Source organism: Hanamia caeni (assembly GCF_003721595.1).
GTDB classification, from domain to species: domain Bacteria; phylum Bacteroidota; class Bacteroidia; order Chitinophagales; family Chitinophagaceae; genus Ginsengibacter; species Ginsengibacter caeni.
The window spans coordinates 576,714-630,000 of record NZ_RJJR01000002.1 but is presented as its reverse complement, the minus strand read 5'-3'; the positions used below and the strand labels follow the sequence as shown (position 1 = coordinate 630,000).

The window sequence follows — 53,287 nt, the reverse complement described above, 5'->3', positions numbered from 1 at the left end:
TTTTTAAATCTTAAAAGCCTCATTTTTTCTGGTTGTTTTTTCTAAGAACTATGCTCTTTTTTTTCGAGCGGATTGCAAAGATAGGACGAGATAACTTCTCAGTCAAAACTATTTTAAATATTTTTTGTTAAGGATTGTAGAATGCCATACCACAGCGGGTTTGGAAGAAAAATATTTTTTACTCTATTTTATTTGCGCCTGTTTTAAACCACCGCGCCTAATCAATCGTGAGCATCGTGGTAAGGCAGAAGCAATAAAGGCGGATATTCAACTTTTACCAAAAAAAGCCCATGCGAGGGAACCGAAAAATCAGCCTGCTTACAATCGCGGCTTTCAATAATTTTCTCAAACTCTTTTACCGAAATTTTTTGAGTTCCTACCCTCAGCATTGTGCCTACCAATCCTTTTACCATACCTCTTAAAAAACGATTTGCTTTTACTGTATAAATCAGCTTATCATTTTGCCATGACCATTCACTTTCCTTTACCGTGCACTGAAAATGCCTGACCTGCGTGTTTTTTTTTGAAAAGGAGGTGAAATCTTTTTCGCCTACGATGAGAGCAGCAGCTTTGTTCATCTTTTCCACGTCCAACCTGTAAGGATAATAATAGGCTGTTCGTTCAACAAAAGGGTTTTTTCGCTGATAAATGCCATAGTGATATTCGCGCGAACTTGCATCAAACCGGCAATGCGCTTCATCGCTTACCTTAAAAATCCTGATGATTGCAATATCGCGCGGAAGCATGGCATTCAAATGATATACGCAATTGCTTAGTTGTGTTATAAGGTTTGGCTGTTGTAAATTCTCCGTGGAATTGCAAGGAAATTCATCGGAATCAAAATGGAAAAAATTCTGAATTGCGTGGACGCCGGCATCTGTGCGGGAAGATCCGGTAAGCACTATTGCTTTTTTACAATAAATCAATAAGGCCTTTTCTACTTCAGCCTGGATGGAATTAGCATTCCGCTGAATCTGAAAACCCGAATAAGCAGTACCCATATAACTTAACTCAATAAAAAAGCGCATGATGCTAACTGATTAATGGTAATTAATGTCGTACCATGGCTTCAAACCGGCTCCTGTAGTAAGGATCTTTTAGTTGAGATTCCAATGATGAATATTGGTCAGAATCAGAAGTGTGAGGATAGGCTATGTCAAAAAACATATACTTGCCTTCATCCGTTAGAAAGAGATAGGATAAATCCTTTATCTGCGCAGTACTGAAACATTTTGATTTAAAATATTTTTTAGCCATTTTAATCATATTTTCTTTATCATCTTCAGAGGCCATTTTTTTCCGTAATCTTAAAAAATCCTCATTATCCGCAAATGATTTGCAATCGGAATTAACAGTTGAAGAGGTAACCACTTTTGGCAATACTTGTATCTTGTTCGTTGCTTTTTTTTCAGTATTATCACTTTCTTTTGCCTGAGAATTTTCATTTTTAAGCCCACTGAATAATCCCTTTTTTCCCTGCTCTTTTTCTTTTCCGCTATCCGTGCTTTTTTCTTTAGGGCCGATATAAAATACCTGCTCAGGAGCTGTTTGACTCTTGGGCTTGGCAGGATTTTCAGAAAGTGAATCTTTTCTCAATACAAATCCACCATTTTTTTCTTCGTCTGAATCTGTTTTGGTGGGCGTAATCGTAAGCTGATCAACTCGCGGCTCAGATTTCGTTTGCTTTTGATTTGCTAAATTAAAATCCTGGTTATTTATTGCTTTACTGCCTGAATCAGCTTCATTTTTAACTGAAGGCATAAACACTCTTACAGTGTCCTTTGCATCACCTGAATTGTCTGCATAAATCAATTGAAGGCCGTTCTGATCGTTTTTGCTAAGTAGCTTCGACACAGAAGTATCTCTATCGGAGTGCACATTTTTATTTTCAGCTCCGGGTGATGGTGATATTGCAGCTATCTCATTACTATCTGCAGTCGTCTTTTCATTAGTTGACGAACTGGTATTATTGGTGGCAGCAGCGATGCTTGTTACTTTACTTTGTGCAGCAGAATCCGTTTGCACGGCAGCACTCGCAGTATCATTTGGTTTTGAGGAATTGATTATTGCGACATCATGGTTCTGCAAAATTGTAGAATCCTTTACCACGGTTGCCAGCATCCTGGTGAATTCATTATTGTCTTCTTTTATAACCACCGCTTTAGTGCTGGTATCTTTATCGCCGCTGATTAAGGCAAGAGTTTCCAGGTTGAACAGTTGCAACCCATTCTCATCAAAATGCTTGATGAGAAAACCCTGGTTGCCATTATCAACTGAAACCGTAAAACGCTCTTCGGGGAATTCGTTTTTCGGAAAACCAACATTTATCTGGTGGGCACCGTTGGTTATGTTGTGAAGAATGACATATCCTTCTGAAGAAGAACTGATAATTTTACTATCCATTCTTACATAAAATGGCTTGCCATCGTCAGTCTGCAGGTAAACAAAATGATCTTGCTGGGCCCTGGCGCTAAACGCAATGAGTATTACCAGTAAAACAAAAAGCGGCTTTTTAACTTGACAAATCAACATGATAGCAAATCTATCCAATATAAATAATTAAAATTGACATGCCAGCGAAAAATAAGAAGTTTTTATAATTACGGTTAATTTTGCGCTCCTAAATACTTTTTATGAAAAGAATGCTGTTTGTGCTTTTGCTGTCAGGAATAATTAATTATGCAATGGCCCAGGATAGCCAGGATGAGCCTACAACTGACACCGCGTGGGAGTCCGTTTATCGTGGAACATATCCAAGAATCAACGATTTGGTGCATACCAAACTATCTGTAAAATTTGATTACCAAAAACAATGGATGTATGGAGAAGAATGGGTTACCCTTCAGCCGCACTTTTATCCCACCGATTCATTAACCCTGGATGCGAAAGGAATGACGATTAATGAAATTGCTTTAGTAAATGGTAAATCAAAAATCCCGTTAAAGTATTCTTATGATGACAGCATGCAATTACGAATCGTGCTGGATAAGACTTATAAAAAAGATGAAAAGTATACCCTTTATCTTAATTACATTTCCAAACCCAACGAACTTAAACTGGCCGGAAGCGCCGCTATTACCGATGCTAAGGGATTGTATTTCATAAATCCTTTAGGCAATACAGATGAACACCAGGAAATCTGGACCCAGGGAGAAACCGAATCTAACAGTACATGGTTTCCTACTATTGATAAGCCGGATCAGAAAACAACACAGGAAATTCTAATGACCGTTCCGTCTAAAAATGTAACGCTAAGCAATGGTCTTCTGGTAAGCCAGCAAAAAAATACAGACGGTACAAGGACTGATTATTGGAAAATGGATCTTCCCAATTCTCCTTACTTATTTTTCATGGGCATAGGCGATTATGCCATCGTAAAAGACAAGTATAAAAATATGGAGGTGAACTATTATGTTGAAAAAGAATATGAGCCTGTAGCCAGGAAAATTTTTGGGGAAACACCGGCCATGATTGATTATTTTTCTAAACTTTTAAAATTTCCTTATCCCTGGCCGAAGTATGATCAAATCGTTGGCCGCGAATATGTGAGCGGCGCGATGGAAAACACCACTGCAACCCTGCACCAGGATGGCGCCTATCAGAATGCGAGGCAACTGGTAGATGGAAATGTTTGGGAAGATGATATTTCACACGAACTTTTTCATCATTGGTTTGGCGACCTGGTTACCTGTGAAAGTTGGAGCAACATCACGCTTAATGAATCTTTTGCCAACTATAGCGAATACCTGTGGAGAGAACACCGGTATGGAAAAGATGATGCAGATGCCAAAAACTTTAAGGACATGCAAGATTATCTTTTAAGCGGTAGTAGTGGCAAAGATTTAGTCAGATTCTATTACCAGAACAAAGAAGATGTTTTTGATGCGGTAAGCTATAATAAAGGTGGCCGCATTTTACACATGTTAAGAAATTATGTAGGTGATTCAGCTTTTTTTAATGCTTTGAATGAATATCTTAACCGGTATAAATTCAAGCCAGCAGAAGCCCAGGAGCTAAGACTTGTATTTGAAGATGTAACGGGACAGGATTTAAACTGGTTCTGGAATCAATGGTACTATGGAAGTGGGCAGCCTGCGCTGGATATCCATTATAATTACAGCGACGGCGTAGAAAGAATAATCGTAAACCAAACCCAGAAAACAGGAAAGATTTTTGAATTACCGACTTCTATTGACATTTACAGTTCCGGCGCCAATAAAAAAAGATACAAGGTTTGGTTAAAAAATCCATCAGATACTTTTTATTTTAAGAGCCCGCAAAAACCTTCTTTGGTAAACGTAGATGCCGACAAAGTTTTGCTAGCCGTTAAAAAGGATAATAAATCTGCTGAAGAATTTGAGCAGCAATATAAATACGCAGGCAATTATCTTGACAGAAGAGAAGCGCTTGAGTATTTTGGAAAGAATAAATCAAGCAGCCTCTCTTTAGGCCTGCATGATAAATATTGGGGCTTGCGGCTACTTACTTTGCAATATTTTGAAGAATCAAATGGATATTCCGATGCAGCTATATTGGATGTAATAGAAAAAATGGCTAAAGATGATGAAAGCAAAAAAGTGCAGGCGAAAGCAATAGAGATGCTGGCAAAAATGAATAACCAAAAGTACTTACCAATTTTTGAAAAAAATATAAATGACTCTTCCTATTCAGTAGCAGGCGCTTCTTTGGAAGGCCTGGTAATGCTGCAGCCAGCCAGTGCATATACATTGGCAAAAAAATACAGCAGTGATGCCCTCGGTGACCTGGGCGATGTGGTAGCCGAAATTATTTATAAAAACGGAGCTGAAGATGATTTCGGATTTTTATTCAGTCACTATCGTAATCAACCCGCCACCCAGGATAAAATAATGAGTTCTGTTGCATTTGCAAAATATCTTTCATCTCTGAAAAATAAAGAGAATGTGAAAAAAAGCGTAGATGAAATTATGAAGTTCAGAAATCAAATTCCTGCGCAATATCACAGCTATATTGATCCTACTTTTAAAAATGCTTTTAGCAAAATCAGCCAGGCACAAAGGGCGAATGGCAATACAGATTTAGCGGTATATATCGATGGATTACTGAAATAAATACAGGTAAATAAATGAAAGAGCAGGTGAATCACCTGCTCTTTCATTGAAATAAAAAAAATTAGAAAATTTCTTCTAAAATAATATTGCGTTTTTTACTTCAGCCTTACATATTTTTCAATGTTCATCCTGTCAACGCCGGCATTGTCTACCTTTTCAATTCCACTTTGCGTAAGTGTATCATTTTTGATAGTTATGGTAAATGAGAAATCATGCCCTTCCCATTCTCTTTCCTTGCAATATTCAAGATGCTCTGTGTAGGTGCTGTCTTTTAAAGAATAGCTACCGCCACCGGCGTCAAAAGTTTTTGCAGAGTCGGGCGCATTAACGTCGTGGCTTAAAAAAGCAAAATGGTCTTTGTTGATTATTTTGATAAATGAAATATTTTTCGTGTACTCAGTAACCGTTGTATCGCCTTTTTCGATAAGAGTGCCCGAAAGTAATTTCCACGTACCCTCTATGGGCAAAGCCGGAGCGGTTATCGCTTCGGACGAACTCTTTACTTTGCATGCAGCAAATAAAATAATCATTGCAAAAAATCTTAGCGTTAATTTCATTTAAATTGATTTTTAGAAAACATTAAGTGAATAGTTTAAATTTAACCAAGCCCAACTCTTTATGCAGCTCCAGGCGATTGAGAAAATAAAATTTCATTCTTTTTATTCGTTTACTGTTCTTTACATTAAAAATCTTTCCGGATTGCCAGCCGAGAAATAGGCTTCCATAAACGCCTTGACATATCAAAATATTCAAGGCAATCTTTCCCGATTTCCAACTTGTAATCGAAGGCCTTAATGCCCTTTACAAAATAACCAGGATAAAAAAAATCAATCCGCTTCTGTTTACAGTATTCAATTTTTTTATAAATAAGAAATCTGCCTATACTGTGGCTTTTATAATCCGGATCATAAAAACTCACCACTCCTGCCGCACTTTTTTTCCCTACGTCAAATACCCCAGCCCCTATCAACCTGTCTCCATCATACAGGTTCATTACCCACGATTTAAAAATAATAAGGGCGCTGTCGCCAAAAAGAAAATTATACAGGCTCACGGCTCTTCCCGGAGGAAGTGAATCGCGGTATTTTTGAAAAAGCAATTCATAGGTTTCATCATAATGAAAAGGCAGAATTTCTATTTTAAAATTTTTATTTCTTTTTTCCAGCTTTTTCAAGCTCACTGAAGGAAGATAATTCCTGAGGCGGTTTCTCAACCATATGGTCTGAAAAAAGAGCGCATCTCTTTCCACGAAATCAGTAGTAAAGACACATTGTCCCATCCTATACCAGCCCGCTTCAAGGTAGCTATCCAATTCTTCGGGAGTGATGTGGAGGGGAAATTTAAAATCCTGGATCATTAATGTAAAATTTACATGCCGGAATGACCAAGTGCATGTTCCCAAAAAAAACAACTCGCTAAAGTATTATAAATACACCAGTGAAATTAAAATAAATAATTAAAAAATGATCCGCCATTAAAATAAAAAATTAACCTGACGCATCTTATCAAAAATATTACATGCATAAGAAAGCGTTTTGATAACTGCCGGTATAGCTTTACTTTACTTACCTTTAAAAAATTGTATTATAAACGAGTTTCATAATTTTTTTAAATGAACATTCAACCACATTTTTTAAAAAACCGCGGTTACTTTTTTGCAATAATTTTCGTATGTCTGCAGTCATGTATTCTTCAAAATTGTATTGCACAAAAAAAATATACCAACCTTATTTGGTCAGATGAATTTAATTATAATGGTGCACCGGATAGTTCCAAATGGAATTATAACTTAGGCGCCGGTGGCTGGGGCAACCAGGAATTGGAATATTATACGAAGAGGCCACAGAATGTAAATGTGAGCGATGGTACATTGCACATCACCGCTTTGAAGGAAAACTACGAAGGAAGTGAATATACTTCAGCACGCATATTAACCAAAGACAAGTTTTCATTTAAATATGGACGCGTAGAGGCGAGGGCTAAATTACCAACAGGAGTGGGCACGTGGCCTGCTATCTGGATGTTGGGAAGTAACATCGATTCTGTTGGCTGGCCGGCCTGCGGTGAAATTGATATTATGGAACATCTTGGAAGAGATTTAAATAAAATATATGGCACACTTCATTATCCGGGCCATTCAGGGGCGCATGCCAATGGCAAAACAACCATGATTGCCAATGCTGATAAATTTCATATTTACGAAGTGGAGTGGTCGCCCAAAGAAATAAAAATTTCCGTGGATGGTAAAGTATATCAAACCGTAAAAAATTTAAAAGAAATCCCTTTCAACCACAATTTTTTTATTATCATCAACATGGCCATGGGAGGCAATTTCGGCGGGCCTGTAGCTCCGGATGTTTCAAAAGAAATTATGGAAGTGGATTATGTGAGAGTGTATCAATAAAAAACTAGAATGCTGCCCAATGTTAGTAAAGCAATAAATAATCGCAATTTTTGTTTGAGCAGGATATCAATTAATTCATTTGAAAATTATGATGGCTGTGCAATTTTTCATCGTCTTCCAGTTTTAACTGCCATTTCCAGGCTGTAGCCATCATCTCATCAAGAGAAAATTTTGTATCCCATTTCAATTTTTCTTTCGCCAGGGAATTATCGGCATAAATCGCCATAATATCGCCTGGCCGGCGCGGACCGATTTTGTAATTCAATTGTACCTTGCTAATTTTTTCAAAAGCGTTAATGGCTTCCAAAACAGAAACTCCGTTGCCTGTGCCGAGATTATATACATCGCAAGCGCTGTCATTCCTGTTCTCCATCAGCATTTGCAAAGCAAGCGTATGAGCATGGGCAATATCGCAAACATGAACATAATCCCTGATACACGAACCGTCTCTTGTATCATAATCATCGCCATAAACGGTTAAGGCTTTTATTTTTCCCACAGCAGTTTGAGTAATTACCGGAACCAGGTTTTCAGGTTTTCCCAAAGGCAATTCCCCTATCAGTGCAGATGGGTGAGCGCCAACCGGATTAAAATACCTCAATAAAATACTTTTAAGTCCGCCGGTTTGGGTTACATCCCTCACTATTTGTTCGCCCATTTGCTTGGTAGCGCCATAGGGCGATTCTGCGGGTTTAATGGGTGATTGCTCGGTTACCGGAATCTTATCAGGTGCGCCATATACCGTGCACGAAGAAGAAAAAATGAAATGTGGTACATTAAATTCCTTGGCACATTTTAAAACATTGATAAGCGAAATCAAATTATTTTCATAATACAGTAATGGCTTTTCAACTGACTCACCAACCGCCTTGAATGCGGCAAAATGAATGATGCCTTGTATATCTGTATTTTCCTGGAATACGGCATAGGTATCATCGAAGTTGGCCAAATCCACCTTATAATTCTTTACAGTAACTCCGGTGATCTCTTTGATCCCTTTAAGCAACGATGTGGTCGACCTGGAATTGTTATCAATAGAAACAGGCTGAAACCCATTCTCTATAAGATCTACTATCGTATGTGCGCCAATATATCCGCAACCGCCGGTAACAAGTATTTTATTCATATTACAAAGTAAGATAAAATTGATTATAAAACAGGAGCTAGCATCAACTTATTTCAGGAAAGAAAATGGATGATATAGTAAACCACAGCGGCAACGAGGGCGCTTACGGGAATGGTCAGTATCCATGCCCAAAGTAAATTAATAGTGACTCCCCAGCGCACGGCTGATAAGCGTTTTGTAGCGCCCACCCCAACTATAGAACCAGTGAGTGTATGAGTGGTACTAACCGGAATTCCTAATCCAATAGTGAGAAAAATCGTAACAGCTCCTGCGGTTTCTGCACAAAACCCTTCAAGGGAATTTACTTTTGTGATCCGGGTTCCCATTGTTTTTACAATGCGCCAGCCTCCCGACATGGTTCCGAGGGCAATGGCAGAATAGCAAGCCAGGGGCAGCCATTCAGGCATCGCCATTTCAGGTATAGAAACCGTAGCTCCATGCACAGTTTTTTCATAAAACCATATTGCTGTCAAAATTAATCCCATTGTTTTTTGAGAATCGCCCCCCCCATGCGCAAGACTAAGGCAGGCAGAAGAAAGCAACTGAAGGCGGCGGAACCATTTTTCCGCCCTTGCGGGCCGCGATCTTTTAGCAATATGTACCGTAATAACCGTGATGGCAAATCCCAGAAGAAGCCCGATAATTGGTGCAAGCACCATAAATATTAATGCAATAAAAACCGGGTGTGTGTTTACCCCTGCTATTCCGCCAGCGGCAAGCGCTGCGCCTGCCAAACCTCCGATAAGCGTATGGGAAGAACTGGAAGGAATGCCATAATACCAGGTCAGCAGGTTCCAGCTGATAGCCGCGATAGTAGCTGCAATTATGGTTTTAAAATTAATAATGTTTTCAGACATAATGTTGGCAATCGTGCCTGCCACTTTATGTTCACGAAAAACAAAAAACGCAATAAAATTAAAGGAAGCTGCCCAAAGCACTGCCTGGAAAGGCGTAAGAACTTTTGTGGAAACGATAGTCGCGATAGAGTTGGCGGCATCGTGAAAACCATTAATATAATCAAAGACGAGAGCAAGAACAATAATCGTAATCAGGAAAACGAGCATATATTTCTTTTAAAATGCCTGAGGCTAAATGCTAAGGGCCAAAAGCAAGCCGCCATCTTTAGTTTGAGTTCTGTTATTTTTGCTTTTTGCTTTCGGCTTAAAGCATTAAGCGTACTTAATAATAATAGATTCAATCACATTGGCGGCATCTTCACATTTATCTGTCACAATTTCCATCACCTGGTAAATCTCTCTTTTCTTGATTACCTCTTTCGCATCGGGTTCATTTTCAAAAAGCTGCTCAATGCTAAGGTCAAAAACATCATCCGCCTGGTTTTCCACACTATTAATGGCAACCATAGCATCTGTTATTTTACGGATATTTTTCATGTCTCTTAACTCAGTCACCGCCTTGCGCACTTCAACACAGCTATTTAAGATTAATTCAGCAAACTTGTGAAAGGTTGGATTGTCGGGATTTACTTTATAAAAATTGATTTTTTTAGAAGCCGAATGGATGTAATCGCAAATATCATCGAGGGAAGTGGCAAGATAGTGAATATCCTCACGGTCGAATGGAGTAATGAAGTTTCTTCCCAGCTCCGTGAAGATCCTGTGTGTATTGTCATCATTTACGTGTTCCAGATCTTCAATTTGTTTTATTAAAAGGCTTCTTTTGGAAAAATCTTTTTCATGTACCAGCTCATTAAGCTTTTCAGCCATTTGAACTACCGTTTCAGCCACACTTTCAAATAATTGAAAAAAGACTTTGTCCTTGGGTAGAAAAAATTTTAAGATGGAATTTCCCATGGTGGCAAAAATAGAATACAATCGCTGTAAAACCATTTTTGTTTTCGAATTATTTACAAAAACATACTATTAGCAAATGCTACAGTTCCCATTTGGGTTTACATTCATTATTTTTGAAAATTCTGAATTTATTTTGAATGACCATAAAATCCCTTTTTAAAGAAAACATTTTATTTTTTGCCGGCTATTTTCTGATATTGATTTTTGCGCTATTTATATTATTTGCCAATTCGAAGGAGGCAGGTTTTGTATTGTTGAATCCTTACCACACCAAATTTCTTGATTATATTTTCCAGGGCATTACGCTGCTCGGCGACGGTTTTTTTTCGATCGCTTTTTGTGTGGTACTTTTATTTGTAAGAAAGAAATCTGTAAGCCTTCTGGTATTTATGAGTTTCGCCTCCTCCGGCATTGCCGCGCAGGTTTTAAAATATTTTATTTCCGAAGCCCGCCCCGCGGTTTTTCTTGAACATTCAAATTATCCATATTTTATTGAGAACGTAACGCTTCATAATTATCATTCGTTCCCCTCCGGGCATTCCGCGTCAATTTTCGCTTTGATATCCATTGTAGCTTTTGTTTCTAAAAATAAATTAACTGCTATTCCCTTATTAATAATTGGCGCGCTGGTAGGTTACAGCCGCATGTATCTTGGGCAGCATTTTATGGTGGATGTTACCATTGGAAGCCTTACCGGTATTTTGTTCGCTATACTTTGCTGGATGTTGTTTTACCCGTTTTATCAAAAAATGCAACAAAAAAAAGCCGGTGATTTTCCACCGGCGTAAAATAAGAAAATAGGTTATTTGTTTGTCTGCTGATATCAATCAATATCTTCCTCAAATTCTTCATGCTCTTCTGGCTTATATCCTGCTTTTAATTCAGCTAATTTCTTCTTGCCGTAAGCCGCTTTTGTAATTACTACATACAAAACCGGAACGATAAAGATGGCAAGTGAAGTTGCTGCCAGCATTCCTCCAAAAACCGTCCAGCCGATGGTTTTGCGCGATTCAGCGGCGGCCCCGGAAGCAAAAGCCAATGGCAAAACGCCAAGTATAAATGCAAAAGACGTCATCAGGATAGGCCTTAAACGTAGCTTAACTGCTGAGATAGTAGCTTTCATTAAATCCATGCCTGCGTCTACCCTGTCTTTGGCAAACTCCACAATCAATATGGCATTTTTCGCCGCCAGCCCTATCAGCGTTATCAATCCTATCTGTGCATAAATATTATTGGTGAGACCTGGCAGAAATGTGAGCGCAATGATAGAGCCCAATGCGCCAATAGGAACTGCCAACAATACGGAGAACGGTACAGACCAGCTTTCGTATAGCGCAGCAAGGAAAAGAAATACGAAAACGATGGAGATAGCAAAAATCATCCCCGCTTTGTTGCCGGATTTTATTTCTTCGCTGCTCATTCCTGAAAATTCATACCCGTAACCTGTGGGCAAATATTTTGCCGCTGCTTCTTTCAATGCATCAATCGCCTGGCCGCTGCTGTAACCGGGCGCAGGCGTTCCGTTAATTTCAATGGAACGGTAAATATTATAGTGAGATATTGCTGTGGCACTTTCTATAAGTTGGGTCGTAATTAAAGAACTTAAAGGAATCATATTTCCCTGGTTATTGCGGACATAATACTTCCCGATTTCACTAAGTGATGAGCGATAACTGCTGTCTGCCTGGGAAACCACCCTGAAGTTTCTTCCATATAAATTAAAATCATTGATATAGGCACTTCCCAACAAGGTGGACATGGTATTGTATACATCTGCTACCGAAACGCCCAGTTGTTTTGCTTTTTCACGATCTACATTTACCTGGTAGCTTGGCGTATTGGCTGTAAAAAATGTATAAGCGCCACCGATTTGAGGCATTTTATTTAACTGGCCTAAAAAATCCTGGGTCACTTTGGAAAACTGCTGAATGTCGTCTGTGCTGGTAGTTTGCTGAAGTTCAAAAGTAAATCCTGCAGTGCGGCCAAGCCCGGGCACAGCAGGTGGCGCTATTACCAGGATTTTTGCGCCCTTTATATCGGCAGTTTTTTGATAAATCTTCTGCATCACGGCCTGCTGGCTGTGTTCACTTCCTTTACGTTCGTCCCAGGGTTTTAGATGAATGAACATTGTTCCTACATTGGATTTATTGGAAGAGCTGATTATATTATACCCGGCTAATCCGCCAGCTTCATTTATTTCAGGAATAGCTTTCAATCTTTGTTGGATTTGTGTCAGCATCTCAATGCTTCGGTTGGTAGAAGCGCCTTCCGGCATTTCATAAGTAAGGTAAAGCCTGCCTTCATCTTCCTGTGGAATAAAACCGGTGGGTTTTGCTTTAAAAAGGAAAAATAATCCCACAAAAATTACCACAAGCAACACAATAATATAGGGCCATCTTCTTATCCAAAGCGCTACGCCTCTTGAATAAGAATTGGTGGTTTTTCTAAACCAGTTATTAAAAGAAAAAAAGAATTTGCCCAACAAGCCTTTTTTAGCTTTTTCATCTTTAGAATGCTTGAGCATTAAAGTACACAAGGCGGGCGTTAATGATAAGGCGACAAATGCGGAAATGATAACTGAAACAGCGATCGTAATGGCGAATTGCTGGTACAATCTTCCAACTATTCCCGGTATAAATCCCACGGGAACAAATACGGAAGCCAAAATAAGTGCAATGGCAATAACCGGCGCAGAGATTTCCTTCATCGCTTTCTTTGTCGCATCTCTTGGCGATAAATTGTTGTGGTCAATATTATGCTGAACCGCTTCCACCACAATGATCGCGTCATCTACCACTATTCCGATGGCGAGGATAAATGCGAATAAAGTAAGCGTATTGATCGTAAATCCAAACGGCACAAAAAATATAAATGTTCCAATCAGCGACACAGGAATGGCCAACACAGGAATTAAAGTCGCGCGCCAGTTTTGGAGAAATAAAAACACCACGATTACCACCAAAGTAAGCGCTTCCAAAAGTGTAGTAATTACTTCTTTCATTGAAGTTTTCACTACAGAAACTGATTCGGAAGGAACCGAAAAATCTATATCGCTGGGAAAAGTTTTTCTTAATTTTTCAAGCTCTTTATTAATGCCATTAAAAGTTTCTAAGGCGTTGGCGCCCGGCGCCTGGAAGATCAATAAAAATGTAGCGGGTTTGCCATCTACCAGGGCATTATTTGCATAGGTAAATTTTCCTAATTCTACTCTTGCCACATCTTTCAGGTAAACAATATTTCCTGTAGCCGGGTCAGAGCGTATTATAATATTTTTGAATTGCTCAGGCGTATTGATACGGCTGTTGGTTAATATACTGTATTCAAAACTTTGGATACCCGGCTGGGGAACACCGCCAACTGTGCCGGGCGCTATTTCAAGATTTTGTTCATTAATAGCCGCGGTGATATCGGCGGGCGTCAATTTCAGCGCAGCCAGTTTTTCCGGATCCAGCCAGACACGCATTCCGAAATCGCTTCCAAACGCAGTGATATCGCCCACTCCCGGTACGCGTTTTAATGCATCCACCATGTAAATATTTACATAGTTGCCAATAAATTTCGAATCGTGAGTTCCGTTAGGTGAATAAAAAGCAAGCACTTCAATAAAGCTTGGATTACGTTTCAGCACCCTGACTCCCAGCCTCCTTACCGCATCAGGCAAGGTAGGAAGCGCTACGTTCACCCGGTTTTGCACGTCTAAAGCAGCTATATCTACGTCGGTGCCAACATCAAAAGTAGCAGTGATGGAACTGCTGCCGCTTGAAGTACTGTTGCTGGTAATATAAGACATGCCGGGCGACCCGTTAATTTGGGTTTCCAGCGGCGTTGTCACTGTTTCTTCCACCGTTTTGGCATCTGCGCCGATAAAGTTACCACTAATTGAAACCGTTGGCGGCGATATATCCGGATATTGCGCAATCGGAAGATTGGTTATTGAAATAATACCCACGAGCACGATTACAATCGAAATCACAATTGCTGTAACCGGTCGTTTTATAAAAGTTTCTGCGATCATTTCAAGTTCTTAATTCGTTACTTATTTTACCAACCACTCTAAACTTTCTAAATCCTCTAAATCTTCCTGAAACCTCCTGAACAACTCCGCCCTTTTTATTAATTCTCACTCGCTTTCACCACTGAGCCATTGTGCAAATTCTGTATCCCTACGACAACAATTTTTTCACCAGGCTTTAAACCTTCTTTTATAATAATACTATCTCCTATTTGCGTTCCGAGCGTAACGAGCTGCTGATGCACCTTTGAGCTATCGCCCAACACATAAACAGAAAACTCGCCTAATTGTTCGTTTACTGCGTTGTAAGGGATAATGGTGGCATTTTTAGTGGCAGTATTCTTTACCCTTACGCTGGTATTCATCCCGGGCTTCAGCATATGTTTCTCATTGGGAAAACTCAACCTTATTTTTATGGTTCCTGTCTGGGGATCAACTGCGCGGTCAATAAAATCAATCTTCCCGGGATAAGGATAAATATCATCGCCAAAAGCAATGGTAAAAACCGAATCTTTCACGTTGTCTTTTTGTTGTTCCAATTCAGAAAAGCGATAAATATTTTTTTGATCAATTGTGAAATCAACCGCTATGGGATTATCCGTTGAAATAGTATTTAATACCGTTTGCCCCGCAACAACTGCTGTTCCTTTTTTCACCTGCGAAATGCCAATCGTACCTGTAAAAGGTGCATAAATATTGGCAAACTGAACATTGGAATGAAGGCTGGCAACATTTGCTTTTGCAGCATCTACCTGTTTTTGCGTAGCGGCTAAAGTGGCATTGGCATAGTCTACCTGTTGTTTGGCGATAGCATCATGCTTTTCCAGCTCATTATAGCGGGCAGCATCTTTTTGAGCCTTCACCAGGTTCGCTTTCTGAACTTCCAGGTTTGCCACTGCCTGCTCATAATTGGCTTTATAAACCTGGTTATCGATTCTATACAAAAGCTGGCCTTTTTTCACATTTTGCCCATCTTTAAAATTGATGTCAGTGACGTATCCACTCACCTGCGAAGTAATGTTTATTTCGTTTAAAGCGGTAACCGTTCCGGGATAAGTGTCATAATAAACCGCGTCAGTATTTTTTACTGTTGTAACGGTGACAGGAACTGCGGGAGGCGGCCCTTGTTGCTTTTGCGAATTATTATTACCACAAGAAATAACGAAGCCTGCTGCAAATACTAAGAAAATATGTTGACTGATTTTCATGATTGTATTTTAATATTTGATATTTCCCAATGATTGCATCACATCTATTTTACTGGCCAATACCTGGTAAAGCGCGTTGTAATAATTTATTTGGGCGGTTCGCAAATCCGATTCAGCGGTGATTACATCCAGGTAGGCTTTCACCCCCGAACGATATTGCAACTGAATTACATCATACACTTCACTGGCCAGCGAAAGATTTTCTTTCAAGCTGTAAAAGTTGTACAAATTGCTTTTATAAGTAGCCAGCGCATTTTGGTATTGTGAATTAATTTGATTTTCATAACTCCTGATGTCATTGCCGGCCTGCGTTATCTGGAATTGCGCCTGTTTTATTTGCTGCAATCTTTTGCCGCCCTGGAAGATTGGCAAAGAAAGAGTGAGCCCGATAAAAGAATTCGGATAAGATTGACTGTATAATTTTGAAAATTGATTATTCAAAAAGTTCAAATTATAATTTCCAAAAGCAGACACATCCGGAAGAAAGCTCCATTTATAATATTGAAGATTGTATTCCTGCAATTTCTTTTGCGTTTGCAATTGCTGAATTTCAATCCTGTCGTTGTAATCCACAGTTTGCAACGTATCCATCAACACCTCATTTTCCATTTGGGAAGTATCATAATTTAAATTGAGTGGCTGCATTACGGGGTAGCCCATCAAATCTTTCAGATAGGCTTGCTTTGCTTTCAAACTTTCTTCGCCGGATTTTTTTTGAGCTTTGGCATTGTTGAGGGCAATGGTAGCTCTTTTATAATCTGTCTTATCAACCAGTCCGGCCTGGTATTGATAATAAGCATCCTTCAGGCTTTGATTGGTACGCACAATATCCTCATCAGTTACTTTTAGTTGTTGTTGGGTAAGTATCAAATCATAAAAAGCCTTGCTGACTCTTACTGCCAAATCAATTTTTTCGCTTTGAGTGTTTTCACTGGCTGCTTCACGAACATCTTTTGCCGTGCGCGTTGCCAGCAACACATCCCGGTTAAAAATATTTTGAGTCAGCGAGAAGTTGGCTCCTGAAGTATTGTAGCTTCCGGAATGGGAAACATTGCCATTAAAAATAAAAGTCGGCAACTGAATATTATGCTGCAAATTATAAGTAAAATTTACTCGCGGATACCAATCAGATAATTTATTTTGAATTTGCGCCTCCGTTATTTGCTGGTCAATTTTTGCATTTTGAATATCAGGATTGTGCTGAATAGCATATTGTATACAATTTTGAAGCGAAGCCTCTGCCAGGGTGGGCAAACTATCATTTCGCTGGGCAAATAAAGTCCCTGAAGTCACTACCAGAATTCCATAAATCAAATAAAGCCTTTTATACCTTAAAAAAAATTTTGCTGTTTGATTTGCCATATTCCTTTGTTCATTTAACCGCCACTGTTTTCGCTATTCCGACATATTTAAACAATTGTTTAAAAGGCCAAAATCCTCAAATCTAAACCAGGTATTCAAGGGCTTTAATAGTACCGGATTGCTACCTGCTAATTATAAAGGAGCGCAAGTTATGCAGAAAAAAAAATATAAACTGCCGGTTAATCAACAAATATTACCGTTTAGAAAAAATTGATCCATCTATGACTTTAGAATTATTTTTCTATTAATTCATTTTTTATCCTGAAGTTTTTAATTGAAGAAATTCTGGTAGGAGCTTTTTGTTCATCAATAAAAAACTGTATACTGCTCACCTCTTCTTCAGGGAATGTCAAAATTCTTTTATGCCCAATAGTGGTGCCTTTCAACTCTTTTATGAGGCTTCCGCCTTTGTCGAAAAGCTTTATGGTAAATTTGGCGCATTGTTGCCCGTTCAATAAATTTTCCTGTAAAACCAAGCAGTTTATTTTAGAAGGTTTCGGGTAATCGATTTGAATGGATTGATTTTGAGGATGACTGAAAATCACATATTTATCTCCGGGGTTATTATCCAAACTTTTGGCGGCGGATTTTTTATTACCGGAAACAAAATATTTCCTGGCATTTTTAGACAAATCATTTCCAAAACTTTCCTGTCTTAATCTCTTAAAACCTATCAGCGAAGCCGAATCATATTTTGTAATTAATCCTCTTCTATCCGGCGGAACATTCAAGATTAAATTGGCGCCGCGGCCCACACTCTTTAAATAAATTTCAAAAAGCTGCTCAGGCGTTTTTACCAAAGAATCTTCTTTCTGATGAAAAAACCAACCTGGCCTGATGCTGACATCACATTCAGCGGGAATGAAATTTTTTCCAAACTTATTCCCCTGGTTTAAAGTATCTGTTGGTGGTGCTCCATTCCCTCTTTTAAATCCTGCAGTATCTAATAAATCCCAGTTGGTTTTTCCTGCAAAGCCATGTTCATTCCCGCACCAGCGCGCGTCAGGGCCAATGTCGCTGAAGATAATTGTTTGCGGAGAAAGCTTTCTCACCACTTTTTCAAACCGCGCAAAATCATACACCTGTTTTTTCCCATTTGGTCCTTCGCCATTTGCACCGTCCCACCATAGTTCCCAAATCGGCCCGTAGTTAGTAAAAATTTCTTTCAGCATATTCACAAAAACATCATTGTAAGCGGGCGTACCATAAGCCGGGTGATTCCTATCCCATGGGGAAAGGTAAACTCCGAATTTTAACCCGTATTTTTTGCAGGCTGCAGACAATTCTTTCAGCACATCGCCTTTGCCATTTTTCCAATCACTTTCCCTTACGGTATGCTTTGAAAATTTACTTGGCCAAAGGCAAAAACCATCGTGATGTTTGGCCGTGATTATAATTCCCTTTGCGCCGGCTTCCTTTGCAACGCGGCACCATTGGTCGCAATCCAAATCTTTTGGATCGAAAACTTCTGCATTTTCATTGCCTTTGCCCCATTCCAAATCGGTAAAAGTGTTAGGCCCAAAATGCATAAAAAAATAATACTCCATATTTTGCCAGGCCACCTGGTATTGGGTGGGAACAGGGTTCACTCTTTTATCAGTTTGTGAAAAACCGGTTTTAAATAAAAAAATGAAAGCGATAAAAATTATATTCTTTTTCATGCGGATTATTTATTCAGAAAATTTTTCTGAAAGGTATTTGATAAATGTGTAAAATTTAAAAATGAAAAATATGTTGAATTTTTGGCGAAAATAAATTTGCCAAAATAAAAATTGCGGTTATTTGCCGGTTTACTGATTCGCAACTCCAAAGTGTCAAAAAAATCCATTAAAAATTAATTCCATAAGCGCTTTCTAAATTTTATCTTTATGAGAGGCAACCGGATTACAAATTCATACGATTATATAAAAAAAGTAAAGTAATTAATTTGCTCTCTGCTGAAGAATTGATATTACATATCAGGGGCTGCAGCCTCAATAACCGCGAAAGCCAGAAAAAAATTTTCAGCTCATTTTACGGCTATGTCATGTCTGTTTGCTGGCGCTATACCAGCAAGCAAGAGGATGCAACAGAAATCCTGAATGATGGTTTCCTAAAAGTATTTAAAGAAATTCACCGGTTTGCGCCGGCATACAGCGATGTAATAAATTCTTTCAAGGGATGGCTTCGGAAAATCATCGTTTATACTGCTATTGACCACAACCGTAAATATTATAAATATGAATTGACCACTTCCTTTAATGAAAAAGATGTTGAGATTGCCAATATTGAAGAAAGTGCTTTAGATAAAATTTCCTATGATGAAATTATTAAAGCAATACGGAATTTGTCACCCGCCTACCGCACGATTTTAAACTTGTACATTATCGAAGGATTTTCTCATAAGGAAATTGCACAAAAATTGGGCATCTCTACAGGCACTTCCAAATCGAACCTGTCTAAAGCAAAAGTGCAGTTGCAAAAAATATTATTTTCTCATCAAACAGTTTTAATAAAAAATGAAGCCTGATAAATTTGATATAAAAATTCAGGAAGCCGCTGCGCAAAGTGAAGCCGCTTACGATGAGCAGGCATGGAGCGCAATGGAAAAGCTGCTTGATGAAAAAATGCCTCAAAAGAAAAAGGATAATAAAAAAATCTTTTGGTGGTTTCTGTTGCTATGCATTTTGATATCGGGGCTTTGGTTAACCCTGAAGCCGGGAGAAAACCCGCAGGCAGTAACAATTGCCGAAAAAGCAACAGCAGCAGATACATTAACAAATAACTCTGATTATGTTTTGAAAAATAAAAAATTATCGACTCCCCAAAAAGAAAAGGAAAAAATAATTTCTCCAAACCAGACTTCGAAATTGCAACCCTCCAAATCTTTTTCTGAAAAAAAACTAGGGATTACGTTTTCAATAAATCGCACAGATAAGACAAATCATACAGATGAAATAAATCATACCAATGAAATCAATCATAAGGATGATAAAAGTGTTGGCGGCGAAAAAGAAAATCCTTCCCTGCCGGATGAAATAATATCAACTGAAAATAATTCTGCCGGTAATGCTCCCTCTGATAACCGGAAAAAGAATACGGATGCAACCAATGACCCGGCACCTGCAAATGAAGAAAATCATTTAGGCAACCAGGTAGCAAATAAAAATGCTGTTGCGACGGTCAATGAAAAAAATGATTCAATAAGCAATAAAAAAGACTCACACAACTCTGCGAAAAAAAATAAGGATTCCGCCAGAAATCAATTTAGAAAATCTTTTCTAATCAGTGTTTCCGCAGGTCCCGATATAAGCGCAGTAAACATAAATAATTTAGGCAGAACCGAACTTGTATACGGAGCAGGCATCGGGTATACGGTCAATAAAAGATGGTCGGTAAGAGCCGGTTTTTACGTGGCAAAAAAAGGATATGGCGCCAAATCTTCAGACTATCATCCACCCGCCCGATTTTGGAATTACTATCCTGACCTTACCTCTATCGATGCTAATTGTAAAGTATATGAAGTGCCACTGCTGGTGAATTATAATTTTAACCGAAACGCAAAACATCAGTGGTTTGTCTCGGCAGGCCTGGCTTCCTATTTTATGAAAAGGGAAGACTACGATTATATTTCAAAATCGCCTTCCGGGCAAATCAGTTACCATAACTATACGATCAGTAACGAGAATCAACATTACTTCTCTTCATTGAAATTATCCGCCGGCTATGAAAAAAAATTAAGCAGCAAAATTTTTCTAACGGCAGAACCTTACCTCAATCTTCCACTGACCGGAATCGGCTATGGGAAAGTAAAACTTTACAGCGCAGGGATTCTGTTTTCTCTTAATGTAAAGCCGTTTTCAAAAAAATAATCAGACCGCAGCTTCAAAAAAAAATTTTTGAATTTAAATGAATGAGGCAACCGGCAAGATGAATTGCCCGATTTAATAACTGAAGCCGGATATGAAATTCAAATAAATCCGGCGATGCTTTTGTTGCATCCTTCAAAACCTTATTCTTAACCAAATTATTTTTATGAAACTCAAAAGAATTTTTATGTTGGCTGCCAGCGTGATTATTATCAGCTTACTTTCATGTTCCAAATCTCAAAACAATTATGGCAGCCAGCCACCTCCTGGTGCAAACGGCGATGGAACTTATAATATTTTCAACATGGCTTTCCCGGCTAAGATAACTGTGAAAAAAGGCGCTACGGTTAAGTGGTTTAACAAGGATGGATATGCACATACAGTAACTTCTGATGACGGCACTACTTTCGATAGTGGCAACTTAGCAGCCGGCGCTACTTTTTCTTATACTGCCAATACTGTAGGGACTTTTGATTATCACTGTAAAGTACATTCAAATATGAAAGGGACTTTGGTGGTTACTGAATAATACGAAGCAAAATCACATCAGATGCAAAGAAAATCAAAAAGAAAAATAGTCTTTTTTGCTGTTTTACTGGTTCTTTTGTCGGCATTTGTTGGTTACAGAATATGGAACAAGCCACACCGGAATGTAAAAGATGCAATACCCGTGAAAGTCAATGCAGCTGCGCTTTATAAAACTCTTTCTGAAAAAAATTCTTCTGATAAATCAGATTTTGATAACAAGGTATTGTTGGTGTCAGGAACGGTAAAGCAGGTGTTACAAAATCATCAAAAGCAGCAGGTAATTCTTCTTAAAACAGATATCGAAGATGGCGCCGTGAATTGCACCATGGAAGAAAATTTTGAAAATATAAAGGCAGGAGATTCTGTTTCGATAAAAGGAATTTGTATCGGATACAATGCCGGAGATTTTGATTTGCCCGGCGATGTTTTTTTAATCAGATGCTATCATGGCAGTTAAAATAAAAATTATGAATATAAGAAACGCTGTCCTCGTACTGTTTATTTTTTCTGTGAAACCCACGTTCGTGGCGGCACAGGTCTATTTCACAAAAAATGGAAGCGTTTCTTTTTTTTCAAAAACCATTGTGGAAAATATTGCAGCTACGAACAACGAAACGATCAGCATTTTAAATATTCAGACTGGCGAAATGCAGTTCTCGTTGCTCAACAATGGCTTTCATTTTCCCAAAGCAAAAATGGAAGAAGATTTTAATGAAGATTATATGGAAAGCGCGCGGTATCCACGCTCCACATTTAAAGGCATCATAAGCGGTATCAATAAAATTGATTTTGCAAATGATGGCACGTGGCCGGTAACTGTTACGGGGGATCTGCAGATTCATGGAATCACTAAAAAGATTTCTGTGCCCGGTAAAATTGTTGTTATAAACGGGAAAATAAATGCCACAGCTACTTTCAGTGTTTTGCTCAAAGACTATAGCATTAAAATTCCTTCCATAGTTTCCAACAAGGTTTCAGAGAAAATTGACATTTCAGTTAATGCTTTGTATCAAAAAAAATAAAAAATTTTTTATGCGCTTCTTGAAAACAACAGGACTTATTTTTTTGTGCATCATTATTTTTCCCGGAAAAATTTTTGCGCAGGATACAACAAATCTTATGAATCAATTAGAAAATGAAGGAGTAAAAAACAAGATCTCCTATGCCGTTTCTACTTTTAAAACTACACGGATTGTAGATGGGCAATCTGTTGAGAGTTTGCCGAAAAACGTTTTAGATGTAAGAATCTCTCATCGCTTCGGCCCGTTAAGCAGCGGCATTTATAATTTATTTGGCCTGGATAATGCCACAATGCGGCTGGGTTTTGATTATGGAATCAGTAATAATTTTATGATTGGAGTGGGCCATAGTACTTATCAAAAAACGTACGATGCATTTTTAAAATTCAGGATATTACGGCAATCGGCCGGAGCCGCAAATATTCCTGTGACGGTGTCTTTTGTGCCGGTGATTGCGGTCAATACATTAAAACAGTTTGATTCTTTAAAAACAAATTTTAATGACCGCGTTTCGATGGTTTATCAAATATTAATTGCAAGAAAATTTTCAGAAAATTTGGCTTTGCAAATTATGCCTACTTTAATCCATGCGGATAATATCTCATTCACTCATGTAGACCAAAATATTTTCGCCATCGGATTTGGCGGCAGGCAAAGGCTTTCCAAAAGAATAAATCTGAATGCGGAATATTATTATCAATTGCCCGGAACAAAGGCGCCCGGCTCGCATAATGTATTTTCTTTTGGTGTAGATATAGGAACCGGCGGCCATGTATTTCAATTAGATTTTACCAATTCCCTGGGGCTCACCGAAAAATCTTTTATCTCCGAAACAACAGGTCGGTGGGATAAAAGCAACATCATGTTTGGCTTTACTATTTCAAGAGTTTTTCAACTGCACAAGAAAAATTAAATAAAAGTTTTACGCTGAATCTCTTTGATTCTATTAATAAGAGAATAAAAATTCGCGTTATTTTTTGTTTACTAATGCCGCTCTGTATGAAGGCTTAACCTGTTTCCAATTCATTTGTTTAAGTTTGAATATTCATATCTATTCAAAAAACTAATAAATGAAGAAGATTTTATTTCTGCCACTCTTTTTGATTCTGACAATAGCAGCATTTGCGCAAAAACATACGTTTGAAATAAAAGATGGCAATTTTGTGTATGATGGCAAACCGATACAGATTCATTCGGGTGAAATGCATTTTGCAAGAGTGCCTAAACCCTACTGGCGCCAGCGTTTGCAGATGATGAAAGCAATGGGATTAAACACGGTGGCCACGTATGTTTTTTGGAATTACCAGGAACTGTCGCCGGGAGTCTGGGATTTTAAAACAGATAACAGAAACATTGCTGAATTCATAAAAACAGCGCAGGAAGTTGGCTTATTTGTAATCCTTAGGCCTGGCCCCTATGCCTGCGCCGAATGGGAGTTTGGTGGGTATCCGTGGTGGTTGCAAAAAGAAAAAGATTTAGTGATTCGTGCTTATAACAAGCCATTTTTAGATTCATGCAAAACGTATATCAATCATCTTGCCGCGCAGGTAAAAGATTTACAAATCACTCACGGTGGCCCAATCATAATGGTGCAGGTTGAAAATGAGTTTGGTTCTTATGTTGCCCAGCGAAAAGATATTCCGCTGGAAGAACATAAAAAATACAGTGCCGCCATTAAGCAGGAATTATTAGATGCCGGTTTCGATATTCCGCTGTTTACATCAGATGGCGCATGGTTGTTCAAAGGTGGAACGATTGAAGGCGCTTTGCCCACAGCCAACGGAGAAAATAATATTGATAATTTAAAAAAGGTGGTTAATGAATATCATAATGGCGAAGGCCCTTATATGGTAGCAGAATTTTATCCCGGCTGGCTCGACCATTGGGCTGAACCATTTCAAAAAGTATCCACAGAAAGCGTGGTTAAGCAAACAGAAGAATATCTGAAAACAGGCGTTTCGTTCAATTATTATATGGTGCATGGCGGAACAAATTTTGCATTTACGAGCGGCGCTAATTATGATAAGAAGCACGACATCCAGCCGGATATAACCAGCTATGATTATGACGCGCCAATCAGCGAAGCAGGCTGGGCTACGCCAAAATATCTTGCGCTGAGAAAATTATTTCAGCAGAATGTTTCTTATAAAATCCCTCCGATACCGGCACAAATTCCTGTTATTGAAATTCCTTCTATCAAATTAAAAAAAGCAGTTGACCTTTTTGCAATAAAAGAAAAAATGAAGCCTGCTGTAAGCGATACCCCACAAACATTTGAAGATTTGAACCAGGGTTATGGCTACGTTTTATATAGTAAACATTTTAATCAACCTATCAATGGAAAACTGGAAATAAAAGGATTGAGAGATTATGCCATCGTGTATGTAAATGGCGAAAAAGCCGCAGAATTAAACAGGAATACAAACACTTATTCCTGCAACACTGATATTCCATTTAATGCAACATTGGATATCCTGGTGGAAAACATGGGAAGGATCAATTATGGCGCGGAAATAGTGCACAATTTAAAGGGCATCATTGGCCCGGTAACAATTGATGGCAACGTAATGGAAGGCAATTGGAATATGTACAAATTTCCGATGGATATGGAGCTGGATTTACAATCTTATCCTGATAATTACAAAAAAGACCAGCCTGTGATGTATGAAGGCAATTTTTCCTTATCAAAAACCGGCGACACTTTTTTAGATATGAGTAAATGGGGAAAAGGGATTGTTTTTGTGAACGGACATAATCTTGGTCGGTACTGGAACGTAGGGCCACAACAGACTTTATATTTACCCGGTTGCTGGCTGAAAAAAGGTAAAAATAAAATCACTGTATTTGAACAAATAAATTCCGGAGAACAAAAAGAAATTCATGGAATAAAAACGCCGGTTTTGGATGAGTTGAAGAAATGATTTGAAATTGTGATGCAGAATTTCGGTTTATCTGTTACTTGTTGGCGAATGGGATAACCTCCATACATGGTTAATTTAATTTAAATTTGAAAGTATAAATTGTTACTTATGGAAACTCTTACGATTGATAATAAAAAGTTTGTAGTAATTGAGCAAAAACAGTTTGAAAAGATTCAGTTGATAGCTGCACAAAAATTACCACCCGCAAAAAAACTCTCTTTGGCAGCAGGTAAAAAACATGCTTATAAACTTATTGATACATGGTCAGAAGAAAGGTAAGTATTCTGGAGCCCGCTGCTACAGCCGTGGCAGAGATAGCATGGTTTATTGAAAGCAAGGGTATGCCGCAAACTGCTAAAAAATTTGTTGATGATGCCTTTCTGTTTTTTGAAAAACTTTCTGATAAGAGAATCCTGCACAGACCTTGTAATTACGCCCGATGGGAAACATTGGGTTACCGATGTGCGCCTTTTAAAAAGAAATATATAATTGCTTATTTGAACCTTGATGAAGAAATTGTTATCTGTGATTTTGTTAGCTCAAAAATTATTATTCTGACGCGGGTGTTCATCCAATGGTGCTCGCTAATTAAAGAATATTTACTACGTCACCCCGCCCATCCTTCCCTGTCAAGACTGCGGTATTGAATAGCTTCTGCGAGGTGTTCTGGTTTTATTTCATCACTGCCGGCAAGATCAGCAATGGTTCTGCTCACTTTTAAAATGCGGTCGTAAGCACGCGCAGAAAGATTTAATTTTTCCATTGCCACTTTCAAAAGATTGGATCCGACCTGGGAAATCACACAAATTTCTTTGAGCATTTTGCTGCTCATTTGTGCGTTGCAATACACGCCAGGGTTGTCTTTATATCTTTCAGCCTGCCTTTCCCTCGCTTTGATTACACGCTCGCGGATACTCTCCGATTTTTCAAAATTTTGAGTTGACGATAATTCGCTGAAAGCAACGGGCGTTACTTCCACATGCAAATCAATCCTGTCGAGCAAAGGCCCGGAAATTTTATTCAGGTATTTTTGAACAGCGCCCGCGGGGCAACTGCATTCCTTTTCAGGGTGATTGTAATAGCCGCACGGACAAGGATTCATTGAAGCGACGAGCATAAAGCTGGATGGAAAATCCAGCGCCACTTTTGCCCGCGAAATCGTAACTTTTCTTTCTTCCATCGGCTGGCGCATCACTTCCAAAACGGTTCTTTTGAATTCGGGCAATTCATCTAAAAACAAAACGCCATTATGTGCGAGAGAAATTTCTCCGGGCTGCGGCATTCCACCGCCACCGACTAAAGCCACATCAGAAATCGTATGATGCGGCGAACGAAATGGCCGTTTTGAAATTAAAGTTGCATTCTCGGGAAGTTTCCCGGCAACGCTGTGAATTTTAGTAGTTTCCAAAGCTTCCTGCAAAGTAAGCGGTGGAAGAATAGTTGGCAAACGCTTGGCCAGCATCGTTTTACCAGCACCGGGTGGGCCAATTAATATCGCATTATGGCCGCCTGCCGCTGCTATTTCCAATGCACGCTTAATATTTTCCTGTCCTTTTACATCACAAAAATCTATTTCAAAATCACTTTGCGCATTGGCAAATTCTTCACGCGTATTTACGACGGTGGGTTGAATCGAATTTTCATCAATAAAAAAATCGATCACATCGTTGATGTGGCTTACGCCATATACTTTCAGCTTATTTACCATCGCTGCTTCCCGTGCATTTTCTTTCGGCAGAATCAAACCTTTAAATTCTTCTTTCCTTGCCTGTATCGCAATAGGTAACGCGCCTTTGATGGGGCGAATAGCGCCATCAAGACTCAGCTCTCCCATAATAACGTAGTCAGTAAGTTTTTCCGCATTCTCCAATTGCTCGCTGGCACCAAGCGTAGCCATTGCAATCGGCAAATCGAAGGCAGTACCGCTTTTGCGGATATCCGCAGGCGCAAGATTCACCACTACTTTTGTTCTTGGATAATGATAGCCATTAGCCTTGATAGCGCTTTCCATGCGCTCCAGGCTTTCTTTTACGGCATTATCTGCAAGGCCCACAATGGTGGTATATTTTCCACCGGTTACATTTACTTCTACTGTGATAGTTATAGCTTCTACCCCATAAACAGCGCTGCCGAAAGTTTTGACTAACATGAAGAATTAATTAGTGGAATGAAATTACAGAAAAAATATTTCTTTTCAGACCGAATAAACAGAATCACAGATTTTCCAGCAATTCAATCACTTTTTCTCTTTTCAAAATCAGGTATCCAAGCCTGTCGCTGCTTACGCCGTTTTTTAAATTATAATTAAAGACGAGTTTATCATCAGTGACCTCCGTTTCAAAATATTTAAAATCAATATTTGGATAGCCTTTCAGGCTTTCGCCGATTTCATAAAGATGGGTTGACAAAATAAATAAAGACTTTTTTATTTTGATAAGGCCCTCTACCACCACAGTGCTGCATTTCATTGCATCCTGCACGTTGGTTCCTTTAAATAATTCATCAATCAGGATTAGCCATTTTCTTTTATCATTTACCTTGATAATGGTATTTTTTACGCGCTGTACCTCATTGTAAAAAAAGCTTTCACCTTTTGAAATATTATCTACCACATTTATGTTGCTTAGCAAGCCATCAAACAAAGAAAGTCGCATTGATTCTGCAGGTACACCCAAGCCAATATGTGCCAGGAAAACCGCACTGCCTACGGACTTTATAAATGTACTCTTACCGGCCATGTTGGCGCCGGTTAAAAAAATGAAATTATGATTTTGATTTAATGCCACATCGTAAGCCACCGGATCTTTCAATAAAATATGATACAATTTTTTTGCATCCAGCACAGGTTCTTCAGTTGAAAGGAAAACAGGAAACGACAATTTATATTCTTTCACTGCCATGGCCATACCATACCATGCATCTAACTGCGAATAAATTTCTATAAGCTCAAAAAAATTTTGTTTATAATGATAACGGATATAGTATCCAAATGCCAGCATTTGTGTGTTAGAAAGATCTTCCGGCTTCTCATTGTCAATAACAATCTGAAATTGTGATTTTAAAATCAAAACTTCTGCTTTTTCTAACAGCCTTTTTAAATTCAATGGCACATTATCCGTCAAAAAAATCGAAACAATCTTTTTCATTCCTTTTATGAATTCAAAAGCATGCCCAACAGAATATTTTATCAACGAAAAATCTGGGCCATGTAATAATTTATACATTGCTGCAGTTATTGGCGTAGGTCTCGATGGTGGATCGTCTATAGAGCTTTCGTAAAATTTGTAAATCATAAGCACCGTGCCATTGCTTATTGAAAGTGGCCACTGTTGCTGCTCCCGGACGATGAGCTTTAAAGTTTCCTGTACGTTTTTGATGGATTCAATGTCATTTAAAGAATGGGTGAAAATATAACGTAACCTTTCCCGGCCACCCGTTGTTCTGGTAAGATTCAATTTATTAAAAACCGAAAATTCTTCTTCGCTGTTAAAAATAGAGAGGTCATTTAGCGTGGTTTTGTCTGTTTCCATTCAATCTGAATTTTGATAAAGCCGCTATTCAAAATAAAAATTCCGGATATTTATGGCTTTACTGTAAAGAGTAATTTAAAAATTAAACAACAATCTTTGCCCCTTGTTAGATTCATCAAAAGTTATATTCCATAAACTGCTCTCATTTGCCTCATTTGCAAACACGCAATTTCCATTTACGAAAGTATGCGTTATAGCTGCAGGAAATGTAGTTCCTGAAAGCGGGCTCCAGCCACATTTATATAAAATATTTTCCTTTTTTACAGTAAAGGATTGATTCAGATTCACCATCACCAAATCAGCAAAATATCCTTCGCGGATGAATCCTCTGTCTTTTATATTAAAACAGTCTGCAACAGCATGGCTCATTTTCTCAGCAATTTTTTCTAAAGACAACTTTCCTTCTTTATAATAAGATAACATCAAAAGCAATGGGTGTTGAACCAAAGGCAACCCGGCTTTCGCATTTTCATAAGGGCCTTGCTTTTCTTCCAAAGTATGTGGCGCATGATCCGTGGCAATTACGTCCAAATGGTTATCCAGCAAGCCTTTCCAGAGCGCTTCTTTATTTTCTGCGGATTTGATGGCCGGGTTACATTTAATTAGATAGCCCAGTTTTTCATAATCGTCAGCAGTAAAGTGCAGATGGTGGACGCAGACTTCTGCAGTAATTCTTTTTTGTTTTAAAGGAATTTCATTAGTAAATAATTCCAGCTCTTTTGCGGTAGTAATATGAAGAATATGCAAGCGGCTGTTGTATTTTTTTGCCAGCGATGCGGCAAAGGATGAAGATGTAAAGCAGGCATTTACATCCCTGATTACAGGATGGTCTGATGGCTGAAGATCGGGCTTTATTGCTTTAAGGTTTTTGTAGTTTTCTTTTATGATTTTTTCATCTTCGCAATGAGTGGCGATCAGCAACTCGCTTTCACTGAAAATTTTATGCAGCGCAGGTTCGCTATCCACCAGCATATTTCCCGTACTTGAACCCATAAAAATTTTAACCCCGCAAACATCATTTTTTCTCTTATTCATTTTTAATACTTCATCGGCATTGTCATTGCTCACGCCCATAAAGAATGAATAATTAGCCAGTGAACTTTGTTTGGCGATGTTGTATTTATTTTCCAGAAGCTCGTGGGTAAGCGCATTGGGAATCGTGTTGGGCATTTCCATAAACGAGGTAACCCCGCCTGCTACCGCCGCTTTGCTTTCGGTGTAGATATTGGCCTTGTGTGTTAATCCAGGCTCTCGAAAATGAACCTGGTCGTCTATCACTCCGGGAAATAAATGCTGCCCTTCACCATTTATTTCTGAAACTTTTTCTTTTACCGAAACAGAATTGTCAATTCTTTCAATTCGCCCGTTTTTTATATAAATATCCTTCTCAGAAATATTGTTTTCATTTACTATGGATATATTTTTAAAAAGATAATTTTGCATACCTTGAAATTTAATCAATAATACTTAACCCGATGCAAAATATAAAAAGAGTAATAACTCTGTTTCTATTTTTTTACCCCGCTTTTATTTTCGCTCAAACTACCTACCTCCCTGAAGGATCAAAACAATACCACATTCTTGACCGCCTCGAAATTAAAAACTGCCAAAATACAGAACTAAATTTTTCTACCCAGAAGCCGTACAGCCGCAGGTCTGTGGTTCAGGAAGCAGAATATATTGACAGTGTAAATAAGGAAATGGGTTCAAAAATTAATTTGACTTCCATCGATGAATACAATTTGCACTCAGTTTTAATGGATAATTCAGAATGGGTAACAGGTTCTAAAGAAAGTTTTCAAAGTAAAAAATCTTTGTGGAATACTTTTTATACCACGAAACCTAACCTGTTGGAAGTAGATACGAAAGATTTTTTTCTTGCAGTGAATCCCGTGCTGGACCTGCAAATTGGCGGCGAATCAGGAAACTCACAAAGCCTTTATTATAACAAACGCGGCGTTACCTTGCGTGGTCGAATTGCCAATAAAATCGGCTTTTCAACCACCATTACTGACAACCAGGAACGCGGTCCTTCTTTTTTTGAAAACCGTGTAGCTGAATTTAATGCCGTCCCGGGAGTGGGCTTCTATAAAAAATTTAAAAACAATGGGTTTGATTATTTTGACGGAAGAGGCTATCTCACTTTCAACGTGACCAAATACATTGATGTTCAATTTGGCTACGACAAAAATTTTATCGGTAACGGATACAGAAGCCTCTTCCTGAGCGATTTTGGCGATAGTTATTTATTCCTGAAACTGAATACGAAGATCTGGAAGTTTGATTATGAAAATTTGTTTATGGAGTTGATGCCGCAATTTAATAAGACAGGCGATAACTTATTAGACCGTAAATATGCAGCGATGCATCATTTAAGCATCAATATCGGCAAATCATTAAATGTAGGATTATTTGAAGGCGTGGTTTTTGGCAGAAAAAACCGGTTTGATTTTGAATACTTAAATCCTATCATTTTTCTTCGCCACGTAGAAGGAACCATCGGAAGCCCGGACAATGCTTTGGCAGGAATAGATTTTAAAGCTAATGCCGCTCATCATTTCCAGTTTTACGGACAATTGCTTTTGGACGAATTTCATGTTCATGAAATTGTAAAAAATAACGGTTATTGGGCCAATAAATATGGCTATCAGCTTGGCGCAAAATATGTGGATGCGTTCAATATTAAAAACCTTGATTTGCAATTGGAAACCAATCGGGTAAGGCCTTTCACGTATTCACATAATGACTCCGTTGCCAATTACACTCATTATAATCAGCCGCTTGCCCATCCCTTAGGCGCTAACTTCCAGGAATGGGTCGGCGTTCTAAAATATCAGCCTGCACCAAAATGGTATGTTGATGCGCGTGCTATTTATTACAAGCAAGGGCTCGATTCATTGGGATTAAATTTTGGATCAAATCCATTTGAATTATACACTTCACGCTTTAAAGATTACGGATATTATATCGGAGACGGCCAACAGGTGAAATGCCTGAATGCCTTGCTGAGCCTTTCTTACGAGTTTAAAGAAAACCTTTTCATTGAAGGCAGTTTGCTTTTCAGAAAATATACCGGTCTTGAAAATTCCAATTCATTTAATATAGGAATAAGATGGAACGCCGCACGAAGAGATTATAATTTCTAGAAGTAAGAATTTGACAGTGAACCGAGAAATAAGCTGGATTCTTATTAATACATAATAAGCGTAAATTTGGATAAATAGATCGATATGGAAACTTTAATTATTCAAACAAAAGACGCAAAAGAAATTGAATTGGTCCAGTCTTTTTTGAAACAAAATAAAATAAAGAGCCGCTTATTAACGGATGAAGCAAAGGAAGATATCGTATTAATTAAATTAATGACGGAAACTAACTACAATGAAGTTATTGATACAAATACATTTTTAAATAAGCTTCGAAACTGATGGATGTCATTATCACTAAGCAATTTGAAAAAGATACAGAAAAGGAGCTTTCCCCAAAAATGCAATTAAGATTAGCTGACATAATCGAAGAGTTACAAAAAGTTTCGAAACCTTCGGAAATTAATAATATTAAAAAGTTGAAAGGTTTTAAATCCGCTTACAGAATAAAAATGGGTGATTATCGTATCGGTTTCATTCTTGAAGATAACTTAATTAAATTAAGCCGAATCATGAATAGAAAAGAAATCTATCGCTATTTCCCTTAAATTTTTCTGTCTATTACTCATGTGCTGATTGAATAAACTTTGCCACATTATCATGCAATTGCTTAAGTGATTCAGGATGCAGGTACACCATATGGCCCGACCAATAATAATCGTATTCTATATTTTTTTGCAGGTTAAAAGGCATAGGAAGATGACGCATTTCATACACGCCTTCAAAATAGGGAGTGCCTAAATCAAAATATCCCATATTGAGCATTACTTTTAAGTCGGGGTTGTAAACCATGGCATGCGCCAGGTCGTTCATCACATTCGGAAAACCTACATACCCGCTTCTCTTCATATCCCACGGGCTAACATTTCCAAACGTTTTGTATTTCATCCCCTTTCCAAAATTTAATTCAGACCTCACATAGTTGTTGAAGGTGGCCGTAAACGCCGCGTCAATATAAGAATCCATTGGGTCATAGCGGGGTGTTTCTGCAAGCGGGTTCATAGCACTTCCTGAAAACCTGGAATCAAGCCTGCCTGTTATTTTACTTTCGTCTCCGAGAAGCTCATGTTCAAATTGAGGCCCGGTGACTCTTAAATTTGCTTTGCGTAAATATTTTACGGATAACCCGGTATAGTTATGCAATTTTTCAGCAATCTGGTTAAAATAATTTGAATCAATTATAGCGCCCTTTCGCAACGCAATGGAGTATTCATTTAAGGCAAATTCTTCTACTTCTTTCAGGAAGGGCTCCAGCTTTTCGGGCTGCTGAGGCAACTTATGATGATACCATGCCGTAGCTGCCATTGAGGGCAATGCCAAAACAAAGGGCTGATCATTGCCAGGATTATCGCGGGCTATATCACTCATGTTTGCGTAGGTCAGCAATTGAGAAAGTAAAATTACACCGTTGAGCCCCACTCCATCATTTTGAAGAAGGTCGGCTACTGCTGCGGATCTCAGGGTACCATAGCTTTCACCAAAAAGAAATTTGGGCGAATTCCACCGGTTATATTGCGATAAAAACTGAGTGATAAAATCACGGAATGCGCGTGCGTCCTGGTCGATGCCAAAAAAATCTTTATTTTCTCCGGCTCCCCCTCTTTCTTTCGTTATTACTTCGCCAAAACCCGTTCCCGGCGCATCGATAAAAACTAAATCACTCACATCCAAAAGGCTATAATCGTTGTTTATGGTTTTATAGGGAGCTTTGGTTCGTGAAGTATCTTTTAGATAAACCCTTTGCGGTCCCCATGCACCCATGTGAAGCCATATAGTAGAGCTTCCGGGGCCTCCGTTGTAGATAAAAGTAAGAGGCCTTGTGGATGCATCCCTCACATCACTTTGGAAATAAGCAACATAAGACATACTTAGTGTTGGCGAATCCACCTTATTTTTTAAAATAAGCATCCCGGCAACAGCCTTATAATTAATACGTTTCCCTTCCACAGAAACAGAATTTTCTGTCACGGATGTATGAGGCTTTTTATAATTAACTACGGTGTCTTTTTCAATATTAATTTTTACCGTCGTGTTTTCTTTTTTATTTTGGGAAAAAGAAGTGAACCCGTTTGCAACCAGCAATGCAAAACAAAACACAGTTTTTTTTAGTATCATAAAAGTGATGTTACTTAATTACAAATCTTGTTTATAATTATCTAAAGAAATTACAGTAAAGCAATAAATAGTTTTAAATCTGGTTTTATCAATCGAACAAATCCATGTGAAAGAAATAGCAAAGTAAAAGCTAAGAATAATTTTACATCGCAGCCAATTGCACTTTTTGCTGAAGCTCGATTACGCTTTCTTTAAACAGCACATCCGTATCCATCAAATCTTTTACGGTTTGGCAACTATGGATGACAGTAGTATGATCTCTTCCGCCAAAATGCTCACCAATAGTTTTCAATGAATTTTTTGTGAATGCTTTAGCCAAAAACATCGTAATCTGGCGTGCCTGCACAATTTCACGTTTTCTCGTTTTTTGAAGCAATTTTTCGTACGGTACATTAAAGTAATCGCACACCATTTTTTGAATGGTATCTATCGTGATTTCTTTGGAAGAAGATTTTATGAAATTCCTTAAAACTTTTTTAGTCAAATCAAGATCAATTTCCCTTTTATTCAGCGAAGATTGTGCCAACAGGCAAATTAAAGCGCCTTCCAGTTCACGAATATTATTTTGAATATTATAGGCTATGTATTTCACCACCTCCTTTGGCATTTCAAGGCCATCCGTTTTCATCTTTTGTTCCAGAATCTCAATTTTTGTTTCATAATCCGGAATTTGAAGGTCCGCGCTTAATCCCCAACGAAACCGGCTAAGCAATCTTTCCTGCACGCCTTCAAGGTCTTTGGGTGGTTTGTCAGTCGTAAGCACTAATTGTTTTCCGCTCTGATGCAGGTGATTAAAAATTGCAAAAAAAGCATCCTGTGATTTTTCTGCCCTGTTAAAGAATTGAATATCATCGATGATCAAGACATCTATTAACTGGTAAAAATGAATGAAGTCATTAATAGCATTATTCCTGCCATGGTCAACAAACTGGTTAATAAATTTTTCAGAGCTCACATAGAGGACTACCTTGTTATTATGCAGGTTTTTTACTTCATTCCCAATTGCCTGTGCAAGGTGTGTTTTTCCAAGCCCTACGCCGCCATATATTACTAATGGATTAAAAGAGGTGGACCCGGGTTTTTCGGCCACAGTTTTCCCGGCGCGCCTGGCCACGCGGTTACAGTTGCCTTCGATATAAGAATCAAATGTATAGGAAGGATTTAGCTGCGGATCAATCTGCATCTTTTTAAGTCCCGGAATTACAAACGGGTTCTTAACAGGATTCGTTATCACCAAAGGGAAATCCATTTCGTTGTTTGAATAAGATTTGTACCCATGCCCCGGCACATCCATGGTTACCGGCTTGTTTTTGCTGTTGCCGCTATCCATCATAATGCGATATTCAAGCCGCGCATTCTTTCCTAATTCTCTTTTCAAAGTCTTTGCCAAAAGATTCACATAATGCTCTTCGATGTATTCATAAAAAAACTGGCTGGGCACCTGGATGGTCAAAATATTTTCTTTAAGTAATACAGGCCTAATCGGCTCGAACCATGTTTTGAAATGCTGCCACTCAACTATATCCTTTATAATATTGAGACAATTATTCCAGACTGTTTCGCAAGCATTATCCATTATTACCTGAAGCTATTTTAATATGTTTTTGAAAAGGCTCTCCAGCGGGATTTTATTATAAAAATTAATACAAAATATGTTTGTAAAAATTTCGATCAACAACTCAGCGAATATCAAAAGAATTTGTTGAAAAAAAAATTTTTTATTCTCTTCCTTTTGACAGTGAAAATTAAAAAACACTTTCAAAAAAACAAATAAAAATGGAATAAAATTTCGCCACAATTTTAAAACCTAAGGCAGCATTGAATTAGCAGAATGCACAGGCGTATATTTAAAAAAAAATCAAACTTTTTTAAAGTGGTTTTTAATGTGGAAAAATTTATTTTTTATTCTTTTTACAGTGTGCAAAAAAATTTTTGATAAAACCAAACAAAACTGCATCTTTATTTGAATTGGAAATACCTTTAAATAAAATTTGAATTATTATGAGTTATGAATTAGCAGGAAAATTATTTGCCAAGTTTGACGCCGTTCAAAAAACTGAAACCTTCAAAACCCGTGAGTTCGTGGTTGAAAAATCTGAAGATATAAATGGCAAACTTATTACTAATTATATCAAGTTCCAATGCGTGCAAGACCGCACTGGCATTGTGGATCGCGTAAATAAAGGCGACGAAATAAAAGTGCATTTTAATATTAAAGGAAGCAAGTGGGAAAAGGATGGAAAGGTCTCTTATTTTAATAACCTGGATGCATGGCGCGTTGAACAAATTCTAAATCCTTCCAAAAATTCCGACGCGGATAATGAATACTTTGAGCCCCTTGATACTTTTACGTCATCGTCAGAAGAAGCGATTGATGACCTGCCTTTTTAGCAGAATGATTTGTGAAAGACAAACTTAATTATGCAACAAAAAATTACACTCAAATTGCTGCCCTCTGAGGCACAAAATGAAAGTGTAATTGCTGAACGCATTGCACAATTTTTATCGAAAAAAACCCGCGCTGTTTCGGGGTTTCAGATCATCAAAAAATCAATTGATGCCCGCGGCAAAAATGTTTGGATTAACCTGTTGGTGACTGCTTATATTGATGAGCCAATCCCTCCAAAAAATGAGCTGAAATTTGCGTTCAAAAATGTAGAACGCGCTGCCAAAAAAGTAATAATTATTGGTGGTGGCCCGGCAGGAATTTTTGCGGCTTTACGGCTTATCGAAAATGGGGTAAAACCTATCATTTTGGAAAGAGGAAAAGAAGTAAGAGCGAGAAGAAGAGACCTTGCCGTTTTAAACAAAGAAGGTATTATTAATCCTGAAAGTAATTATTGTTTTGGCGAAGGAGGGGCGGGAACTTACAGTGATGGAAAATTATATACGCGAAGCAGCAAGCGCGGAGATATAAACCGGGTGCTGCATCTTTTTGTGCATTTTGGCGCCAATGAAAATATTTTGTCCGATGCTCATCCCCATATAGGAACCAACAAGCTTCCGTCAATCATAACGGCAATGCGAAAATGCATTTTGGATTGTGGCGGAGAATTTCATTTTGATAAAAAGGTGATTGATTTTGTAATTGCACAAAACGAAATAAAGGCCGTAAAGACTGCTGATGGCGATGCATTGCATGCTAATTCATTTATTCTTGCTACGGGTCATTCTGCAAGAGATATTTTTCACTTACTACATCAAAAAAAGCTTCAGGTTTTAGCGAAACCTTTTGCTCTTGGCGTACGCGTTGAGCATCCGCAGGAGCTCATTAACTCCTTGCAATATGGGAGTCACAACCAGCAGCAGGAATTTCTTCCCCCCGCATCTTACAGCCTGGTTGATCAGGTGGAAGGGCGCGGCGTCTTTTCATTTTGTATGTGCCCGGGTGGTATTATTGCGCCCGCTTCCACCAATGAAAAGGAAGTGGTCGTAAATGGTTGGAGTCCTTCCAAAAGAAATAATCCTTACGCCAACAGTGGAATGGTGGTTCAGTTGGAAATTGAAGACGTGATAAAATATAATTGCGAAGCTAAAACCAAGCGGGAAGCGCAAATTAATTCCCCTTTTATTATGATGGATTTTCAAAAAGAAATCGAACAGCAGGCTTTCCAAATGGGTGGAGGGAAATTTGTTGCGCCCGCTCAGCGCATGGTCGATTTTACAGAAAATAAAATTTCTTCTACCCTTCCGAAATGCTCTTATTTACCAGGCGTAGCTTCAGTTTCCTTAAATGAAATTTTACCGCCATTTATTAACAATAGGTTGAAGAAAGCTTTTCAATCATTTGCAAAAAAATTACCCGGGAAAAATAAACAAACCGGATACTTCACTAATGAAGCTTTGTTAGTTGCCACAGAAAGCCGCACCTCTTCTCCGGTAAGAATTCCACGCGATGAAAGATTATTGCATCATCCTCAAATAAAAAATTTATTTCCTTGTGGCGAAGGTGCCGGCTATGCAGGCGGAATCGTAAGCGCTGCGATGGACGGCGAAAGAGTGGCAACGGCCTGTGGCAACTGATGTTTTTGAATTTATTCCAAAATAAAAATTAGCGATATTTCTTTGACTGCTGTCTTAAATACAATTTGTTAATTACACCAGCCGACCGTTGTAATTACTATTAATTAGTCCAGTCAAAAAACCTAATTACTATAAAGTTGGGAACGCGCATCTATTATAAATAGCTCTTCAAATAAAATATAAATCCTGTTTATTTGTCGGTTTACTGTGTTTTGCGATACAAATACCGCTCATAAAAGTTTACGCTATAAATTACCGGACTTTACCCCCGTTTAATATCTTCGCAAATTCTTTTTAGGGATATATTTCATTTTAAAAAATAAAAATGGCGATTCTTGAATTACAAAATTTGAAAAAATATTATGCCACTCAAAAGGCGGTGGATGATATTAGCTTTTCAATACCTGAAGGATGCATCTTTGGTTTGCTGGGGCCAAACGGCGCAGGAAAAACAACTTTGCTAAGAATGATCACGGGCATTTTTTATCCTGATTCAGGTAATATTATTTTCGAAGGAAAAAAATTTGACCCCGTTAAGGACATCCCAAAAATAGGCTACATGCCCGAAGAAAGAGGCTTGTATAAAAAGATGAAAATCGGGGAACAGGCTTTATATCTTGCTCAGCTAAAAGGGTTGAGCCGCCACGACGCGATGGAAAAAATAAAAGAATGGTTTGTAAAATTTGAAATGGAAAGCTGGTGGAACAAAAAAGTGAATGATCTCAGTAAAGGCATGGGACAAAAACTGCAATTCGTTACAACGGTTCTTCATCAGCCTAAACTTTTAATTCTGGATGAGCCCTTCAGCGGTCTTGACCCTGTAAATAGCAACCTGATAAAAGATGAAATTTTTAAGCTGGCAAAAAACGGCACTACCATTATTTTCAGTACGCACAGGATGGAGCAGGTAGAAGAAATTTGCGATAAAATTGTTTTGGTAAATAAAGGGAAAAAAATATTAGACGGAAGTGTGGCGCAGGTAAAGGATGATTTTAAAGAGCACATTTTTAAAGTGGGCTTCGATGAAGTGCCGGACGTGTTTGCCAGTAATTCTTTTGAAATAATAAACGCAAAAGGTAATTTCTTAAACGTAAAAATAAAAGATGGGCATAAACCTGCGCAGGTATTGCGGGAATTTTTAGATCATGATGCCTCCATCAATTTTTTTAATGAAGTATTGCCTTCCCTGAATGAAATTTTTATAAAACAGGTGAGCCAAATAGCGCAAACAAATAGTTAAGCACAAAAAACAAACGCATTAACCCATCAACGAATTAACATGAATAAGATCTGGCTGGTAATAAAAAGAGAATATCTGACTAGGGTAAGAAACAGGACTTTTATTCTCTCAACCATTTTACTCCCTTTATTTTTTATAGGATTCATTTTTGCTTCGGCCTATTTTTCTGCTACCAGCATGGAAAAGCAAAAGGTGGCTGTGTCAGACAGTAATGGTATTTTTAGAAATAATTTTCAAAGCACCGACCTGATTACTTATGAATTTCCTGCGGATGTAAATGCCAACAATTTCAAAGAAAAAGGCTATTCTGCTTTTTTGAAAATTCCGGATGATTATGGTTCTTCCTCCGATTCTATTGCCCTGATATCTACCAAACAGTTAGGCTTAGACGCAGAAGATAAAATAAGAGACCAGATAAACACAGCCATCCGGAACCAGGCATTTTTAAAAAATAATATTGATAAAAAAATCCTTGATTCAATCAACAACGTCAAAGAAGACCAGATGTATAATTTTAAAACCATTGTAAAACAAGGCGACAAAACTGAAAAATCCAACGCGGCGCTTTCTTATGGAATTGGCTATGGTAGCGGCTTTTTGATATACCTGACCTTATTTATTTATGGCGCAGCCGTAATGCGCGGCGTGATGGAAGAAAAAATGAATCGCATCGCGGAAGTGATCATCAGCTCCGTAAAACCTTTTCAATTAATGTTGGGTAAAATCCTCGGAATAGCGGCGGTTGGAATTACACAATTGCTCATCTGGATTGTTCTTATCGTTCTTTTATCTTCTGTATCTGCTTCATTTTTTTCAGCCGATACGTTGCAACATGCGCAGGCCATGAATACGATGGGCGCCGCAGCCAACAGCTCCGCCGCAGCTAATTTTATGAATGCCCGCAATGTATTTTTATCAGCCAACTGGGGACTTATCATTCCCTGTTTTCTTTTTTATTTTATCGGTGGTTATTTATTTTACGCTTCGTTGTTTGCAGCCGTTGGCAGCGTGGTAAATGAAGATCCGCAGGAAGCGCAATCATTGATGCTGCCCATCACGATGCCCATCATTCTATCATTCGTAATCATGGCCACTGCAGTTGGAAAACCGGATTCGCCGATTGCTGTTTGGGGAAGCATTATTCCTTTTTCTTCGCCAATTGTAATGATGGCGCGCATTCCATCAGGCAATGTGCCGGGTTGGCAAATATTGGTTTCGATGCTTTCACTGGTAGTCGGATTTATTTTGACTACGATGCTTGCTGCAAAAATTTACCGGACAGGGATTTTGCTTTATGGCAAAAAAGTTACTTTCAAAGAAATGGGGAAGTGGTTGTTTAGAAAAGCGTGATATTAAATTTCTTTTTAAAAATATAAAGGCTGATACCTACATTAAATGCTATCAACGTTTTTCATTGTAAAATAAAAATCCAGTTTATTTCTTTGTTCACTGACTATTGCTATTTTAAAAAAATCATTGGCCCAAAACCCATGCAAAAATCAATGGCGCAACAATCGTAGCATCGCTTTCAACAATAAACTTTGGCGTGTGAATATCAAGCTTGCCCCAGGTAATTTTTTCATTGGGAACGGCGCCGGAATAAGAGCCATAAGAAGTAGTAGAATCAGAAATCTGGCAAAAGTAACTCCAGAAAGGTACATCATGCCATTCCAGATCCTGGTACATCATCGGCACTACACAGATGGGAAAATCACCCGCAATGCCACCGCCGATTTGAAAAAATCCAAGGCCTTTTCCTGTTGACAATTCGCGGTACCATTCGGTAAGTTGGGCCATATATTCTATTCCGCTTTTCATCGTCGATGCTTTCAATTCACCTTTGATAACATATGAGGTAAAAATATTTCCCATGGTGCTATCTTCCCAGCCTGGAACTACAATAGGAATATTTTTTTCAGCAGCGGCCAGCATCCAGCTATTTTTCGGATCGATTTCATAATACTGTTCCAACACGCCACTCAGCAACATTTTGTACATGTATTCATGCGGAAAAAATCTTTCCCCCTTATCATCTGCTTCTTTCCATATTTTGAAAATATGTTGTTGCAATCTTCTGAAAGCTTCTTCTTCTGGGATGCAGGTGTCGGTCACCCGGTTGTAATGATTTTCGAGAAGATCCCATTCGTCCTGCGGAGAAAGATGCCGGTAATGAGGTACACGCTTGTAATGAGAATGGGCTACAAGGTTCATGATATCTTCTTCAAGATTTGCGCCCGTGCAGCTAATGATAGATACTTTATCCTGCCGTATCATTTCTGCAAATGATATTCCTAATTCGGCGGTGCTCATCGCGCCGGCCAGCGATACCAGCATTTTTCCGCCCGCATCAAGATGCGCTTCGTAACCTTTGGCGGCATCTATCAAAGCTGCGGCATTAAAGTGCCTGTAATTGTATTCTATAAATTGTGAAATAGGGCCTTTCGTCATCTTTTAAATTTTTGTGCAAAATAAATTTTTTTTAAGAAGTGAATTATTCTGCAACAGGTTTGAGAAATTAAACGGAAAATAATTTGTGGCGTTGATAAGTATCAGCCTATAGAAATGTTCAGGCAATTTTATAAAATACATTGTATTTTTAAATAGTTTAAACACTAAAATGCAAAATAAGGAAAAAGATATCCGCTGGATTCAACGGTTCCGGAATTTTAATAAAGCTTTGATTCAATTGCAAAAATTTATTGATAAAAAAAGTCTCAATGAATTGGAAGAACAAGGGTTGATAAAATCGTTTGAATATACGTATGAATTAGCATGGAATATTCTTAAAGACTATTTTGAATACCAGGGAAATACGTTATTGCACGGCTCAAGAGATGCGATTAACGAAGCTTATAAATATGGGATGATAAGCGATGGCGAAGCCTGGATGAACATGTTTAAAGATCGAAACAGAACTTCTCATACTTACAACGAATCCACCGCTAATGAAATAGCGAATAATATTCTTAAAACTTACTTTGGATTATTTATCGAACTAAGGCGAGAATTGGAAAAACGATTAGAAGATAATAAAAATCAACTTTTTTAAAATAATAAATAATGATCTACGGTTTAAAGGAAGAAACGGTAAATGAATTAAAAAAAATATTTTCCGGTTTTCCGGACGTGGAAGAAGTGATTCTATATGGTTCGCGGGCAAAAGGTAATTACAAACCAGGCTCTGATATAGATCTTACTTTTAAAGGAAATAATTTAAGCTTAAAAATTTTAAACAAAATAAGTTTGCAAATTGATAATTTGTTTTTGCCTTATACTTTTGATCTTTCTGTTTTTGAGCATATTGAAAATAAAGAGTTGATAGATCATATTCAAAGAATAGGACAAATTCTTTATCAAAAAAATTTGCAGGCACAAACACGATCTCATAACATTCATTCATAATTTTTTAAAAAGGATAAAATTGAAATTCCTCTTATTTGTTGCTGTACTGTTTAGCGCAAATATTTTACTTGCGCAAACCACCATTAACCGTGATGCAGAAATTGAAAATATGGTAAAGGAAGTTTCGGCTGATTCGCTTCAATCATATATCAATAGTTTGGTTTCATTTGGAACCAGAAATACATTAAGCACGCAAAGCAGCAACACAAAAGGAATAGGCGCTGCAAGAAATTGGGTGCTCAAAAAATTCAATGAATTTGCAAAAAATTCAGGAGGAAGATTATCTGCGATGATTGATACTACTACTATTGCAGCAGACGGAAGGCGTGTCGATGTTCCCGTTCTTTTGGGAAATGTAATAGCCACTCTTAAAGGAACGGATCCTAGCGACAAAAGAATTTTTATTATCAGCGGCCATTTGGATTCCAGGCGAACGGATGTGATGGACAGAACGGGAGATGCACCCGGCGCCAATGATGATGGCAGCGGAACGGCCGCTGCGATTGAATGCGCAAGAATCATGAGCACACATTCTTTTCCTGCAACGATTATTTTTGTGGCCGTAAGCGGCGAAGAGCAGGGACTTCTTGGTTCCACATTTATGGCAGACAAAGCAAAAAAAGAAGGATGGGATATTGCCGGCGTATTTAATAACGATATCATCGGAAGTAATAACAGCAACGAAACAAACATCATCAACAATACAAAAGCGCGCGTATTCAGCGAAGGTATTGCTACTGATGCGACAGAAAAAGATATTGCAAGAATCAAATCTTTAGGTTTGGAGAATGACAGCAAATCGCGTGAGCTTGCCCGATACATAAAAGAAATTGGTGAACGATATGTTGATCATCTTGAAGTCGTAATGGTTTACAGAAGGGACCGTTTTTTAAGAGGCGGCGATCATTTGCCTTATTTAAAAAACGGGTTCACCGCAGTGAGGATTACAGAAATGAACGAAAATTTTAATCATCAACACCAGGATGTAAGAAAAGAAAATGGAATTGAATATGGCGATCTTATTAAATTTATGGACTTCGAATATTTAAGAAAAAATACGGCGCTCAATCTCTGCAATTTAGCTAACCTTGCAAAAGCCCCTTCCGTTCCGGAAGCCGTAAAAGTTGAAGTGAAAAATTTGTCCAACAACACTTTGCTTTCATGGAATCCTCCGAAAACAGGAAACGCAAAAGGATATTATATTTTGATGAGAGAAACAACGAGCCCTGTCTGGCAAAAGAAAATTTTCACTACAAAAAATGAAATGACTTTGCCTTACTCAAAAGATAATTATTTTTTCGCGGTGCAATCTGTGAATGAAAGTGGAAATGAAAGTTTGATGGTGATGCCACAACCGTAAAAATTAACGCTGGTTTCAACAGGAAATTTTGCTCACCCTGGTCTGGTGCCGCCCTCCTTCAAATTCTGCATGCATAAATATTTCAAGCATTTTTTCCACAAGGTTTTCTCTTACAAAACGCGCCGGTATGCAAATGATATTTGCGTCATTGTGCTTTCGCGCGAGGTCTGCAAGCTCTTCGCCCCAGCAGATAGCTGCGCGAATGTTCTGATGTTTATTGGCGGTAATAGCCACACCATTCGCGCTTCCACAAATCAAAATACCAAAAGCCGCTTCCCCATTTTCAACAGCTTCCGCAACAGGATGAGCAAAGTCAGGGTAATCAACAGAGTCTGTTGAATGCGTTCCAAAATCTTTCCATTTCACGTTTTTTCCATCAAGAAAAGAAATAATTTCTTCTTTATAATTATAGCCTGCGTGATCGCTGCCGATGGCTACTGGTAGGGATAAATTGAAGGGGCTCATGGATATTTTATTTAAGCAATAAAGGTAAAAAGTTATACAGAATTAAAAGCTGATAAATTATAAAACTGATTTAAGTTTTTTCAAATTACAATTTTCAATTTCCTTTGCAGGAATAAAAGAATTCAAAGCAGTAATTTTTTACCCAAACAAAATATATATGAAACTTATCGAAAACCAGGTTGCCATTGTTACAGGTGGCAGTCGTGGCATCGGTGAAGCCATCGCAATAAAATTTGCTGAAAACGGCGGCCATGTTGCGTTTACTTATTTAAGCAGCGATGAAAAAGCAAAAGCCATGGAAGAAAAATTACTGTCATTTGGAGGAAAAGCAAAAGCGTATAAAAGCAATGCAGCCAGCTACGAAGAATCTGAAAAACTGGTAAATGAAGTGATTAAGGATTTTGGAACAATAGATATCCTGGTGAATAATGCAGGCATTTCAAAAGATAATTTATTACTCAGAATGAGCCAGGAGCAATGGGATGAAGTAATACAAACCAATTTGAAGAGTGTTTTCAATATGACGAAGCAGGTAATCAGGCCGATGATGAAAGCACGAAAAGGAAGTATCATTAATATGAGCTCAATCATCGGCATGCGTGGAAACGCAGGCCAGGCAAGCTATGCAGCAAGCAAAGCCGGAATTATAGGATTTACAAAATCGGTAGCTGCCGAGCTTGGAAGCAGAAATATCCGCTGTAATGCTATAGCGCCCGGATTTGTTGAAACCGACATGACGCATTATCTGAAAGAAGGTGATGCAGCAAAATCATTTTTGGAAAAAATTCCTTTGGGCCGTTTTGGAAGCGCTGAAGAAATTGCGAACGTCTCCCTTTTTCTTGCAAGCGATTTAAGCTCATACATTACTGCCCAGGTAATCAGCGTTTGTGGCGGTTTGAATCCGTGAAAAAGCTGAATGCATAAAGCACAAAGCATAAGGCACGAGGCATTAACTTTTCGGCATTCATCATTAAGCTAAAAAAAATTTAATCAAAAAATAAAAATGGAAACGTACAGAAATCTCTTAAAAAACAACAGTGAATGGGCGGCAGCCCAACTTAAAGAAGATCCCGATTATTTTAATCGCCTTGTTAATTTACAAACTCCCGAAATTTTATGGATAGGTTGTAGCGACAGCCGTGTGCCGGCAGATAGAATTACAGGTACGCATCCTGGTGAAATATTTGTTCACAGGAATATTGCCAACATGGTGGTGCCCACTGATCTCAATTTATTAAGCGTGCTGCAGTTTGCGGTTGAAATATTGAATGTACGACATGTGATTGTTTGCGGACATCATAACTGTGGTGGCGTAGCAGCGGCCATGTCTAACGATAGCCTGGGCTTACTTGATCAATGGATTTGGAATATTAAAAATGTGTACAGAATTCATCGCGAAGAGATAGATGCCTGCAAAACAAATGATGAAAAGAAACATTTATTAACCCGCCTCAACGTAAAAGAACAGGTGATGAATTTGGCCAAAACCAGCATCATACAAAAATCCTGGAAAAAGAAAAGATTACCTCATTTACATGGCTGGGTATATGATCTCCGCGATGGAATCATTAATCCTGTTTTTGAGATGGAAGCTTGCAACGCAGTAGACCCTATTTACGAGATTAATAATATTTAATAATAGTTTTCAAAAAAGAAGTGCCTTAATTCGTAATTTTGAGGAGATAAAACCGCACGGTGAATGACCTTCCTTCAAAACATAGGCACTTTTTTGTTGAAAATCTTTAAGACAATATTTGTCAGAGAAAAAGATTGTTGCAAGTAATCTTCCCTATTTTAAGCCTTACTCCCAACTTTTTCAAAGTTTTTCCCGCAGTTAATGCTTTACCGATATCAATTTTCTTATTTTAGAAGCCTGTAAAAAATTTTAAAATAAAAAATATGCTTATTTGTTGATTTACTGATTACAAGTATTTATCAACGCGATTTTTCAACAATAAGAGAATTTAAAGTTTAATGGAAGTATACAATATGATAACCCTGATAATAGTGTTAGCGGCCTTTTTCGCTTACATTAATATACGGCTTACCAAACTTCCGTCCACTATCGGCATCATGCTTATATCTCTTCTGGCCTCCCTTATTGTAATTGTTTTAGGTATCATTTTTCCGGCGTTTTTTCTACAAACCACCAAGGCAATTAGCCTGATAGATTTCCAGGCGGTACTGCTTCACATCATGCTGAGCTTTCTTTTATTTGCCGCTGCCATTCATTTCGATTTAAAAAAATTAAAATCTGAACGGCTTTCTATTATTACTTTTTCAACAATTGGCGTTATCATTTCAACCTTTGTGATAGGTGCTTTATTGTATTGGGTAGCAAAAATGGTAGGCCTATCGGTGGATTTTTTGTATTGCCTTTTATTTGGGGCACTGATTTCTCCAACCGATCCTATCGCAGTAGTAGGTATTTTGAAAAAAGTAAATATTCCCTCTTCCCTTGAAACAAAAATAAGCGGAGAAAGCCTTTTTAATGATGGTGTGGGCGTAGTGCTGTTTATTTCTTTTTACAAAATCGCACAAATAGGATATGAAAATATTACTGCATGGGACATTTCGTGGTTATTTATCCGCGAAGCAGGCGGTGGGGTTTTATTCGGCTGGCTACTGGGGTATGTAGGATACCAGGCCCTGAAAACGATAGATAACTATGTAGTAGAAGTGATGATAACGCTTGCGATAGTTATGGGCGGTTATGCATTGGCAGAAATCATTCATGTGAGCGGGCCTCTTGCGATGGTAATGGCAGGACTGATTACGGGCAATAAAAGCCTTCATAATGTTTCCAGTGAGCTTAGCAGCGATTACATTGGCAAATTCTGGGAAATGATTGACGAAATGATGAATGCTATTTTATTTCTTCTTATCGGTTTTGAAATGTTAGTGATTCCTTTCAATGCCACTCTGCTATTCCTGGGGTTCATCGCAATTTTAATTGTCCTCTTCGGACGGCTGGTTTCTGTTTGGCTTCCCATCACCCTGTTGCGATACAAAAATTCATTTGCCCACTATACCATACCATTATTAACATGGGGGGCGTTGCGCGGCGGCATTTCCGTGGCCCTCGCTTTGTCAGTTCCAAAATATATGTATGGAGAAATGTTTCTGTCCATCACCTATATTGTCGTTTTATTTTCTATCATTATTCAAGGCTTAACTATTGGAAAATTTGCAAAAAAATTCGCTGAAAATGCCAAGGAACCTTCTATACCTTCTTTGGACTGAAACCGCCTTAGAATTAGATTTTTTATAATTCAGTCCATAAACCGCTTTTGTTATATTGCGTATTTCATCTTAATTTTACACGCTATCGGGCGGATTTGTTTATTGTTCAGCCCGAAAATTTTTAGAAGTTGTATCAACTTTAAATTGAACTAATAAACGAAAATTATTCTACACCATTCTGCAGGATTTTGAAAATTTCGTTTAAAAACTTATAGCTGATTCAATTTTTGGAAATTGAATTTTTTTTGACGGGATTTCCCGTCTAAAATAAAGTGGTGAAATGAAATTAACCAAGTTGTTTAATGATTTTTTTGAGAGTGAAAAAGGAGGCGTTTTACTCATCGCCTGCACTATCATTTCCCTTTTACTTGCCAACTCTTCCATCAGCGGATCGTATTTAAACTTCTGGCATTTTCATTTTGCCGGTTTAAGTACAGAAAACTGGATCAATGAAGGGTTAATGGCCATCTTCTTTTTTCTCATTGGCCTAGAACTAAAACGGGAAATTTTAGTTGGTGAACTGGCAAATGTAAAAAGCGCAATGCTGCCGGTGTTTGCAGCCATTGGAGGCATGATAATTCCCGCAGGCATCTACACCATATTTAATTACGGAACTATTACGCAATCCGGTGCAGGCATTCCGATGGCGACGGACATTGCATTTGCCATTGGCATCCTTTCTCTTTTGGGAAACCGCATTCCGGCATCTATCAAAATTTTGCTCACAGCAATTGCAGTGATCGATGATCTCGGCGCTATTATCGTAATCGCCGTTTTTTACACAACATCCTTGTCATTTATAAACTTATTAATCGTTTTAGCAACTTTTGCAATTCTGCTTTTATTAAGTTATTTCAAAATTCGCCAGTTGATTTTTTATATAATTGGCGGAATAGTGATGTGGTATTTCATGCTTCATTCCGGTGTTCATTCCACGCTTGCGGGTATTTTACTGGCAATTACAATCCCGTTTGGAAAGGGGGAAAAAACTTCTCTTTCTTACAAACTGCAGGACTGGCTTCATAAACCGGTAGCTTTAATTATTCTCCCGCTTTTTGCATTAGCAAATACGGCCATTGTTTTTGAAAAGGGCTGGGATACAGGCCTGGCAGATCCCGGCAGCCTTGGAATTTTTGCAGGATTAATTGCCGGTAAACCATTAGGTGTTTTTCTATTTAGCTTTCTTGCAGTATCAACCGGCGTGTGTGCCTTGCCACCAGGTTTAAAATGGAAGCACGTTTTAGGAATTGGTTTCTTAGCAGGAATTGGTTTTACGATGTCAATTTTCATCACGTTATTGGCCTATGAAGATGCAATGTTGATTACCGAATCAAAGATTTCAATTCTGCTTGCATCGGTGGTCTCAGGACTTTTGGGTTATAGCTGGCTGAAATATGTTTTAAAAAAACGAAAACCGTTGTTAGTAAAAAATACATTGATTTAATATTTTAAATAAAATGAAAAAAACAATACAGGACTGTCTCAATGAACGCATCTTAATAATCGATGGCGCAATGGGCACAATGATTCAACAATACAAGCTGCAAGAAAAAGATTATCGTGGCGAAAGATTCAAAGACTGGCACAAAGACGTTCGTGGAAACAACGATTTATTGAGCCTCACACAACCGCAAATTATACAGGCGATTCATAAAGCTTACCTCGAAGCAGGTGCAGATATTATCGAAACAAATACTTTCAGCAGCACTTCGATTGCACAGGCAGACTATGACATGCAATCGCTGGCGTATGAACTAAATGTTGCAGCAGCGAAATGCGCACGAAAAGCAATCGATGAATTTACCAAAGACAGTAAACAAACAAATAATTGCAAATTTATTGCAGGTGCAATCGGGCCGCTTAACAAAACATTAAGTCTGTCACCGGATGTAAATAATCCTGGCTTTCGTACAGTAACTTTTGATGAAGTTGCCGATGCTTACTACGAACAAATTCGTGGATTAGCGGATGGCGGTGTAGATCTTCTTTTGATTGAAACGATTTTTGATACGCTGAATGCGAAAGCAGCGATTTATGCCATCAAAAAATATTTCAACGATACGAAAAAAGAAGAATTACCCATCATGATCAGCGGAACCATTACGGATGCCAGCGGCAGAACGCTGAGTGGACAAACACTTGAAGCATTTTACATTTCAGTTGCTCATGCAAACCCTTTGAGCGTTGGGTTGAATTGCGCATTAGGCGCAAAAGAAATGCGGCCGCATATTGAAGAATTAAGCCAAATCGCTTCTTGCTATACTTCTGCGTATCCCAATGCTGGTTTACCAAATGCATTTGGAGAATATGATGAGCAGCCGGAAGATACCGCGCATATTTTAGAAGAATGGGCGAAGGAAGGCTTTGTAAATATTGTCGGGGGATGTTGCGGCACAACGCCGGATCACATTAAACACATTGCCGAAGCGGTGAAAAAATTTGAAGCAAGAAAATTGCCTGTGGTTGAAGAAGAATTGGAAGTGGTAGAGGAATAATTTGAAGCCGCAAATTGTGACTTTTAAGATTTGATATTCCAAAAATGGAATATCAAGTTTTGAAGATGAAGTTTATAAATTTCGATATCGCAAATTGTGATATCAAACGAAAATACTACGGTTCTAAGGTCACAATTTGTAATCTTAGAGAAATGATTCAAACAGTAAACGAACAAATATGCCAAAATCTTCTTTACCTGTTCCGGCTGTTTCTGAGGAAACAATTGTGGAAAAAATTTACATCATAAGAGGACAAAAAGTAATGCTGGACCGAGATTTAGCAGAAATGTACGGTGTGGAAGTAAAGCGTTTGAATCAGGCTGTAAAGAGAAATATCTCCCGATTTCCTGATGATTTTATGTTTCAGTTAAGTCAGGATGAATTTAAAAACTTGAAGTCACAATTTGTGACTTCAAGTTGGGGAGGTATAAGAAAGTTACCTTATGCCTTCACCGAACAAGGCGTAGCCATGCTTTCCAGTGTTTTAAATTCTGAAACGGCGATCCAGGTAAATATTCAGATTATCCGATTATTTACCAAAATGAAACAACTGATTATTGACAACAAAGATCTTTGGATGAAGATTGAAAAAATAGAACAGCATTTGCTGAAAAATGATGAAGAGATAAAAACCGTTTTTGCTTATTTAAAAAAATTATTGATGCAGGAAAATAAACCGCGGAATCCGATTGGATTTAAAGTTCCGGGTAAAACAAAATAAAATGTCAACAGAAAAAACAATAAAACCTTTTTTAAGACTATCAGGTTTAGAACCGCTGGTAGTAAGGCCAGAAAGCCTTTTTGTAAATGTCGGAGAAAGAACAAATGTTACAGGTTCGAAAAAATTCGCAAGATTGATCAGGACCGAAAATTATGAGGAAGCTCTGTCTGTGGCGAGGCAACAAGTGGAAGGAGGTGCACAAATCCTGGACGTGAACATGGACGATGCCTTGCTGGATGGAGAAAAAGCAATGGTTACTTTTTTGAATTTGTTGCAGGCAGAGCCGGACATTGCGAAGATTCCGGTAATGATTGATTCGTCCAAATTCAATATTATTGAAGCGGGATTAAAATGTGTGCAGGGAAAATGTATTGTGAATTCTATTTCACTAAAAGAAGGAGAAGAGAAATTTCTTCGTGAAGCCTTTATCTGCAAGAGTTTTGGCGCTGCCGTGGTAGTAATGGCTTTCGACGAAACTGGCCAGGCTGATACATTGAAACGCAGAGTGGATATTTGTCAGCGCGCTTATAATGTGCTCATAGAAAAAGCGGGCTATCATCCCGAGGACATCATTTTCGATCCAAACATTTTTCCTATCGCAACGGGAATTGAAGAACATAGTAATTATGCAGTTGATTTTATCGAAGCCACAAAGCAGATAAAAAAATTAATGCCGCTCGCGAAAATCAGTGGCGGCGTGAGCAATATTTCTTTTTCTTTCCGCGGTAATGACAAAGTGCGTGAAGCGATGCACGCGGTTTTCCTGTATTATGCCATTCGTGCAGGAATGGATATGGGCATTGTAAATGCGGGCCAGTTGGAAATTTATGAAAACATTGAACCGGGCTTAAAAGAACTTGTTGAAGACGTGGTGCTAAACAGAAAGCCTGATGCAACAGATAAATTGCTTGCTTTTGCCGAAACCGTAAAATCAAAAGGGAAGGAAAATATAAAAGATCAAACCTGGAGAAATGGCGATGTATTCAGCCGTTTAACACATTCGCTGGTAAATGGAATTACCGATTATATTGAGCAGGATACTGAAGAAGCACGGCTTCAGTTTCCAAAACCGTTGGATGTGATTGAAGGTCCGCTAATGGATGGAATGAACGTGGTTGGCGATTTATTTGGAAGTGGAAAAATGTTTTTGCCACAGGTGGTGAAAAGCGCGCGCGTGATGAAAAAAAGCGTGAATTATTTATTCCCTTTTATCGAAGCGGAAAAAGAAAAAACGAAACAGGCAAATATTGAAGCCGGCATTTTAAATGTGGAAGGAGCCGGCCCTGCAAAAATTTTAATGGCTACTGTGAAAGGCGACGTACATGACATCGGGAAAAATATTGTGGGCGTGGTATTGGGTTGCAACGGTTACGAAGTGATTGACCTGGGTGTGATGGTCCCTGCAGAAAAGATATTGCAGGTAGCAAAAGAGCAAGATGTAGCGATGATTGGATTGAGCGGACTGATAACTCCATCGCTTGATGAAATGGTGCATGTGGCAAAAGAAATGAAGCGAAATAATTTTGAACTCCCTTTATTGATTGGCGGTGCTACTACATCGCGGTTGCACACTGCGGTGCGCATTGCTCCTGAATACGACAACGGCGTGGTTCACGTTTTGGATGCATCAAGAAGCGTAACTGTCGCAGGAAATTTATTGAACAAAGAAAACAAACAGGAATTTTTATCCGGAATAAAAAATGAATATGAAAAGCTGAAAAATGATTTTGGAAATAAAAAGTCAGCAAAAGTTTTATTACCATTTGAACAGGTTCAAAAAAATAAATTTCCAATTGACTGGAAAAAATTTACGCCTATAGAACCAACATTTACTGGTGTAAAAGTTTTTGAAGATTATGATTTGAATGAAATTTATGAATACCTTGATTGGCAACCATTTTTCATCGCATGGGAAATGCATGGAAAATTTCCGCAAATTTTATCAGATGAAAAAATCGGTACAGCAGCCACAAAATTGTACGAAGAAGCACAGATTTTTCTGAAAAAAATAATCAGGGAAAAATGGCTGACTGCAAAAGGCGTGGTTGGCTTTTGGGAAGCGAATGCAGTTTCCGACGATACGGTGGAGGTAAAAAATGTAGATGGAAATATTTTCAATCTTGAATTTTTGCGGCAGCAAATAAAGAAAGCGCCGGGGCAACCAAATATATCGTTAGCCGATTTTATTAAACCTTCCGGGGCTGATTACATCGGT

The 53,287-nt window shown here is 38.3% G+C and carries 47 protein-coding genes (1 of these 47 running past the window's edge); 29 read left to right on the top strand and 18 right to left on the bottom strand.

Translation table 11 applies throughout. The features are described 5' to 3' along the window. Window positions 1-221: 221 nt before the first annotated feature. Complete coding sequence (gene truA, locus EFY79_RS05975) at window positions 222-1,028, bottom strand: tRNA pseudouridine(38-40) synthase TruA (protein WP_123119749.1); 807 nt, start codon at window positions 1,026-1,028, stop codon at window positions 222-224. Between the two features lie 22 nt (window positions 1,029-1,050). Further along, window positions 1,051-2,532, bottom strand: coding sequence for a DUF4476 domain-containing protein (locus EFY79_RS05970; protein ID WP_123119748.1), 1,482 nt, complete (start codon window positions 2,530-2,532; stop codon window positions 1,051-1,053). 101 nt (window positions 2,533-2,633) lie between these two features. Between EFY79_RS05970 and EFY79_RS05965 the strand changes: the two genes are divergently transcribed. Continuing rightward, a complete protein-coding gene (locus EFY79_RS05965) occupies window positions 2,634-5,090 on the top strand; it encodes a M1 family metallopeptidase (RefSeq protein WP_123119747.1) in 2,457 nt (818 codons plus the stop codon). Between the two features lie 95 nt (window positions 5,091-5,185). Here EFY79_RS05965 and EFY79_RS05960 read toward each other — a convergent pair whose 3' ends face one another. Then, window positions 5,186-5,647: a lipocalin family protein gene (locus EFY79_RS05960; RefSeq protein ID WP_123119746.1), complete on the bottom strand. Its 462-nt coding sequence runs from the start codon at window positions 5,645-5,647 to the stop codon at window positions 5,186-5,188. 125 nt (window positions 5,648-5,772) lie between these two features. Beyond that, entirely contained in the window at window positions 5,773-6,447 is a 675-nt protein-coding gene (locus EFY79_RS05955; protein ID WP_123119745.1) for a GNAT family N-acetyltransferase, read from the bottom strand. A 255-nt stretch (window positions 6,448-6,702) separates the two neighbouring features. On the opposite strand from EFY79_RS05955, the gene EFY79_RS05950 reads away from it, so the two are divergent. After that, entirely contained in the window at window positions 6,703-7,494 is a 792-nt protein-coding gene (locus EFY79_RS05950) for a glycoside hydrolase family 16 protein (protein ID WP_123119744.1), read from the top strand. A 70-nt stretch (window positions 7,495-7,564) separates the two neighbouring features. On the opposite strand, the gene galE is transcribed toward EFY79_RS05950, so the two are convergent. The 3 genes from galE to EFY79_RS05935 all read right to left on the bottom strand — a co-directional run bounded on the left by galE (window position 7,565) and on the right by EFY79_RS05935 (window position 10,470). Continuing rightward, window positions 7,565-8,620 carry a UDP-glucose 4-epimerase GalE gene (galE, locus tag EFY79_RS05945; RefSeq protein WP_123119743.1) on the bottom strand — a complete coding sequence of 352 codons (1,056 nt, stop codon included), beginning with the start codon at window positions 8,618-8,620 and terminating at the stop codon, window positions 7,565-7,567. A 53-nt stretch (window positions 8,621-8,673) separates the two neighbouring features. Then, window positions 8,674-9,684 carry an inorganic phosphate transporter gene (locus EFY79_RS05940; RefSeq protein WP_123119742.1) on the bottom strand — a complete coding sequence of 337 codons (1,011 nt, stop codon included), beginning with the start codon at window positions 9,682-9,684 and terminating at the stop codon, window positions 8,674-8,676. Between the two features lie 105 nt (window positions 9,685-9,789). After that, the gene (locus tag EFY79_RS05935; protein ID WP_233577930.1) at window positions 9,790-10,470 is read right to left on the bottom strand and encodes a DUF47 domain-containing protein; all 681 of its coding nucleotides are present in this window, start codon (window positions 10,468-10,470) and stop codon (window positions 9,790-9,792) included. Window positions 10,471-10,571: 101 nt separating this feature from the next. On the opposite strand from EFY79_RS05935, the gene EFY79_RS05930 reads away from it, so the two are divergent. Next, window positions 10,572-11,222, top strand: a complete 651-nt coding sequence (locus EFY79_RS05930) for a phosphatase PAP2 family protein (protein ID WP_123119741.1) — start codon at window positions 10,572-10,574, stop codon at window positions 11,220-11,222. A gap of 35 nt (window positions 11,223-11,257) precedes the next feature. On the opposite strand, the gene EFY79_RS05925 is transcribed toward EFY79_RS05930, so the two are convergent. The 4 genes from EFY79_RS05925 to EFY79_RS05910 form a co-directional block, all read right to left on the bottom strand. Beyond that, on the bottom strand, window positions 11,258-14,449 hold the full coding sequence (locus tag EFY79_RS05925; protein WP_123119740.1) for an efflux RND transporter permease subunit: 3,192 nt from the start codon (window positions 14,447-14,449) through the stop codon (window positions 11,258-11,260). A gap of 98 nt (window positions 14,450-14,547) precedes the next feature. Continuing rightward, window positions 14,548-15,654, bottom strand: coding sequence for an efflux RND transporter periplasmic adaptor subunit (locus EFY79_RS05920; RefSeq protein ID WP_123119739.1), 1,107 nt, complete (start codon window positions 15,652-15,654; stop codon window positions 14,548-14,550). Window positions 15,655-15,663: 9 nt separating this feature from the next. Then, on the bottom strand, window positions 15,664-17,016 hold the full coding sequence (locus EFY79_RS05915) for a TolC family protein (protein WP_123119738.1): 1,353 nt from the start codon (window positions 17,014-17,016) through the stop codon (window positions 15,664-15,666). Between the two features lie 233 nt (window positions 17,017-17,249). Beyond that, a complete protein-coding gene (locus EFY79_RS05910; protein ID WP_123119737.1) occupies window positions 17,250-18,677 on the bottom strand; it encodes an alpha-L-fucosidase in 1,428 nt (475 codons plus the stop codon). Window positions 18,678-18,943: 266 nt separating this feature from the next. Between EFY79_RS05910 and EFY79_RS05905 the strand changes: the two genes are divergently transcribed. The 9 genes from EFY79_RS05905 (at window position 18,944) to EFY79_RS21280 (ending at window position 25,979) form a co-directional block, all read left to right on the top strand. After that, window positions 18,944-19,525 (top strand): RNA polymerase sigma factor, encoded by a 582-nt coding sequence (locus EFY79_RS05905; RefSeq protein ID WP_148041862.1) that lies wholly within the window; start codon window positions 18,944-18,946, stop codon window positions 19,523-19,525. Further along, window positions 19,515-20,867, top strand: a complete 1,353-nt coding sequence (locus tag EFY79_RS05900; RefSeq protein ID WP_123119735.1) for an outer membrane beta-barrel protein — start codon at window positions 19,515-19,517, stop codon at window positions 20,865-20,867. The genes EFY79_RS05905 and EFY79_RS05900 overlap by 11 nt, the downstream gene beginning before the upstream one ends. A gap of 163 nt (window positions 20,868-21,030) precedes the next feature. Further along, window positions 21,031-21,393 carry a cupredoxin domain-containing protein gene (locus tag EFY79_RS05895; protein WP_123119734.1) on the top strand — a complete coding sequence of 121 codons (363 nt, stop codon included), beginning with the start codon at window positions 21,031-21,033 and terminating at the stop codon, window positions 21,391-21,393. A 21-nt stretch (window positions 21,394-21,414) separates the two neighbouring features. Beyond that, window positions 21,415-21,849: an OB-fold protein gene (locus tag EFY79_RS05890; protein WP_123119733.1), complete on the top strand. Its 435-nt coding sequence runs from the start codon at window positions 21,415-21,417 to the stop codon at window positions 21,847-21,849. A gap of 10 nt (window positions 21,850-21,859) precedes the next feature. Further along, the gene (locus EFY79_RS05885) at window positions 21,860-22,414 is read left to right on the top strand and encodes a YceI family protein (protein ID WP_158605159.1); all 555 of its coding nucleotides are present in this window, start codon (window positions 21,860-21,862) and stop codon (window positions 22,412-22,414) included. 10 nt (window positions 22,415-22,424) lie between these two features. Next, window positions 22,425-23,324, top strand: coding sequence for a DUF5777 family beta-barrel protein (locus EFY79_RS05880; protein ID WP_123119789.1), 900 nt, complete (start codon window positions 22,425-22,427; stop codon window positions 23,322-23,324). Between the two features lie 157 nt (window positions 23,325-23,481). Further along, a complete protein-coding gene (locus EFY79_RS05875; protein WP_123119731.1) occupies window positions 23,482-25,332 on the top strand; it encodes a glycoside hydrolase family 35 protein in 1,851 nt (616 codons plus the stop codon). Between the two features lie 108 nt (window positions 25,333-25,440). Next, a complete protein-coding gene (locus EFY79_RS21390; RefSeq protein ID WP_158605158.1) occupies window positions 25,441-25,611 on the top strand; it encodes a hypothetical protein in 171 nt (56 codons plus the stop codon). Continuing rightward, window positions 25,593-25,979, top strand: a complete 387-nt coding sequence (locus EFY79_RS21280) for a type II toxin-antitoxin system RelE/ParE family toxin (RefSeq protein WP_148041861.1) — start codon at window positions 25,593-25,595, stop codon at window positions 25,977-25,979. The genes EFY79_RS21390 and EFY79_RS21280 overlap by 19 nt, the downstream gene beginning before the upstream one ends. Here the strand turns inward: EFY79_RS21280 and EFY79_RS05870 are convergent. The 3 genes from EFY79_RS05870 to EFY79_RS05860 form a co-directional block, all read right to left on the bottom strand. Next, the gene (locus EFY79_RS05870) at window positions 25,940-27,481 is read right to left on the bottom strand and encodes a YifB family Mg chelatase-like AAA ATPase (protein WP_123119730.1); all 1,542 of its coding nucleotides are present in this window, start codon (window positions 27,479-27,481) and stop codon (window positions 25,940-25,942) included. The genes EFY79_RS21280 and EFY79_RS05870 overlap by 40 nt on opposite strands. Window positions 27,482-27,545: 64 nt before the next feature. Next, the gene (locus EFY79_RS05865; RefSeq protein WP_123119729.1) at window positions 27,546-28,862 is read right to left on the bottom strand and encodes a MutS-related protein; all 1,317 of its coding nucleotides are present in this window, start codon (window positions 28,860-28,862) and stop codon (window positions 27,546-27,548) included. A gap of 75 nt (window positions 28,863-28,937) precedes the next feature. Then, on the bottom strand, window positions 28,938-30,305 hold the full coding sequence (locus EFY79_RS05860) for a dihydroorotase (RefSeq protein WP_123119728.1): 1,368 nt from the start codon (window positions 30,303-30,305) through the stop codon (window positions 28,938-28,940). Window positions 30,306-30,337: 32 nt separating this feature from the next. On the opposite strand from EFY79_RS05860, the gene EFY79_RS05855 reads away from it, so the two are divergent. The 3 genes from EFY79_RS05855 (at window position 30,338) to EFY79_RS05845 (ending at window position 32,556) form a co-directional block, all read left to right on the top strand. Further along, window positions 30,338-32,008: a hypothetical protein gene (locus EFY79_RS05855; protein WP_123119727.1), complete on the top strand. Its 1,671-nt coding sequence runs from the start codon at window positions 30,338-30,340 to the stop codon at window positions 32,006-32,008. Window positions 32,009-32,092: 84 nt separating this feature from the next. After that, on the top strand, window positions 32,093-32,290 hold the full coding sequence (locus EFY79_RS05850) for a hypothetical protein (RefSeq protein ID WP_123119726.1): 198 nt from the start codon (window positions 32,093-32,095) through the stop codon (window positions 32,288-32,290). Next, entirely contained in the window at window positions 32,290-32,556 is a 267-nt protein-coding gene (locus tag EFY79_RS05845) for a type II toxin-antitoxin system RelE family toxin (protein ID WP_123119725.1), read from the top strand. The genes EFY79_RS05850 and EFY79_RS05845 overlap by 1 nt, the downstream gene beginning before the upstream one ends. A 13-nt stretch (window positions 32,557-32,569) precedes the next feature. Here the strand turns inward: EFY79_RS05845 and EFY79_RS05840 are convergent, their stop codons facing one another. Next, window positions 32,570-34,123, bottom strand: a complete 1,554-nt coding sequence (locus EFY79_RS05840; RefSeq protein WP_123119724.1) for a S10 family peptidase — start codon at window positions 34,121-34,123, stop codon at window positions 32,570-32,572. A 142-nt stretch (window positions 34,124-34,265) separates the two neighbouring features. After that, window positions 34,266-35,699, bottom strand: coding sequence for a chromosomal replication initiator protein DnaA (dnaA, locus tag EFY79_RS05835; RefSeq protein WP_123119723.1), 1,434 nt, complete (start codon window positions 35,697-35,699; stop codon window positions 34,266-34,268). Between the two features lie 425 nt (window positions 35,700-36,124). On the opposite strand from dnaA, the gene EFY79_RS05825 reads away from it, so the two are divergent. The 4 genes from EFY79_RS05825 (at window position 36,125) to EFY79_RS05810 (ending at window position 40,736) form a co-directional block, all read left to right on the top strand. Further along, the gene (locus tag EFY79_RS05825; protein ID WP_123119721.1) at window positions 36,125-36,514 is read left to right on the top strand and encodes a DUF3127 domain-containing protein; all 390 of its coding nucleotides are present in this window, start codon (window positions 36,125-36,127) and stop codon (window positions 36,512-36,514) included. A gap of 30 nt (window positions 36,515-36,544) precedes the next feature. Further along, complete coding sequence (locus EFY79_RS05820; RefSeq protein ID WP_123119720.1) at window positions 36,545-38,146, top strand: NAD(P)/FAD-dependent oxidoreductase; 1,602 nt, start codon at window positions 36,545-36,547, stop codon at window positions 38,144-38,146. Between the two features lie 325 nt (window positions 38,147-38,471). Next, window positions 38,472-39,386: an ABC transporter ATP-binding protein gene (locus EFY79_RS05815; protein ID WP_123119719.1), complete on the top strand. Its 915-nt coding sequence runs from the start codon at window positions 38,472-38,474 to the stop codon at window positions 39,384-39,386. Window positions 39,387-39,425: 39 nt separating this feature from the next. Then, complete coding sequence (locus EFY79_RS05810) at window positions 39,426-40,736, top strand: ABC transporter permease (protein WP_123119718.1); 1,311 nt, start codon at window positions 39,426-39,428, stop codon at window positions 40,734-40,736. Between the two features lie 123 nt (window positions 40,737-40,859). On the opposite strand, the gene EFY79_RS05805 is transcribed toward EFY79_RS05810, so the two are convergent. Next, entirely contained in the window at window positions 40,860-41,834 is a 975-nt protein-coding gene (locus EFY79_RS05805; RefSeq protein WP_123119717.1) for a deoxyhypusine synthase family protein, read from the bottom strand. Between the two features lie 169 nt (window positions 41,835-42,003). On the opposite strand from EFY79_RS05805, the gene EFY79_RS05800 reads away from it, so the two are divergent. From EFY79_RS05800 to EFY79_RS05790, 3 genes are read left to right on the top strand one after another with little or no spacing between them, the layout of a single operon-like run. Further along, window positions 42,004-42,435 (top strand): nucleotidyltransferase substrate binding protein, encoded by a 432-nt coding sequence (locus EFY79_RS05800; RefSeq protein ID WP_123119716.1) that lies wholly within the window; start codon window positions 42,004-42,006, stop codon window positions 42,433-42,435. A gap of 11 nt (window positions 42,436-42,446) precedes the next feature. Further along, a complete protein-coding gene (locus tag EFY79_RS05795; RefSeq protein WP_123119715.1) occupies window positions 42,447-42,788 on the top strand; it encodes a nucleotidyltransferase domain-containing protein in 342 nt (113 codons plus the stop codon). Window positions 42,789-42,807: 19 nt separating this feature from the next. Continuing rightward, window positions 42,808-44,148, top strand: coding sequence for a M20/M25/M40 family metallo-hydrolase (locus tag EFY79_RS05790; protein WP_233577929.1), 1,341 nt, complete (start codon window positions 42,808-42,810; stop codon window positions 44,146-44,148). Window positions 44,149-44,163: 15 nt separating this feature from the next. Here the strand turns inward: EFY79_RS05790 and rpiB are convergent, their stop codons facing one another. Then, complete coding sequence (gene rpiB / locus EFY79_RS05785) at window positions 44,164-44,613, bottom strand: ribose 5-phosphate isomerase B (protein WP_123119714.1); 450 nt, start codon at window positions 44,611-44,613, stop codon at window positions 44,164-44,166. 157 nt (window positions 44,614-44,770) lie between these two features. Here rpiB and fabG point away from each other — a divergent pair, with 157 nt between their 5' ends. From fabG to metH, 7 genes are all read left to right on the top strand, one after another. Then, entirely contained in the window at window positions 44,771-45,520 is a 750-nt protein-coding gene (fabG, locus tag EFY79_RS05780; RefSeq protein WP_123119713.1) for a 3-oxoacyl-[acyl-carrier-protein] reductase, read from the top strand. A 96-nt stretch (window positions 45,521-45,616) separates the two neighbouring features. Then, the gene (locus tag EFY79_RS05775; RefSeq protein ID WP_123119712.1) at window positions 45,617-46,249 is read left to right on the top strand and encodes a carbonic anhydrase; all 633 of its coding nucleotides are present in this window, start codon (window positions 45,617-45,619) and stop codon (window positions 46,247-46,249) included. 338 nt (window positions 46,250-46,587) lie between these two features. Then, window positions 46,588-47,856, top strand: coding sequence for a cation:proton antiporter (locus EFY79_RS05770; RefSeq protein ID WP_123119711.1), 1,269 nt, complete (start codon window positions 46,588-46,590; stop codon window positions 47,854-47,856). 280 nt (window positions 47,857-48,136) lie between these two features. Beyond that, window positions 48,137-49,300, top strand: coding sequence for a Na+/H+ antiporter NhaA (gene nhaA, locus EFY79_RS05765; protein WP_123119710.1), 1,164 nt, complete (start codon window positions 48,137-48,139; stop codon window positions 49,298-49,300). A 13-nt stretch (window positions 49,301-49,313) separates the two neighbouring features. Beyond that, window positions 49,314-50,351: a homocysteine S-methyltransferase family protein gene (locus EFY79_RS05760; protein WP_123119709.1), complete on the top strand. Its 1,038-nt coding sequence runs from the start codon at window positions 49,314-49,316 to the stop codon at window positions 50,349-50,351. 178 nt (window positions 50,352-50,529) lie between these two features. Then, window positions 50,530-51,072: an ORF6N domain-containing protein gene (locus EFY79_RS05755; protein ID WP_123119708.1), complete on the top strand. Its 543-nt coding sequence runs from the start codon at window positions 50,530-50,532 to the stop codon at window positions 51,070-51,072. 1 nt (window position 51,073) lies between these two features. Beyond that, window positions 51,074-53,287, top strand: partial view of a methionine synthase gene (metH, locus tag EFY79_RS05750; protein WP_123119707.1) — the 5' portion only. It continues 501 nt past the right edge of the window; only the first 2,214 of its 2,715 coding nucleotides appear in the window; the start codon lies at window positions 51,074-51,076; the stop codon falls past the right edge of the window.

Excerpts from the sequence above, each read along its gene's own strand:
- EFY79_RS05915 (WP_123119738.1), bottom strand. The coding sequence starts at position 17,016 with ATGGCAAATCAAACAGCAAAATTTTTTTTAAGGTATAAAAGGCTTTAT.
- EFY79_RS05960 (WP_123119746.1), bottom strand. The coding sequence starts at position 5,647 with ATGAAATTAACGCTAAGATTTTTTGCAATGATTATTTTATTTGCTGCA.
- EFY79_RS05950 (WP_123119744.1), top strand. The coding sequence starts at position 6,703 with ATGAACATTCAACCACATTTTTTAAAAAACCGCGGTTACTTTTTTGCA.
- EFY79_RS05970 (WP_123119748.1), bottom strand. The coding sequence starts at position 2,532 with ATGTTGATTTGTCAAGTTAAAAAGCCGCTTTTTGTTTTACTGGTAATA.
- EFY79_RS05840 (WP_123119724.1), bottom strand. The coding sequence starts at position 34,123 with ATGATACTAAAAAAAACTGTGTTTTGTTTTGCATTGCTGGTTGCAAAC.
- EFY79_RS05955 (WP_123119745.1), bottom strand. The coding sequence starts at position 6,447 with ATGATCCAGGATTTTAAATTTCCCCTCCACATCACTCCCGAAGAATTG.
- EFY79_RS05755 (WP_123119708.1), top strand. The coding sequence starts at position 50,530 with ATGCCAAAATCTTCTTTACCTGTTCCGGCTGTTTCTGAGGAAACAATT.
- EFY79_RS05775 (WP_123119712.1), top strand. The coding sequence starts at position 45,617 with ATGGAAACGTACAGAAATCTCTTAAAAAACAACAGTGAATGGGCGGCA.
- EFY79_RS05930 (WP_123119741.1), top strand. The coding sequence starts at position 10,572 with ATGACCATAAAATCCCTTTTTAAAGAAAACATTTTATTTTTTGCCGGC.
- EFY79_RS05885 (WP_158605159.1), top strand. The coding sequence starts at position 21,860 with ATGAATATAAGAAACGCTGTCCTCGTACTGTTTATTTTTTCTGTGAAA.
- EFY79_RS05795 (WP_123119715.1), top strand. The coding sequence starts at position 42,447 with ATGATCTACGGTTTAAAGGAAGAAACGGTAAATGAATTAAAAAAAATA.
- EFY79_RS05880 (WP_123119789.1), top strand. The coding sequence starts at position 22,425 with ATGCGCTTCTTGAAAACAACAGGACTTATTTTTTTGTGCATCATTATT.
- EFY79_RS05940 (WP_123119742.1), bottom strand. The coding sequence starts at position 9,684 with ATGCTCGTTTTCCTGATTACGATTATTGTTCTTGCTCTCGTCTTTGAT.
- EFY79_RS05870 (WP_123119730.1), bottom strand. The coding sequence starts at position 27,481 with ATGTTAGTCAAAACTTTCGGCAGCGCTGTTTATGGGGTAGAAGCTATA.
- EFY79_RS21280 (WP_148041861.1), top strand. The coding sequence starts at position 25,593 with ATGGTCAGAAGAAAGGTAAGTATTCTGGAGCCCGCTGCTACAGCCGTG.
- EFY79_RS05760 (WP_123119709.1), top strand. The coding sequence starts at position 49,314 with ATGAAAAAAACAATACAGGACTGTCTCAATGAACGCATCTTAATAATC.
- EFY79_RS05810 (WP_123119718.1), top strand. The coding sequence starts at position 39,426 with ATGAATAAGATCTGGCTGGTAATAAAAAGAGAATATCTGACTAGGGTA.
- EFY79_RS05875 (WP_123119731.1), top strand. The coding sequence starts at position 23,482 with ATGAAGAAGATTTTATTTCTGCCACTCTTTTTGATTCTGACAATAGCA.
- EFY79_RS05820 (WP_123119720.1), top strand. The coding sequence starts at position 36,545 with ATGCAACAAAAAATTACACTCAAATTGCTGCCCTCTGAGGCACAAAAT.
- nhaA (WP_123119710.1), top strand. The coding sequence starts at position 48,137 with ATGAAATTAACCAAGTTGTTTAATGATTTTTTTGAGAGTGAAAAAGGA.
- dnaA (WP_123119723.1), bottom strand. The coding sequence starts at position 35,699 with ATGGATAATGCTTGCGAAACAGTCTGGAATAATTGTCTCAATATTATA.
- EFY79_RS05935 (WP_233577930.1), bottom strand. The coding sequence starts at position 10,470 with ATGGTTTTACAGCGATTGTATTCTATTTTTGCCACCATGGGAAATTCC.
- EFY79_RS21390 (WP_158605158.1), top strand. The coding sequence starts at position 25,441 with ATGGAAACTCTTACGATTGATAATAAAAAGTTTGTAGTAATTGAGCAA.
- galE (WP_123119743.1), bottom strand. The coding sequence starts at position 8,620 with ATGAATAAAATACTTGTTACCGGCGGTTGCGGATATATTGGCGCACAT.
- EFY79_RS05770 (WP_123119711.1), top strand. The coding sequence starts at position 46,588 with ATGGAAGTATACAATATGATAACCCTGATAATAGTGTTAGCGGCCTTT.
- fabG (WP_123119713.1), top strand. The coding sequence starts at position 44,771 with ATGAAACTTATCGAAAACCAGGTTGCCATTGTTACAGGTGGCAGTCGT.
- truA (WP_123119749.1), bottom strand. The coding sequence starts at position 1,028 with ATGCGCTTTTTTATTGAGTTAAGTTATATGGGTACTGCTTATTCGGGT.
- EFY79_RS05860 (WP_123119728.1), bottom strand. The coding sequence starts at position 30,305 with ATGCAAAATTATCTTTTTAAAAATATATCCATAGTAAATGAAAACAAT.
- EFY79_RS05850 (WP_123119726.1), top strand. The coding sequence starts at position 32,093 with ATGGAAACTTTAATTATTCAAACAAAAGACGCAAAAGAAATTGAATTG.
- EFY79_RS05920 (WP_123119739.1), bottom strand. The coding sequence starts at position 15,654 with ATGAAAATCAGTCAACATATTTTCTTAGTATTTGCAGCAGGCTTCGTT.
- EFY79_RS05845 (WP_123119725.1), top strand. The coding sequence starts at position 32,290 with ATGGATGTCATTATCACTAAGCAATTTGAAAAAGATACAGAAAAGGAG.
- EFY79_RS05900 (WP_123119735.1), top strand. The coding sequence starts at position 19,515 with ATGAAGCCTGATAAATTTGATATAAAAATTCAGGAAGCCGCTGCGCAA.
- EFY79_RS05800 (WP_123119716.1), top strand. The coding sequence starts at position 42,004 with ATGCAAAATAAGGAAAAAGATATCCGCTGGATTCAACGGTTCCGGAAT.
- EFY79_RS05965 (WP_123119747.1), top strand. The coding sequence starts at position 2,634 with ATGAAAAGAATGCTGTTTGTGCTTTTGCTGTCAGGAATAATTAATTAT.
- EFY79_RS05890 (WP_123119733.1), top strand. The coding sequence starts at position 21,415 with ATGCAAAGAAAATCAAAAAGAAAAATAGTCTTTTTTGCTGTTTTACTG.
- EFY79_RS05895 (WP_123119734.1), top strand. The coding sequence starts at position 21,031 with ATGAAACTCAAAAGAATTTTTATGTTGGCTGCCAGCGTGATTATTATC.
- EFY79_RS05825 (WP_123119721.1), top strand. The coding sequence starts at position 36,125 with ATGAGTTATGAATTAGCAGGAAAATTATTTGCCAAGTTTGACGCCGTT.
- EFY79_RS05910 (WP_123119737.1), bottom strand. The coding sequence starts at position 18,677 with ATGAAAAAGAATATAATTTTTATCGCTTTCATTTTTTTATTTAAAACC.
- EFY79_RS05925 (WP_123119740.1), bottom strand. The coding sequence starts at position 14,449 with ATGATCGCAGAAACTTTTATAAAACGACCGGTTACAGCAATTGTGATT.
- rpiB (WP_123119714.1), bottom strand. The coding sequence starts at position 44,613 with ATGAGCCCCTTCAATTTATCCCTACCAGTAGCCATCGGCAGCGATCAC.
- EFY79_RS05855 (WP_123119727.1), top strand. The coding sequence starts at position 30,338 with ATGCAAAATATAAAAAGAGTAATAACTCTGTTTCTATTTTTTTACCCC.
- EFY79_RS05815 (WP_123119719.1), top strand. The coding sequence starts at position 38,472 with ATGGCGATTCTTGAATTACAAAATTTGAAAAAATATTATGCCACTCAA.
- EFY79_RS05865 (WP_123119729.1), bottom strand. The coding sequence starts at position 28,862 with ATGGAAACAGACAAAACCACGCTAAATGACCTCTCTATTTTTAACAGC.
- EFY79_RS05805 (WP_123119717.1), bottom strand. The coding sequence starts at position 41,834 with ATGACGAAAGGCCCTATTTCACAATTTATAGAATACAATTACAGGCAC.